This is a genomic window from Limnohabitans sp. TS-CS-82 (assembly GCF_002943475.1).
The window spans coordinates 112,772-170,442 of the sequence record NZ_PTQX01000012.1 but is presented as its reverse complement, the minus strand read 5'-3'; the positions used below and the strand labels follow the sequence as shown (position 1 = coordinate 170,442).

Here is a 57,671-nt window from a genome sequence, read left to right as displayed (position 1 = left end):
CGCACAAAGCTCTGATGTGGCCCCCGGCACCTTGGCGCACAAAATTTACGGCGACGTGGTGACCGAGCGCCACCGCCACCGCTACGAAGCCAACGTGAACTACCTCGACGCCCTGCGCAAAGCGGGCTTGGTGATTTCGGCGCTCACACAGCGCGAGCACCTCACCGAAATCGTCGAGCTGCCACAAACCGTTCACCCTTGGTACATGGGCGTGCAGTTCCATCCCGAGTTCAAATCGACCCCATGGGATGGCCACCCCTTGTTCAACGCCTTCGTCAAGGCAGCGTTGGACCACAAAGCTAAAGCCTAATTTTTAGAACACAGGACACCCCATGAAACTTTGCGGATTCGATGTTGGCCTGAACCAACGTTTCTTTTTGATCGCAGGCACTTGCTCGATCGAAGGTTTAGAAATGTCCATCGACGTGGCAGGCCAGCTCAAAGAAATCTGCTCGAGTCTCGGTATTCCTTTGATCTACAAAGGTTCGTTCGACAAAGCCAACCGCTCGTCTGGCAATACCAAGCGCGGTGTGGGCATGGATGCGGGCTTGAAGATCCTCGACGAAGTGCGCCGACAACTGCACCTGCCCATCCTGACCGATGTGCATGACGAGTCGCAGGTCAAAACAGTGGCCAGCGTGGTCGACGTGTTGCAAACCCCAGCTTTCTTGTGCCGCCAAACCGACTTCATCCGTGCCGTGGCGCAATCGGGCAAACCGGTGAACATCAAGAAGGGCCAGTTCTTGGCTCCTTGGGACATGAAAAACGTCATCGACAAAGCCCGCGACGCCGCTCGCGAAGCTGGCTTGCCCGAAGACAACTTCTTGGCCTGCGAACGTGGCGTGAGCTTTGGCTACAACAACCTCGTAGCCGACATGACCAGCTTGGCTGAGATGCGCAAATCTGGCGCGCCGGTGGTGTTTGACGTCACCCACTCGGTGCAAAAGCCGGGCGGTCAAGGCGCAGTCAGTGGTGGCGCTCGCGAGATGGTGCCCGTGTTGGCCCGCGCTGGCGTAGCCGCTGGCGTGGCTGGCCTGTTCATGGAAACACATCCATGCCCTTCAGAGGCTTGGTCTGACGGACCGAATGCTGTGCCCCTGAACAAGATGAAAGCTTTGTTGGAAACTTTGGTCGAGCTCGATGCCGTGACCAAAAAACACCCCTTCTTAGAAAACAACTTTGAGGCCTGAGTGCCACGCACACAGCCACAAACCCTTTTTAAAAACTTGAAATAGGAAAACACAAATGAGCGCTATCGTCGACATCGTCGCCCGTGAAATCTTGGACAGCCGCGGCAACCCCACCGTGGAATGTGATGTGTTGTTGGAGTCCGGCACCATGGGCCGTGCTGCTGTGCCATCAGGCGCTTCCACCGGCAGCCGCGAAGCGATTGAACTGCGCGATGGCGACAAAAGCCGCTACCTTGGCAAAGGCGTGTTGAAAGCAGTTGAGCACATCAACACCGAAATCTCTGAAGCCATTTTGGGCTTGGACGCTTCTGAGCAAGCCTTCCTTGACAGGACCTTGATCGACCTCGACGGCACTGACAACAAGAGCCGCTTGGGCGCCAACGCCTTGTTGGCTGTGTCCATGGCTGTGGCCCGTGCTGCCGCTGAAGAGTCTGGCTTGCCTTTGTACCGTTACTTCGGTGGCATGAATGGCAACCAATTGCCAGTGCCCATGATGAACGTCATCAACGGTGGCGCACACGCCAACAACAACTTGGACTTGCAAGAGTTCATGATCATCCCCGTGGGCGCACCCACATTCCGCGAAGCCGTGCGTTACGGCGCTGAGGTGTTCCACGCCTTGAAGAAAATCATCCACGACAAAGGCATGAGCATTGCCGTGGGCGACGAAGGTGGTTTTGCACCTAACGTCACCAGCCACGAAGCCGCCATCCAAATGATCTTGGACGCAATTGCTGCTGCGGGCTACACCGCCGGTGAGCAAATCGCCATCGGTTTGGACTGCGCGGCCAGCGAGTTCTACAAAGACGGCAAGTACCACTTGTCTGGCGAAGGTTTGCAATTAACGGCTCAGCAATGGACCGACATGCTCGCCACATGGTGCGACAAGTACCCCATCATCAGCATCGAAGACGGCATGGCCGAAAACGACTGGGACGGCTGGAAAGTATTGACCGACCGCTTGGCCAAGAAAGTACAAATCGTGGGTGACGACTTGTTCGTGACCAACACCAAGATCTTCAAAGAAGGCATCGACAAAGGCATCGCCAATTCGATCCTCATCAAGATCAACCAAATCGGCACCTTGACCGAAACGTTTGAAGCCATCGAGATGGCCAAGCGCGCTGGCTACACCGCCGTCATCAGCCACCGCTCTGGCGAAACCGAAGACAGCACCATTGCTGACATCGCTGTGGGCTTGAACGCCGGTCAAATCAAAACTGGTTCCATGAGCCGCTCTGACCGCATGGCCAAGTACAACCAACTCTTGCGCATCGAAGAAGACTTGGGTGACGTGGCGGTGTACCCAGGCCGTTCAGCCTTCTACAACTTGCGTTAATCGCCACTCATTCTGACGAATCGAATGCTTCGACCACTCCACCTCGTGCTGATTGCCCTGCTGCTGGTGCTGCAGGGCCAGCTGTGGTTTGGTCGCGGCAGCATCCCCGACGTCATGCGTCTACGTCAGACCTTGAACGACCAAAAGCAGCAAAACGCTGCCGCGCAATTGGCCAACGACCGCCTGAGCGCTGAACTCCACGACCTCAAAGACGGTCTGGAAATGGTCGAAGAGCGTGCCCGCTCTGAAATCGGCATGGTCAAGCCGAACGAAGTCTTCGTGCAAATCGCGAAGTGACCGAACTCCTTTTCTCGACCGCATTCACCCTCTGGGGCCTCGACACTTCTTGGCTTGAACTCATCGCTGTGCTGCTGGCCTTCGCGATGATTGTGTGCAACATCGTCGAGTGGCATTGGGGCTGGCCTTTGGCCGCCATCAGCTCGGTACTGTATTTCTTTTTGTTTTGGAGCCAACGCCTGTATGGCGATGCACTGCTGCAAGTGCTCTTCGTCGTCTTGGCCTTGTGGGGCTGGTCGGTGTGGCTACGCGGCGTGGAAGGTGCGCCCTTGCCCGTCACGCGCATGCCTGCGCGCCAGCGCTTCACCTTGGCTTGGATGGGCACCTTGCTTTGGCTGAGCACGGGGGCCGTGCTGCTGAACTTCACCGATACCGATGTACCTTGGTGGGATGCCTTTCCGACTGCGTTCAGCTTGGTCGGCCAATATTTGCTCGCACACAAGCGCTTAGAAAACTGGGCTGTTTGGATCATCGTCAACATCGTCGCCGCTGGGTTATTTGCGTGGAAAGGTCTATGGCTTACCACCCTGCTCTACCTCGCGTTCATTGCACTCAGTGGACTGGGTTGGCGCACATGGGCCAAGCACGCCGAAGTGGAAGCTGCATGAAGATTGCTCTGCTCGGCGCAGAAAGCACAGGCAAGTCACAACTGGCCCAAGCACTGTGCGCACGGTTGCAGAGGTCAGGCTTGGTAGTACACCTCGTGAATGAATACCTTCGCGAATGGTGCGACACCCAGCAGCGCACGCCTCGCCAAGACGAACAGTTACACATCGCCGAGACACAAATTGCACGGGTGCTCGCAGCGCCAGTGAATGCCGTGGTGATTGCAGACACCACCCCGTTGATGACGGCTGTCTACAGCCAAATGCTGTTCAACGACGACAGCTTGAATGCTCTGTCCATGGCTCATCAGGCGGTGTATGACGTGACCCTACTCACAGGACTTGATGTGCATTGGGTGAGCGATGGTTTGCAACGCGATGGCCCACATGTGCGTGAACCCGTTGATGCGGCTGTGCGCCACATGCTAAGCCTAGCTGGCCTGCCTTACCAAGTGGTGTACGGCACGGGTGCGCAACGCTTAGATAACGCTTTGTTTTGCATTGGCCGCCAAGCACCAGACTGGGCAAAGCAGCTAGAGCGCCCCGAGACCCTCACGCGCTGGAACGGCCCATGTGAGACCTGCGGTGACGGCGACTGTGAACACCGCTTGTTCACCAGCCTCGTCAAAGGCTAAACCGCCTTATTGCAACGACGAAGGTGCTGGCGGGGGTGTCGGTGTGCCGGTGAAAATTTGCGCCGCATCCACAGCGTCATAGCGGTATTGCTCGCCACAAAAGTCGCAACCCACCTCCACCTCACCGCGCTCGGCCAAGATGCTTTCCACCTCTTCGGTACCCAAGCTGCGAATCATGTTGCTCACACGCTCACGGCTGCATGAGCAAGCAAAGCTTGGTATCAGTGGCTCGAAGCGCACCAGTTTTTCTTCCCAGAACAAGCGACGCAGAATTGTTTCGGCATCCAAATTCAGCAACTCATCGGACGTCAAACTTGAGGCCAAGATAGAGATGCGGTTGTAGTCCTCGCTACGACCAATTTCATCTTCGTCTTCCATAGTCGCCTTGGCGGCCAAGTTGCCTTCGCCTTTGATGGGCAAACGCTGAATCAGCAAGCCAGCAGCGGTGGTGTCGTTTGCGGCCAGCACCAAGGTGGTGTCGAGCTGCTCGCTTTGCAGCATGTAGTGCTGCAACACATCGCTGAACTTGTCGAGTTTGTTGCGTTGGTCGTCAAACAATGGCACCACACCTTGGTACGCCTGTTGGCCGGGCATCTTGTTGAGTGGGTCCAGTGTGATGGCACATTTGCCCTCGTTGTTGACGTTGACCATCTCAGGAAAGGTAGAAGCTTCGCCCAACTCGCCCACCACTTTGGCTGTGGCGCGCAAGCTCAGGTTGGGGTTAACTTCAACCACAGCCAGCTTCAAAGGGCCATCGCCAAAAATTTGCATCACCAAAGCGCCATTGAATTTGATGTTCGATTGCATCAACACGGCGGCCGCCGTCATCTCCCCCAACAAGTGGCGCACCGGCTCTGCATAAGGGCCGGTTTCCACGTTGGCCGCGCGGCGCTTGAGTACCTCTTGCCACACATCGGTGAGCTGCACCAACATGCCACGCACAGGCAAACCATCGAACAAAAATTTATGCAGTTGAGACATTAAGCAATTTTCTTTAAACCCGCTTTGAAGCGGTTTTTGTTAGTCACATAGTGCTGCGCGCTGCGGCGCAACCCTTCAATTTGCTCAGGCGTGAGCTCGCGCACCACCTTGGCAGGGCTTCCCAAAATCATGGAGCCATCTGGAAACTCTTTGCCTTCGGTCACGAGCGAGCCCGCTCCCACCAAACAGTTCTTACCAATCTTCGCGCCGTTCAACACCACAGCACCAATGCCAATGAGCGATTCATCGCCAATCGTGCAGCCATGCAGCTGAACCATGTGACCCACCGTCACATGCTTGCCAATGGTGAGTGGAATCCCCACGTCAGCGTGCAACACGCTGCCGTCTTGGATGTTGGTGCCTTCGCCAATGCGGATGGTGGCCGTGTCGCCACGCACCACGCTGCTGAACCACACGCTGCTGTCAGCGGCCATGTGCACATCGCCAATCACTTGGGCGTTGTCCGCCACCCAAGCAGAGTCGGCAATGTCTGGGGTCAGCGTATCGAGTTGGTAAACAGCCATGAAAGTCTCCTGCGATTTTGGTTTTCTACAATTGTAAGGATGAGCCTACGCCCCTTAGCATTGACCGCCCTTTGTATATGCGACCCCGCCGCGAAAGTTCAAGCGGTGCAGTCGCTGTGGGCTAAGCAAAAAGATGTGGTGGTATTGACGAATGAAGTCATCGTCAACGATTCTGCCCAAACACTGCCTGGCCGCCCTGAACTGCCACGCTTGATTCCAGCCCAACAAGTGCCCACACGTACACCCTTCACGCCCGAGGGCTTGGCAGCCTTGATGCATGCGGTGTGCCACATCGAGTTCAATGCCATCAACCTCGCATTGGATGCGGTTTGGCGCTTCTCCAACATGCCTGCGCCCTACTACACCGACTGGCTGCGCGTGGCCTATGAAGAGTCGCAACACTTTGAGATGCTGCACACGCACTTGCAAAGCCTAGGCCACCGCTACGGCGACTTTGACGCCCACGATGGCATGTGGCACATGTGCCAAAAAACAGCCAACGATGTATTGGCCCGCATGGCGCTGGTGCCCCGCACCCTAGAAGCACGCGGCCTAGATGCCACGCCCTTGATTCAAACCAAGCTACGCAAAGCGGCTACGCCCGCCGCCTTGCAAGCGGCAGATTTGTTGGACATCATCTTGCGCGAAGAAGTTGGCCATGTGGCCATTGGCAACCACTGGTACCGCTGGTTGTGCGAGCAGCGCGGCCTAGACCCAGTGGCTTTTTACAGCGAATTGGCCAAGCGTTATGAAGCGCCGAAGCTGCGTCCGCCCTTCAACAAAGAAGCCCGCAAGCGTGCGGGCTTTACCGAGGCAGAGCTGGACTATTTGTTAGGCGGCTGATAGCAAGTCAGCCACGCGGATGGTGCTGCCCGTGCAGGCTCTTCAAACGTTCACGCGCAATGTGCGTGTAGATGGTGGTGGTGGAAATATCGGCATGGCCCAACAACATTTGCACCGCCCGCAAATCAGCCCCGTGGTTCAGCAAATGCGTGGCAAACGCATGGCGCAAGGTGTGCGGTGAAATCGGCACATGAATTTGCGCTTGCAAGGCATAGCGTTTGATGAGCTGCCAAAACATGGCACGCGTCATGGATTCTCCTGCGTTTTTTCCCCGCACTGTCACAAACAAAGCTTCGGTTTGATGACCTGCCAGCAATGCGGGGCGCGCCTCACTCAAGTAGCGCTGCAACCAATCGCGCGCCACTTCGCCAAACGGCACCAAACGCTCTTTGCTGCCCTTGCCCATGATGCGCAGTACGCCGTCGTTCAAACTCACATGCAGGGTCTTAAGGTCGACCAACTCACTCACGCGCAAGCCACTGGCGTAAATCAACTCCAACATCGCACGGTCGCGCATGCCTAAGCCTGTGGATACATCGGGCGCGTTGAGCAGACTTTCAACCTGCGCTTCAGTCAAACTTTTAGGAGCTCGCACAGGTTGTTTGGCGGTGAGCAATTTCAACGTCGGGTCAGCCACCAACATGCGCTCGCGCAAGGCCCAACGGTAAAAACGTTTGAACACCGTCAAACGGCGGTTGGCACTCGTCGCTTTGGTCTCAGCATGACGGTGGGCAAAGTACTGTTGCAGGTCTGACTCTTGCGCGGCAAGTAAATGCGTGCCCTGAGCATTCAGCCATGCAGACAACAAATTCAAATCTCGCCGATAGGCCGCCAAACTGTTAGCAGCCAAACCGTGCTCTAGCCAAAGTGCGTCAATGAAGATGTCGATGTTGGCGTCAGGTGCAGACGCCGGTAGGCCTGTCAATGCGATTAATCCAAGGTGAGTTTTTGTTCCGTCACCACGCGTTTGTAAACTTCAAACTCGGCTTTGATTTGCGCTGTAAATTGCTCGGGCGTGTTGGCCACAATGAGCGAACCCGTGTCTTCAATGCGTTTACGCACAGCTGGATCTTCCAGCGCTTTGCGTACGCCGGCATTGATTTTGTCCACGATGTCTTTGGGCATACCCTTGGGGCCGTAAATGCCATAAAACGCCATGCGGTTCACAGGTTCTAGGCCTATTTCTTTGAAAGTAGGCACGTTAGGCAACACGGCCAAGCGTTGAGGTGCGGCCACAACAATTGGCACCAAGCGGTTGTCTTTGATAAAGGGCAACGCCGATGGCAAGTTATCAAAAATCATGGGAACTTGGCCTGCCACCGTGTCATTCAAAGCTGGTCCTGCACCGCGATAGGGGATGTGCGTGACAAAGGTACCGCTCAAGTTTTTGTACAACTCCATCTGCAAATGACCAATGCCACCAGTGCCGGATGATGAGTATGAATACTTGCCTGGCGAACGCTTGAGCTCGGCGATGTAGCCCTTGTAATCCGTCGCGGGGAAATTGGGATGCACAGCAATGATGTTGGGGGTCGCCGCAATGTTGATGATGGGTGTGAAGTCGGTCAACGGGTTGTACGGAATTTTGCTGTTGATCGCAGGATTCGCTGCCGTGGTCGACACGGTGGCCATGCCTAGCGAATAGCCATCGGGCGCAGCTTTGGCTGTTTCGTTGGCACCCACCACGCCGCCACCGCCTGCTTTGTTGATGACCACCACCGTTTGCCCCAACGCTTTACCCAATGGGTCTGCAATCGTGCGTGCAATGATGTCTGTGGTTCCACCTGGGGCAAAAGGAATTTGCAACTGAATAGATTTGGAGGGATAAGCTTGCGCAAAGGCAGAGCCAGCCGCGGCAAGCAAGGAAAGAGCAAACCAATGACGACGTTGCATTTATGTATCTCCTAAAAAGATCCGACCAATTGACCCGTGTTTCAATCCTATACGCTTTGAGATCACTCAAGAATTGAAGTAAGGGTATTCTCTGTCCCGTGAATTACGCCCAACTCCTTTTCCCCGACTTCTCACTCATCCTTTGTGGTTATTTGGTTTGTAAATACACAGCCCTCAATCGCACCGTTTGGGAGCAGGTTGAGAACTTGGTTTATTTCTTTCTCTTCCCCGTTTTGCTGTTTCATTCCATCGTGCGCACGCCTTTGGATTTGCAAGCCGCCTCCCACCTCATCATGGCGGGCTTGACACTGGGGCTGAGCAGCGTTGGCATGTCCTATGCCATTCCCAAGCTGCCGTTTTTGCGCAAACACATTGACACGCGCTTGCATGCAGCCAGTGCGCAGGTTGCGTTTCGCTTCAACTCTTTCATCGCCCTGGCATTGGCAGAACGGATTGCGGGACCGCAAGCCTTGTTATTGATTGCGGTGTTGATCGGCGTCTGTGTGCCCCTGTTCAACGTAGCAGCGGTTTGGCCCATGGCCCGTCATGCTCAGCGCAGCTTTGGGCGCGAACTCATTCGCAACCCGTTGATTTTGGCCACAGGTTTGGGGCTGCTCGCCAATATTGTCGGTTTGCACATCCCAAGCTGGACAGAGCCCACACTGCAACGCATTGGCGCTGCGTCGTTGGCGTTGGGATTGATGGCTGCAGGTGCAGGCATGCAATTTGGGCACTTGATGAAAGCAAAAAGTTTGGCCATTTGTCTTTTGACTGTGCGCCATCTACTCACCCCGCTGCTGGCGTGGTGGTTGGCTGGCGTGTTTGAGCTCGACAGGACCCAAACCAGCGTGCTGCTCGCCTTTTCAGCCCTACCCACCGCCTCTAGCTGCTATGTCTTGGCAGCTCGCATGGGCTACAACGGGGCCTTCGTGGCGGGCTTGGTCACCTTATCGACGGTTTTAGGCATGCTCAGCCTGCCATTTGCCTTGGGTGTTTTGCGATAAAAGGCCACTCTTTCATGGCATAATGACGCGTTTTGCGGAAAGTGTGTCGAAATAGGTCGGCGTGGCTACCGCAGCTGCTCAAGGAAAAGCGATGAAAGAAGGCATTCACCCCAACTACCGTGAAATCTGTTTCATGGATATGTCTAACGGTTTCAAATTTGTGACGCGCTCATGCGCCAGCACAAAAGAGATGATCACCATGGAAGACGGCCGCGAATTGCCGTTGTACAAGCTGGATACCACCAGCGAGTCACACCCCTTCTACACAGGCACACAAAAATCTGTCGACAACATGGGCGGCCGCGTCGAGCGCTTCCGCAACAAGTACGGCAAGACGATCGCCAAGTAAGCCACGCGCTCACTTCAAACAAGGCAGCCCGGCCCTCCGCGCTGCCTTTTTTCATTCAAAAAGCTTGTGACCCAACCCACCCCCGCCATCGTTCCTCAAAGTGCCGTGCGCCGCTTGCCGCGTGTTGCGCTGTGGCTGTTCTGCGCAGCCTATGTGCTGCCCGGTTTGTTTGGCCGTGAACCTTGGAAAGGTAATGAGTTCACGGCATTTGGTCACATGCTGGCCTTGGCTGAGGGTGCGAGCGATTGGTTCAACCCCAGCGTCTGGGGTCAAGCCCCCGAACTAGACGCCTTGCTGCCTTATTGGTTAGGCGCATGGGCGATTCAAATCGCCCCCAGCTGGCTATCTGCTGGATTTGCCGTACGAATCCCTTTTGCGGGTCTCTTGGGGCTGACCTTAGCGAGCACTTGGCATGGGGTTTACTACTTGGCGCTCAGTCCCCAAGCCCAGCCCGTACCCTTTGCTTTTGGCGGCGAAGCCCAACCCAAAGACTACGCTCGCACCATTGCAGATGGTGCCGTGCTCGCGCTGATTGCGTGTTTGGGCCTCACCTTGCTCTCCCATGAGGCAAGCCCCATCTTGATGCAACTGGCTTTCGTGAGCTTTGCTTTTTATGGCGTCGCTGCTTTGCCTTACCACCCACGCTACAGCTTCAGCGCATTGAGCACTGGGCTGCTTGGTTTGTGTTTGAGCGGCGCACCTAGCTTTGCTGTTTTGATGGCCATCGGCAGTGGTTTTTTGTGCTTGCTAGATCGTCAAAGCACATCACACCAAACAGGCCGTCAACACGCACTGTGGCTCTTGCTCATGGGCTTGGCTGTGGCAGCCTTAGCCACACTATTGGATGTGTGGCAGTGGCGTTTGATGCCTTTGCACAACGACTGGCAAGAATGGCGTAGCTTGCTACGCTTGGTGGCATGGTTCACATGGCCTGCATGGCCACTGGCCGTATGGACTTTATGGCGCTGGCGTCGCCAATGGACATCACTGCATTGGAGCCGCCACTTGGTGCTACCCATGTGGTTCACCGCATTGACCCTCACCACGGCCATGGTCACACGCTCATCGGAACAAACATTGCTGTTGGCCCTTCCCTCCTTCGCAACCTTGGCAGCCTTTGCTTTGCCAACTTTGCGCCGAAGCGTGGCCGCGCTGATTGACTGGTTCACTCTGCTATTTTTCTCGGGATGCGCCTTCATCATTTGGGTGATTTGGATTGCCATGCAAACAGGCTGGCCAGCACAACCTGCAGCGAACGTTGAACGCTTATTCCCAGGCTTCCAACCCAGTTTTGGATGGGTGGCATTCATCGTGGCCTTGGCTGCTACTGCGGTGTGGATTTGGCTTGTCACATGGCGCACAGCCAAACACCGCCAAGCTTTATGGAAAAGCATGGTTTTACCCGCAGGCGGAGCTGCACTGTGCTGGCTATTGCTACTGACCTTGTGGCTACCACTGTTGGACTTTGCGCGCAGCTACAAACCTTGGGTGCAACAAATTCAAGGCGTGATGGCCAAACAAGAAGCGTATGAAGCACGCACAGGTTGCTTGCTGAGCTATGGATTAGATGTGGGCCAAATGACCGCCTTTCACTACCACGGCGGCTTTGATATCAAGTCCATTGAAACCACCTCCAATGAACAACAAAGCACTTGCCCGTGGCTATTGGTCGACAACGACTTGCGACCAGAGCTAGCGAGTGTGGTTAGGCTGCATGAATGGAACCGTGTTCGCACCATCCGCCGCCCATCTGACAACAACGAGGATGTGACGCTGTACCACCGCCGTCACCCCTGACACACCGATGAGTACCGAACGCGCCACCATCATGCGGCACGCTGGCACCGTGATGGTCGGACAGCTGGCCGTGATGGCCTTTAGCATCACCGACACCTTGGTAGCGGGTCACTTCGCAGACACCGCCTTGGCCGCACTGGCCGTGGCATCGGCCACTTACGTCACGGTGCATATCTCCCTCATGGGCATGTTGCAAGCGTTGCTGCCTGTGTGGGCCGAGCTGCATGGCGCTCAGCGCCACGCAGAGGTGGGCCGCTCGTTGCGGCAAGCTTTATATCTATGCGCCATCACAACCAGCCTTGGCATGTGGGCATTGTTGAATCCTGACTTTCTTCTGAATTGGACGCAAGTACCCGCCGATTTACGCATCGAAATTCACGACTACCTCAATATCGTGGCCTTTGGATTACCCGCCTCCTTGCTGTTTCGCATGTACAGCACGCTGAATCAAAGTTTGGGAAAACCCAAGCTGGTGACGTGGGTGCAAGTAGGCGCCTTGATGGTCAAGATTCCACTGTCCATCGTGCTGGTTTTAGGCATTCCAGGTGTGCTAGCGCCCATGGGTTTAGTAGGATGTGCATGGGCGACCTTGGTGGTGACGCTTCTCATGCTGAGTCTTGCGCTCTGGCTATTACGTACACAAGACTTTTACAAGCCCTACCGCATCTGGGCTCCAATGGAAAAACCTCACGCAGCCACCTTGCTTCGCTTCGTGCGCTTGGGGCTGCCAAGTGGTTTGGCAATTGGCGTTGAAGTCACCTCCTTCACCCTCATGTCTTTGTTCATCGCGCGCTTGGGCGTGGTGGCCACCGCGAGCCATCAAATCGTCTCCAACATGACGGCTGTGCTCTACATGATTCCCTTGTCACTGTCCATCGCCAGCAGTTCGCGTGTGAGCTATTGGATTGGTGCTGGGCAAATTCATCGTGCGCGTCAGGCACTGCGCACAGGTCTTAGCTTGGTGCTATTGCTCAGCCTAAGTTTGGCGGGTTTGATGGGTTGGCAACACCAAGCCATTGCTGCGTTTTACACCCAGTCTCCCGAGGTCGCCGCGCTGTCTGCCACCTTGTTGCTGTGGTTGATGCTGTACCACGTGGCCGATGCCGTGCAAGTGTTTTGCGTGTTCACGCTGCGCTGCTATGACATTACCGTGCTGCCACTCATCACCTATACCGTCTTGCTATGGGGCTTAGGTCTTGCGGGAGGTTATGTGGTGGCTTACGACGTGGGCTTGGATGTGTCGGGTTTGAGTTGGCTCACACCGCAGTCACCGATTGCGTTTTGGCAAACGGGCAGTTTGGCGCTGTACGTCACCACGGCTGTTTTATTGCCTGTGTTGTGGCGCGCGGCCTACCGCCCGACACAAAGCACACACACAGGTCAGAATCTTTTGCCGCAGCCTTAAACCGACAAGGTGTCGGCAATGCGCTTGGCACATGCGTTGGCTTGCGCTTCATCACGCGCCTCTACCATCACACGCACCAACGGCTCAGTACCACTGGCGCGAATCAGCACACGACCGGTGTCACCCAATTCGGCCTCGGCCTTTTGCACTTCTTCTTTCATGCGCGCATTGGATTGCCAGTCTTGGCCTGGGCGCAGGCGCACGTTCAGGAGTGTCTGTGGGAACAGTGTCACATCTTTGAGCAAGTCAGCCATGGCCTTGCCGCTGCGCACGCAGGTTTGCAAAATCTGCAAGGCACTCACTAAGCCGTCACCTGTGGTGTGCTTGTCCAGCGCCAACAAATGGCCTGAGCCTTCGCCGCCCAAAATCCAATGGTGTTTGGCCAGTTCTTCCAGCACATAGCGGTCACCCACCTTGGCACGCACAAACTGCACACCACGTTTTTTCAGGGCCACTTCCACGGCCATGTTGGTCATGAGGGTTCCCACCACACCCGGCACCACTTCGTCATTGGCCAAGCGGTCGTCTGCCATCAAATACAACAACTCATCGCCGTTGTACAAGCGGCCTTGGGCATCCACCATTTGCAAGCGGTCGGCGTCGCCATCCAGTGCAATGCCAAAGTCGGCATGGTTAGCTTTTACAGCACGCACCAAGGCATCCGGATGCGTGGCACCAACCTCATGGTTGATGTTCAAACCATCAGGGCTGCAGCCAATCGCAATCACATCGGCGCCCAGTTCGTGAAACACCTTGGGTGCGATGTGATACGCCGCACCGTGCGCCGCATCCACCACCACCTTCAAACCTTTGAGCGTGAGGTCGTTTGAAAAAGTGCTCTTACAAAATTCAATGTAACGGCCCGCCGCATCGTCCAAACGCTTGGTCTTGCCGAGGTGGGCCGAATCCGCCCACACAGGCGCCTCTTCCAAGGCGGCTTCCACAGCCAACTCCCACGCATCGCTGAGCTTGTTGCCTTGTGCGCTGAAGAACTTGATGCCATTGTCGGCAAACGGGTTGTGGCTGGCACTGATGACCACACCAAGGCTCGCGCGTTGGGCGCGAGTGAGGTAAGCCACACCGGGGGTTGGCAAGGGACCGAGCAGCACCACATTCACTCCCGCAGAGTTAAAACCAGACTCCAGCGCCGACTCCAACATGTAGCCAGAGATACGGGTGTCTTTGCCAATCAACACCGTCGGGTGTGCCTCTGTTTGTTTGAGCACACGACCCACGGCATGGGCCAAACGCAACACAAAGTCAGGGGTGATAGGCGCTTGGCCCACCGTGCCGCGAATGCCGTCTGTGCCGAAATATTTGCGTGTCATTGTGTTTGCCTTGGATGTTATTTTTGTTTGCGATCGATTTGAATGCATTGTCTCAAACTTGCGCGACTTGCCAAACCTTGAGTGCCTGCACAGTTGGCGCCACATCGTGCACACGCACAATACGCGCGCCACGCTCAACAGCCAGCAGAGCCGCCGCCACGCTAGGCACCATACGCTCCCCCACCTCACAGCCTGTCACTGCACCGATGGATGACTTACGCGACCAGCCGACCAATAAGGGATAGCCCAAGACCAACAATTGGTCTTGATGCGCAAGCAGTTCAAAGTTTTGCGCCACGGTTTTGCCAAAGCCTACACCTGGGTCTAAGGCAATGCGCTCGTGTGCGACGCCCAAGGCTTGTAACCCTTGTGCGTGGGCTTTCAAAAACTCAGCCACCGGCTGAATAGAGCTGCCGTGCATGGGCAAGGCTTGCATGGTTTGTGGCTCGCCATGCATATGCATCAGGCACACACCACATTGGGCATGCGCAGCCACCACTTGCTGCGCGCCGACCTGACGCAAAGCCCACACATCGTTGATGATGTCGGCGCCTGCATCCAGCACAGCTTGCATCACCTCAGCCTTATAGGTATCGACAGAAACCGGTACATTCAAACGCACCGCTTCGCGCACCACGGGCAACACCCGCGCTAACTCATCGTCGAGTGACACCGCAGGCGCGCCAGGACGGGTGGACTCACCACCAATGTCCAAGATGTTTGCACCTTCTTTGAGTAACTGTTCGCAATGCGCCAAAGCAGCACGCGTGTTGGCATGCTGACCACCGTCAGAGAAAGAGTCGGGCGTGACATTGACAATGCCCATCACCTGCGGCTGGCTCAGGTCAATGCGAAAACGTGTGGTTTGCCAAAACATAAGTGCTCCATGAAAAACGGGGCTTGCGCCCCGTTCTTGGTTCAACCCAATCGCTTAAGCCGCGCTGGGCGCTGGGTCTGCTTGCACCGCTGGGGTGCCGCCGCTGTCACCGCCCGAAGGGGTGCGTGGTGTCCAGTCTTTTGGTGGACGTGGTGGGCGGCCTTCCATGATGTCGTCAATTTGCTCTTTGTCGATGGTTTCCCATTCGAGCAGAGCTTTGGCCATGGCGTGCATCTTGTCGCTGTTGAATTCAATCAAACGACGGGCCAAGTTGTATTGCTCATCAATGATGCGGCGCACTTCCACATCCACCTTTTGCATGGTGGCTTCAGACATGCTGGTGGTCTTGGTGACCGAGCGGCCCAAGAACACTTCGCCTTCGTTCTCTGCATAGACCATAGGGCCCAAAGCATCGGTCATACCGTAGCGCGTCACCATGTCACGTGCAATCGACGTGGCACGCTCAAAGTCGTTGCTCGCGCCCGTGGTCATTTGGTTCATGAACACTTCTTCAGCAATACGACCACCGAACAGCATGCTGATTTGGTTCAACATGTATTCTTTGTCGTAGCTGTAACGGTCTTTCTCGGGCAGGCTCATGGTCACGCCCAAGGCGCGGCCGCGAGGGATGATGGTGACTTTGTGCACAGGGTCGCACTTGGGCAGGAGCTTGCCAATCAATGCGTGACCAGACTCGTGATACGCCGTGTTGCGGCGCTCGTCTTCGGGCATGACCATGCTTTTACGCTCGGGGCCCATCAAGATTTTGTCTTTGGCTTTCTCAAAGTCGACCATCTCCACCACACGGGCGTTGCGACGTGCGGCCATCAAGGCGGCTTCGTTACACAAGTTGGCCAAGTCAGCACCGCTCATGCCGGGTGTGCCGCGTGCAATCACGCTGGCGTTGACGTCTTGGCCAATTGGCACTTTGCGCATGTGCACGTTCAAGATTTGTTCGCGGCCACGGATATCGGGCAAGGTCACATACACCTGGCGGTCAAAGCGACCGGGGCGCAACAAAGCGGCATCCAAAATGTCTGGGCGGTTGGTGGCAGCCACCACGATCACGCCAAGGTTGGTTTCGAAACCATCCATCTCAACCAACATTTGGTTCAAAGTTTGTTCACGTTCGTCGTTACCGCCGCCTACACCGGCGCCACGTTGGCGACCCACCGCATCAATCTCGTCAATGAAGATGATGCAAGGTGCGTTCTTTTTGGCGTTCTCAAACATGTCGCGCACGCGCGCTGCGCCCACGCCTACAAACATCTCCACAAAGTCTGAACCAGAGATGCTGAAGAACGGCACTTTAGCTTCGCCAGCAATGCCTTTGGCCAACAATGTTTTACCAGTACCGGGAGGGCCCACCAACAACAAACCGCGTGGGATACGACCACCCAGTTTTTGGAAGCGTTGTGGGTCTTTCAAAAAGTCCACCACTTCTTTCACTTCTTCTTTGGCTTCGTCGCAACCTGCCACGTCAGCAAACGTCACTTGGTTGTTGTTCTCATCCAGCATGCGGGCTTTGCTCTTGCCGAAGCTGAACGCCCCACCCTTGCCGCCGCCTTGCATTTGGCGCATGAAGTACACCCACACACCAATCAACAGCAACATGGGGCCCCAGCTGACCAACAAGGTCATGAGGAGCGAGCCTTCTTCGCGGGGCTTGACGTCAAACTTCACGCCGTTGGCGATGAGGTCGCCCACCAAACCACGGTCAAGGTAAGTGGCCGTTGTGCGGATCTTGCGCTCGTCGTTGGTGACCGCGCTGATTTCTGTGCCGCCCTGACCTTCTTGGATGGTGGCGGTTTTGATCCGCTTGGCGCGAACTTCTTCGAGGAAGTCCGAATAGCCAAGATAACCAGAGCCTGCGCCTGGGCGTGTTTCAAACTGTTTGAACACGGTGAACATCACCAAAGCGATGACCAACCAAACAGCGACTTTTGAGAACCATTGATTATTCAATGTGGGCTCCGAAATAAAAAGAGTACGAGATGTACTGAGATGGGCTCGATTTTAGGCGTTTCAAGCACTAGGGGCCGCTTTATTCACCGCAAGCAGCCTTAGAAAAATCAAGGATTTGCTGAAACGCGACTTTTCACACCCATACCCACCAAAAAGGTTTCACTTGATTTGTCACGACTGGCCTTGGGCTTGATGGGCTTGACCACGCGAAACGTACCTTTAAAAAGGTTGACCAAATCGCTGTAGCCGCTGCCATGAAACAGCTTGACCACCAAGGCACCATCATCTTTGAGGTGTCTCTGCGCGAAGTCCACAGCGAGCTCAATCAAATGGGCAATGCGGGTCGCGTCGGTCGACTCAATGCCTGTGAGGTTGGGCGCCATGTCTGACACCACCACATCCACGATACGGCCTTGCAAGGCCGCTTCCAGCTGAGCCAATACATCTTCCTCACGGAAGTCACCCTGAATGAAGGTGACATCCTCCACGGGCTCCATGGGCAAGATATCCAAACCGATGATGGTGCCGTTCAAAGTACCCGATGCCGCGCCTGTGGGCGACATGCGACGGCGCAAGTATTGACACCAAGCCCCGGGGGCACAACCCAAATCCACCACCACGTTGCCAGGCTTGACGAGGCTGAGCTGCTCGTCAATTTCCTTGAGCTTGTAGGCCGCACGGGCGCGATAGCCCTCTTTTTGGGCCAGCTTGACGTAGGTGTCGTTCACATGGTCGTTCAACCATGTTTTATTGACCTTTTTGCTTTTAGTTTTAGCTTTCAATTCATACCTTTGAGCGAGCGGGGATAATACCCGCATGTCCGCAATACAACTCACACCTGCTCAACGCAAAATTCACCGCGCCGAAGCGCACCATTTAGACCCAGTCGTGATGATTGGCAACGATGGTTTAACGCCTGCCGTGATCAAAGAAGCCGAGATGGCGCTCAACGCGCATGGCCTCATCAAAATCCGCGTCTTGGGCGACGACCGCCAAGCACGCGAAGCTATGTTTGTGGCTTTGGCCGACCAACTCAATGCAGCCCCCATTCAACACATCGGCAAGCTGTTTGTGTTGTGGCGTCCACGCGCTGAAAAAGAACGCTCCGTCGACGAAGACCGCATGGCAGGCCCTCGCGATGTGAAAGTGCTCAAGTACAGCAGCCGTGGCGGCCAGCGCCCCGAAGTGAAAACTTTGCGCGTGTTGGGCAACCAACGCCTGACCTCTGGCGGTCAAGTCAAACGCGCGAAACCGAAAAAGATTTCGGTCAAAAAACGCACACTGGGTTAATCGGTTTGCGCAGAGTCTGCAGCAATGGCAGGCTCTGGTTTCATCGGGCTTAAAGCCCAGAGCACCTTACCAGCACACACCCACTGCAACACATAAAACGCAGAGCCTAGGTTGTGCCACAAAGCCAAGTTATCGCGGGCCATGATGTGCGGCTTCACCGCCAACTCAATCAACAAAGCCAACAACATGCCCGCAATCACCCAAGGCGAAGGTGCGTGGGCTTGACTTAAGTTTTGGCGCTTGGCTGCCAACAACAGCAAAATGCCGCAAGCCACTGCCAACCATGTTTGGGCACTGAATAATTTGCCAGCCATTTGACCCGCGATAGCGGGTGTTTCCATATGCATGAACAGCATGGGCACCACCATGAAACCCACGGTGGTGAGGCTGCCCCACCACAGCGCAGCCAAAAAGATTTGCAGCCGCGCCATGTGAGGGGTTTAGAGGTAAGAGACCTTGACTACTTCGTAGTGCTTCACACCACCGGGCGCTTGCACTTCGGCCACATCGCCCTCTTCCTTGCCAATCAAGGCGCGAGCGATTGGGCTGCTGATGTTGATGAGGCCAAACTTCAAATCGGCTTCGTCTTCGCCAACGATTTGATACGTCACTTTGTCACCGGTCTCTTCTTCTTCCAAAGCCACGGTCGCACCAAACACCACGCGTCCGCCAGCGTCAAGCTCAGCAGGGTCAATGATTTTGGCCACCGACAACTTGCCTTCAATTTCTTGAATGCGGCCTTCGATAAAACCTTGACGGTCTTTGGCAGCGTCGTATTCGGCGTTCTCGCTCAAGTCGCCTTGCGCACGGGCTTCTGCAATCGCTGCGATCACAGAGGGACGCTCAACAGTTTTGAGTTTGTGCAACTCATCCTTGAGCTTTTCTGCACCGCGTTTGGTAATAGGAACTGTACTCATCGTGTGTCCTTAGGCGGTCAGTTGGGCGTGCATCTCTTGCACAGAAATGACATCCAACTTGTCCATGTACTTCATGCCTTCCACAGCAGCTTCTGCGCCTGCGATGGTGGTGAAGGTGGTCACACGGTTGAGCAATGCCGAGGTGCGAATGTGGCGTGAATCAGCAATCGCATTGCGACGCTCTTCCACGGTGTTGATGACCAACACCACTTCGTTGTTCTTGATGCTATCCACAATGTGTGGACGGCCTTCGGTCACTTTGTTCACCACATCACAAGGCACGCCGGCTTCAACAATGGATGCCGCTGTGCCCTTGGTTGCAATCAATTCAAAACCCAAAGCAGACAACTGACGAGCCACCTCAATGACGCGTGGCTTGTCGTTATTCTTCACCGAGATGAACACCTTGCCGGTAGAGCGGCCATCAGCATCTCGTGGGCGAGGCAGCTTGGTGCCTGCACCCAATTGGCTCTTCACAAAAGCTTCGCCAAATGTTTTGCCAACGCCCATGACTTCGCCCGTGGACTTCATCTCTGGACCAAGAATCGTATCAACGCCTGGGAACTTCACGAACGGGAACACCGCTTCTTTCACGCTGAAGTAAGGTGGTGTAACTTCTTTGGTGATGCCTTGCGACGCGAGTGTTTGACCCGCCATGCAACGTGCAGCGACCTTGGCCAATTGAATGCCTGTGGCTTTAGACACGTAAGGCACAGTGCGAGATGCACGTGGGTTGACTTCGAGCACGTAGATGACGTCTTTGCCGTCGACGTGTTGAATCGCAAATTGCACGTTCATCAAGCCGACCACATTCAAAGCACCGGCCATCGCGGCAGATTGGCGCTTGAGTTCGGTCACTGTGGCTTCGGACAAAGAGTACGGAGGCAAGGAGCAAGCTGAGTCACCGCTGTGCACGCCCGCTTGTTCGATGTGCTCCATCACGCCGCCGATGAAGGTCTTGCCTTCAGGGTCACGCAAACAATCGACATCGCACTCAATCGCGTCATTCAAGAAACGGTCGAGCAATACAGGTGAATCGTGCGACACCTTGACCGCTTCGCGCATGTAGCGCTCAAGGTCGCGTTGCTCGTGCACGATTTCCATGGCGCGGCCACCCAGTACATAGCTTGGGCGAACGACCAAGGGGTAACCCAAGGCAGCCGCTTTTTCCAAAGCTTCTGGCTCGGTACGAGCGGTGGCGTTTGGCGGCTGACGCAGACCGAGGTCGTGCAACAGCTTTTGGAAACGCTCACGGTCTTCGGCAGCGTCAATCATGTCAGGGCTGGTGCCGATGATAGGCACGCCAGCCGCTTCCAAATCGAGCGCCAACTTCAAAGGCGTTTGACCACCGTATTGAACGATGACACCGGTTGGCTTTTCTTTGTCGACGATCTCGAGCACGTCTTCGAGCGTCAATGGCTCGAAGTACAAACGGTCGGATGTGTCGTAATCGGTCGACACAGTTTCTGGGTTGCAGTTGACCATGATGGTTTCATAGCCGTCTTCGCGCATGGCGAGCGCAGCGTGAACGCAGCAGTAATCAAACTCAATACCTTGGCCAATGCGGTTAGGACCGCCGCCAAGCACCATGATTTTTTTATTGTTGGTGGGTTCAGCTTCGCACTCGGCGTCTCCCACGCCGAAGGCGTTGCCATTACCTTCGTAGCACGAGTACATGTAAGCGGTGTCGGTCGAGAACTCAGCCGCACACGTGTCCACGCGTTTATAGACAGGGCGAATATTGAGTTCATGGCGACGTGCACGCACCACATGCTCAGTGGTTTTGAGCAACTTGGCCAAACGACGGTCTGAGAAGCCCTTCTTTTTCAAGGCGCGCAATTCTTCGGCCGTGATGGCTTCAAGCGTGGTGGTTTCAACTTCGAGTTCGATCTTCACGATCTCTTCGATTTGCACCAAAAACCAAGGGTCGATCTTGGTCAAGGCAAACACCTCGTCCACGCTCAAGCCCATGGCGAATGCATCGCCCACATACCAAATGCGCTCGGGACCAGGTTCGCCCAGTTCTTTCTCGAGCACTTCGCGGTCTTGGGTTTTTTCGTTCATGCCATCCACGCCCACTTCCAAACCACGCAGGGCTTTTTGGAAGGACTCTTGGAAAGTACGGCCCATGGCCATCACCTCGCCCACCGATTTCATTTGGGTGGTCAAGCGGCTATCAGCGGTTGGGAATTTTTCAAACGCAAAACGTGGGATCTTGGTCACCACGTAGTCGATCGATGGCTCAAACGAAGCTGGCGTTGCACCGCCTGTGATTTCGTTGCGCAGCTCGTCGAGTGTGTAGCCCACAGCCAACTTGGCTGCGACTTTCGCAATCGGGAAACCTGTGGCTTTAGAAGCCAACGCAGATGAACGCGACACACGTGGGTTCATCTCAATGACGACCATACGGCCGTCTTTGGGGTTGATCGAGAACTGCACGTTCGACCCGCCCGTGTCCACACCAATTTCACGCAACACAGCCAAAGAGGCGTTACGCAAAATTTGGTATTCCTTGTCGGTCAAGGTTTGTGCGGGTGCCACAGTGATGGAGTCACCGGTGTGCACGCCCATGGGGTCCAAGTTTTCGATCGAGCAAATGATGATGCAGTTGTCCGCCTTGTCGCGCACCACTTCCATCTCATACTCTTTCCAACCGAGCAAAGATTCTTCAATCAACAGCTCGTTGGTGGGCGAAGCTTCCAAGCCGCGCTTACAGATGATTTCAAACTCTTCAGGGTTGTAGGCAATACCGCCGCCTGTGCCGCCGAGCGTGAAGCTGGGGCGAATGACGGTGGGGAAACCCAAACTCTTTTGCACATCCCATGCTTCTTCCATGCTGTGCGCAATACCTGAACGTGCTGAGCCCAGACCAATCTTGGTCATGGCGTCTTTGAACTTCAAGCGGTCTTCGGCTTTGTCGATGGCCTCTGGGGTTGCGCCAATCAGCTCAACCTTGTACTTGGCCAACACGCCGTGGTGCCACAAATCCAACGCGCAGTTGAGCGCCGTTTGGCCGCCCATGGTGGGCAGGATGGCGTCTGGGCGCTCTTTGGCAATGATCTTCTCAACCGTTTGCCAAGTGATGGGCTCGATGTAGGTGACGTCTGCAGTAGCAGGGTCAGTCATGATCGTGGCAGGGTTGCTGTTGATCAAGATGACTTTGTAACCCTCTTCACGCAGAGCTTTACAAGCTTGCACGCCAGAGTAATCGAACTCACAGGCCTGACCAATGATGATCGGGCCTGCGCCAATGATGAGAATGCTTTTTAGGTCGGTGCGCTTTGGCATGATTATTTCGCCTCCATCAGTTTGATGAAGCGGTCAAAGAGGTAAGCAATGTCGTGCGGTCCGGGCGATGCTTCAGGGTGACCTTGAAAGCAAAACGCGGGCTTGTCGGTGCGGGCCAAGCCCTGCAAAGTGCCGTCAAACAAAGACACATGGGTAGCACGCAAGTTGGCGGGCAATGATTTTTCATCCACTGCAAAACCGTGGTTTTGGCTTGTGATGGACACACGACCTGAGTCGAGGTCTTTCACAGGATGGTTCGCGCCATGGTGGCCAAACTTCATCTTGAAAGTTTTCGCGCCACTGGCCAAAGCCATGATTTGGTGACCCAAGCAAATGCCAAATGTGGGAATGCCGGTTTCGATCAACTCAGCAGCCGCAGCAATCGCGTAGTCACAAGGCTGAGGGTCGCCAGGGCCGTTGGACAAGAAGATGCCATCGGGGTTGTGCTTGAGCACGTCAGCGGCTGGCGTCTTGGCAGGGACCACGGTCACTTTGCAACCGCGCTCGGCCAACATGCGCAAGATGTTTTTCTTGACGCCGAAGTCATACGCGACCACATGGAACTTAGGAGCGGTCAAGTTGCCGTAGCCTTCGCCCAATGTCCACTCGGTTTGCATCCACTCATACGACTTGGATACGGTGACTTTTTGCGCCAAATCGAGGCCAGCCATGTTGGGCGCACCTTTGGCGGCTGCCACCGCTTGGTCGATCAAGCTTTGTGTGACTTCTTGGCCTTTGGCCAAGCCCACGATCGCGCCGTTTTGTGCGCCCTTGGTGCGCAAGATGCGTGTGAGTTGACGTGTGTCGATGTTGGCAATGGCCACTGTACCTGCATCAACCAAATAGGCCGACAAGGTTTGGCTAGAGCGGAAGTTGCTTGCGACCAAAGGCAAGTCTTTGATGATCAAGCCAGCGGCATGGACTTTGTCAGCTTCGATGTCTTCCACGTTGACGCCGTAGTTACCGATGTGCGGGTACGTCAAAGTGACGATCTGCTGGCAGTAGCTGGGGTCAGTGAGGATTTCCTGGTAGCCGGTGAGTGAGGTGTTAAACACCACTTCGCCGACTGTGGAGCCGGTGGCTCCAATCGAGTTGCCGATAAAGACCGTGCCGTCTGCGAGCGCCAAGATGGCGGGCGGGAAGGTTCCCTGAAGAGACAAAAGCACTGGGTTCTCCGGAATAGTTCGGGTACGCCTCAGCGCTCACAAGAGAACGTGTCTCTTTGGCTGCTTTGTTCGAGGAATTTGCCTAGGTTTGAGCTGGGGCGTACAGGTTGATGCGGGAAAGCCTCTCATTATATCCGAGGCACTGGTTTTCCCGAATCAAAGTAGGCGAATTAAGGCAAATGACAGGTGGCGCTGGCGTGTAAGCAAATAGCAGCAGCCGAGGCTACGTTGAGTGACTCTTCCCCGCCCGGCTGGGCAATGCGCACATGCACGGCGGCGCGATCCGCCAAAGCGGCAGACACGCCCTGCCCTTCATGCCCCATGAGCCATGCGCAAGGCATGGGCAGCTTGGCCTGAGCCAGCAAGGTGTGCAAAAACGGGCCTTGGTGCGAGCTGGTGGCGACCCAAGGCATATTTAAGGCATTCAAATCGTCGGCGCTCAGGCCTTCGACCAAATGCAAACCGAAATGCGCGCCCATACCGGCACGCAAAACTTTGGGTGACCACAAAGCGGCCGAGCCTTTGATGGCCAGCACCTGCTTGAAGCCAAAGGCCGAAGCACTTCGAAGAATAGAGCCCACGTTACCCGCATCTTGCACACGGTCAAGCACCACCGTTGGGATTTTGGCTTGGATGTCTAGGGCACTGGGTGCCGCCAAGATAAAACCCATCTTGGCGGGTGACTCTAAGCTGCTGATTTCGGCAAACAGAGCATCCGGCAGCACGGTGTTGCGCTCGGCCGCTTGCGTCCACTCACGCGGTGCAGTGGCCCACAAAGATTCAGCAAATACCGCATGCTCAGGCTTCACGCCACGCGTTAGCGCAGCACGGCAGAGGTGATCGCCCTCTAGCCACACACGACCAAGTTTGCGGTAGGCCGTGCTGTCTTGCGACAAGCGGCGCAGGTCTTTGACCAAGGGGTTGTCACGCGAGGTGATCAAGTTCATTTCAAAACCTCGGCCACAGGAGAAAACGATTTACGGTGCCAAGGCGTAGCACCGTGTTCCTTGAGGGCTTGCAAGTGCGCCGCTGTGCCATAACCTTTGTGGCCATCAAAACCGTACTGCGGATACTGCACATGCAGTTCTTGACACCAGCGGTCACGATGAACTTTGGCCAAGATAGACGCCGCAGAAATGGCTTGCACCTTGCTATCGCCTTTGACGATGGCTTCGGCCAACACATCGAGCACGGGCAAGCGGTTGCCATCGACCAGCACCTTGGTGGGCTTGAGGCGTAAACCTTCTACGGCACGACGCATCGCGAGCATCGTGGCTTGCAAGATGTTGAGCTCGTCAATCTCTTCTACGGTCGCTTCGGCGATGGAACAGCACAAAGCCTTGGCGCGAATCTCGTCATACAAACGCTCGCGCTTCAAGGCGGTCAGTTTTTTGGAGTCGGCCAAGCCCGCAATGGGGTTCAAGTCATCCAAGATCACGGCAGCGGCCACTACAGGCCCCGCCAGCGGACCACGGCCCGCTTCATCCACCCCAGCAATCAAGCCTGGGGCATCCCAAATGAGCGCTACTTGTTCAGCGCGCAAGAACTTTTTCGATCGCATAAGCCGCCAGTGCGGGGGTATCGCGGCGCAGCGTGTCGTGCAGCGTCGCAAAGCGTTGTTGAACTGCGGCAGAAGCCGCAGGGTTGTTCAGCCATTGCAATATTTCATGCGCCAAAGCATCAGGTGTGGCTGCGTCTTGAAGCAACTCGGGCACCACAAAGTCTTGGCACAAGATGTTGGGCAAGCCCACCCATGGTTGCAACTTTTTACGGCGCATGATTTGCCAGCTGAGCCAGTTCATGTTGTAGGCAATCACCATGGGGCGTTTGAACAGCGCAGCCTCTAAGGTAGCTGTGCCACTGGCAATGAGCGTGACATCGCAAGCGGCTAGCGCCGCGTGTGATTGGCCGTTGAGCACCAAGAGGTTGGGCACTTCCCCTACTTCTTTTGCAATAGCTTCAATACGCGAACGCAAAGCAGGCATAGCGGGCAAGACGAAGTGAATGCCCGGCTGCAACTTAGCCATGCGTTGTGCGGCCTGCAAAAAGCGATGCGCCAAATACTGAATTTCAGAACTGCGGCTGCCAGGCAGCAAAGCAATCACCGTGGCGTCTTGCGGCAATCCAAGCGCTGTGCGCGCGGCAGCGCGGTCAGGCACGTCGGGAATGTTTTTGGCTAAAGGATGGCCCACATACGTAGCGTCGATGCCATGCTGCGCTAGCAAATCGGTTTCGAACGGGAAGATGCACAACACGTGGTCCACGCTTTGGCGGATCTTCTCGACACGGTCTGCGCGCCACGCCCAAATGGATGGGCACACAAAGTGAATCGTGGGAATGCCTTGGGCTTTGAGATCGCGTTCTAAATCGAGATTAAAGTCTGGCGCATCCACACCAATGAAAGCGCTGGGTGGATGGGCCAACAAGCGTTCACGTAATTGATTCCGAATGCCCACGATTTCTCGGTAGTGGCGCAGCACTTCCACATAGCCACGCACGGCGAGTTTTTCGTAAGGCCACCAAGGCTCAAAACCTTGAGCTGCCATCCGTGGGCCACCAATGCCGGCGCTGTGCATGTCGGGCCATTTCTCGCGCATACCACCTAGCAACAGGCCGGCGAGCAAATCGCCCGAGGCCTCGCCTGCGACGAGCGAGAAAGACAGGGCCTCGGCCATCCGATTTAGCGAATGATGCCGCGTTGCGGCGAGGTGTGATTCAAGAAGTCCAGCATCATGGCCACATCGGGTGCGGCTTCTGGTTTTTCTTGGGTCAAAGCGGCGATGCGCACTTTGGCTTGATCCAAGGTCAAGTCGTCGCGGTACAAGGCTTTGTGCATGGCCTTCACAGCGCTGATGCGCTCAGGAGAAAAGCCGCGACGGCGCAGGCCTTCAAAGTTCATCGAGCGCGGCTCGGCAGGTTGGCCTTGGCACATCACAAACGGAGGCACATCGGCAAACAAGAGCGAATGCATAGCTGAGAAGCTGTGCGCGCCAATACGAACAAACTGATGCACCACGGTAAAGCCACCCAAGATCACCCAGTCACCCACATGCACATGGCCTGCCAACTGCGCGCTGTTGGCGAAGATGGTGTGGTTACCTACGATGCAGTCATGCGCTAAATGCACATAAGCCATGATCCAGTTGTCATTGCCCACTTTGGTGATGCCAGCATCGCCGGGTGAGCCAATGTTGAACGTACAAAACTCACGAATGGTGTTGCGGTCGCCGATGATCAACTCACAAGGCTCGCCTGCGTACTTCTTGTCTTGCGGAATCGCGCCCAAAGAATTGAACTGAAAAATGCGGTTGTCGTTGCCAATCGTGGTGTGACCTTCGATCACGCAATGCGGCCCCACGGTCGTACCTGCACCAATGCGCACATTGGGCCCGATGATGGTGTAAGGCCCCACCTGCACCGAGCTGTCGAGCTCGGCTTTGGGGTCAACAATAGCGGTGGCGTGAATGAGGCTCATCGTCAGGCAATAGAACGCATGGTGCACATCAAATCGGCTTCCGTCGCCACGACATCGCCCACTTTGGCACGTGCCTTGAATTTGAAGATACCGGCCTTCATGCGGTCTAACTCCACTTCCAAAATAAGCTGATCACCGGGCTCAACGGGGCGCTTGAAACGTGCACCATCAATGCCAGCAAAGTAATACACGGTCTTGTCATCGGGCGCAGCGCCCAAGGTATCGAATGCCAACAAGGCAGCAGCTTGCGCCAAGGCTTCCAGAATCAACACGCCCGGCATCACTGGGTGATGCGGAAAATGACCACCAAAAAATGGCTCGTTCATCGTCACATTCTTGAGGGCCTTGATGCTTTTGCCTTTTTCAATTTCCATTACGCGGTCCACCAACAAGAATGGATAACGGTGTGGCAACTGCTTCAAGATTTGGTGAATGTCCATGCTCATTTTTTTTGACTTTCTAAAACGGATTCAAGAGATTTGATACGGTCGCGCAAGCGATGCAATTGGCGCAGCGTGGCGGCGTTTTTCTCCCACGATGCATTGTCGTCGATTGGGAACACACCGCTGTATTGACCAGGCTGACGGATCGAGCGCATCACGACAGACGCGGCAGAAATATGTACCCCGTCTGCAAGCTCTAAATGGCCCAACACAATTGCGCCGCCACCGACTGTGCAGTTGGCACCAATACGTGCACTGCCAGCCACACCTGCGCAACCAGCCATGGCTGTGTTCGCACCCACGTGGACGTTGTGCCCGATTTGGACCAAGTTGTCGAGCTTGACGCCATCTTCAATGATGGTGTCATCTAACGCGCCACGGTCTATGCAAGTGTTTGCCCCGATTTCCACATCGTTACCGATGCGAACAGCACCAAGTTGCTCTATCTTTTCCCAGCGGCCTTCAAACAGCGCGAAGCCAAAACCATCAGCACCAATGACGACGCCCGCGTGCACGATGCAACGCTCACCAATGCGGCAATCCTCACCCACAGTGATGCCAGATTTCAGCCATGTATTTGCGCCGATGTGTACACCGCGTTCGACCACACACAATGGACCGATACGCGCAGTGACATCGATGTGAGCTTGCGGGTGAATCACCGCACTGGGGTGAATTAAGGGTCCATCTGTAACACGCGTGTGTTGACGCCACAGCTGGGTCAAACGTGCAAAGTAATGGTATGGGTTATCTGCCACGATCAAGGCCATACTGACCTTGGCAGTCTCGGCGACTGCAGGCGACACAATGACGCAACCCGCCTGCGTTGTGGATAGTTGCGACTGGTATTTGGGGTTGCTTAAAAAACTCAGCGCGTCAACTTGAGCGGTGTCAAGCGGCGCGAGTTTTTGGATGATGTGTTGGGAGTCACCAACGAGGCGACCACCCAAACTTTCAACGATCTGGCCGAGACTCAGTGCCACGGCAGATTATTTAGCGGCGTTGATGACCTTGAGCACTTTGTCAGTGATGTCGTGCTTAGGGTTGATGTAGACAGCTTCCTGCAACACCAGGTCATATTTTTCAGCTTCAGCCACTTGTTTGATCACGCGGTTGGCGCGCTCAAGCACCTGTTGAAACTCTTCGTTCTTGCGTGCGTTGAGTTCTTCTTGAAACTCACGGCGCTTGCGTTGAAAGTCGCGGTCTTGTTCGCCCAATTGTTTTTGGCGCGAGACACGTTGAGACTCTGACAACGTAGGCGCTTCACGTTCGAATTTTTCAACTGCTGTTTTCAATGCATTGCCAGAACCCTCGAGATCCTTTTCACGCTTAGAAAACTCTTGCTCCAACTTGGCTTGCGCTTGCTTGGCCGTGTTGGCTTCTTTGAAAATACGGTCGGTGTTGATAAAGCCAATACGGATCTCTTCCGCTTGCGCACACAACGCAGCCAAGCCCAACACAACAGCTAAGGAAATTTGACGAGTAAACATGTTCATCAGAAGGATGTCCCGATTTGGAATTGCAATTGTTGGATTCTATCGCCTGAGAATGCGCGCACGGGACGAGCCCAAGCGAAGCGTAACGGGCCCATAGGAGAGACCCAACTCAGACCTACGCCGTAAGAACTACGCAGCAGCTTTAAATCAACCTTTGACTCTTCACCATACACGTTACCCATGTCATAGAAGCCATAAAGGCGCAGAGTACGGTCATTACCAGCGCCTGGGAACGGCATTAAAAATTCAGTGTTCAAAGTGAATTTTTTTGCACCGCCAATAACGAGTCCGTTAAACATATCGCGAGGACCTAAAGTCCCTTGCTCAAAACCACGCACAGAGCCTAAACCACCAGAGTAATAATTTTTATAGAACGGCAAGGACTGACCGTTAAGGCCCTTGCCTAAACCCAGATCGGCATTGAATGCAAAAGTGTATTGCTTGGTAATGGGGAAATACTGCTGATATTGCCCTCCAAGCTTGGCATATCGGGCATCGCCGATGGCGCCGAGCTCAGTATTCAGACGAACAAATTTTCCATTGTTAGGATTCAAATAACTGTCACGACTATCTCTGGCCCAACCTGCAGTAACAGGAATATTTTGAGCTTTACAGCCAAACTGTGTACACAGCTTCGCGTATTCGGCTGGCATATTCGTTCCCTGCACAAGCTCAGTTCGCTCAGCGGCAATTCCCACAAACACACGATCGAGTTCGCTGAAAGGAATTCCAAACCGTAAACCTAAACCGGAGGTGACCATGCGGTAGTTACCACCCTGCTCCACATACGGCTTGCTCGCGCGGTGGTACAGCTCAAACGTACGTGAGACACCATCCTCTGTGAAATACGGATCCGTGGTGTTCAGCACGTAATACTGGTTGTACTTGCTGGTACTAACTTGCAAACCTAAATTATGTCCAGAACCGAACACGTTGTCTTGCTGGATACCAAAAGACAGCGTCACTTTTTCAGCGCTGGAGAAACCAGCCCCCAAAGTCAGCATGCCAGTTGGCTTCTCGACAACGTTCACGTTCAAATCGATCTGATCTTGGGATGATGGGACTTCCTGCGTATCAATATCAACATCTTTGAAATAGCCCAAACGGTTCACACGGTCACGCGATAAACGAATTTTTTCGCCGTCATACCAAGATGATTCTGTTTGGCGGAATTCACGACGCACGATTTGATCGCGCGTGCGGTTGTTACCCACGATGTTGATTCGGCGTACATAGGCACGACGCGCAGGATCAGCAACAAGCACCAATTTCACGCGGTTGGTGGCGCGGTCAATCTCTGGACGCACATCCGTGCGTGCGAATGCAAAACCGAAGTTACCGAAGTATTCGTTGAATGCCTTGGTGGTTTTGGCCACGTCATCGGCGTTATAGGCTTGCCCTGCCTTGATTTCCACCAGCGATTTGAATTCATCATCTTTACCGAGATAGTAGCCTTCCATCGCCACTTCAGACACGACAAAACGATCACCTTCAGTCACGTTGATGGTGATGCTGATGTCTTGCTTATTTGGAGAGATCGCCACTTGGGTTGAGTCAATGCGAAACTCCAAGTAACCACGGGCCAGATACCAAGCACGCAAAGTTTCCAAGTCGGCATTGAGCTTGGTGCGGGAGTAACGGTCTGACTTTGTGTACCAGCTCAACCAGTTACCCGTGCCTTGATCGAACTGGTCCAAGAGTTTGGACTCGTCAAACGCCTTGGCACCCACTACACGCATTTCTTTGATTTTGGCCAAATCGCCTTCAACCACCGTGAAAGAGAGGTTCACACGGTTGCGCTCAGCTGGGGTGATCGTGGTGATGATTTCAGCACCATACAAACTGCGGTTGACATATTGGCGCTTGAGCTCCTGCTCAGCACGGTCAGCCAAAGCTTTGTCGAAGGGACGACCTTCGGCCAAACCAATATCTTTGAGCGCTTTCTTCAAAGTATCTTTGTCAAACTCTTTGGTACCAATGAATTCAACCGCAGCAATATTGGGACGCTCTTCGACGATCAGCACCAACACATCGCCATTGACTTCAATGCGTACATCCTTGAACAGGCCTAAGGCAAACAGGCTGCGAATCGCTGCTGCACCTTTGTCGTCGGTGTAGTCGTCACCCACACGGAAGGGAATCGAGGCAAACACGGTGCCAGGCTCCACACGCTGCAAACCTTCCACACGAATGTCGCGCACATTGAAGGGGTCAGCCGCCAGCGCATGGAGTGCCATCACGGTGCCCGCAATGAATGCTGCCGTTTGGGCCAGTGTGGTGCGACGAAATAAAGAAAGTTGCATAGTCATGGGATGTATGGAGAGACTCAAGGAAGCCAACCTAGGCGAACCACGTCGTTAAAAATAGAAAAAACCATCAGTGCCACAAGTACCGCCAAACCCGCGCGCTGCATGACGTCCAGCCATTGAGACGAAGGAGGATGACCTGTGCAGGCCTCGTAAAGATAATACAACAGGTGCCCGCCATCGAGGACCGGTAAAGGCAGCAGGTTGAACACACCAAGGCTGATGCTGACCAACGCCAAATAGCTGAGATAAGCCCCTAGCCCAAGACTTGCAGAACGCCCCGCGTAGTCCGCCATGGTGAGCGGGCCACTCAGGTTATCAAGCGACGCATGTCCCGTGAGTAAACGACCCAACATGTCCAGGGTCATGACCATGACCTCCCATGTTTTGCTGATGGCTTTAGATAGCCCATCGAAAGCGCCGTATTGAACCCACACCTTGCGCGGAGGCTCTCCCACCTGAGCGCCTATGCGCCCAATGAAATGATCACCTTCAACCGTTTGTTCTGGCGTGACTTCGAATTGAAGCACATGTCCATCGCGTGACACGTCCCAAATTTGAAGCGCTGGTAATTGGTGCTGACCGCTGGCACGCACCATCGCACGCAAGGCACTGGCATCGCTCACCACACGGCCATCGATGCGTAGCACCTCATCACCGCGCTGCAAACTCGCTTTATGCGCAGGCAGTTCTTTTTGGACTTCACCCAATACAGCACGACTCCACGCACCAGTGAAACCACGCGCTTGCCAAGCATTGCTGTCTTTTGAAATTGCGTCAGCTGACAATTCAGGCAAATGCAACACATGCGGTGTTTGCTTGCCGAGCGGCTGCACTTCCAAATACACCGGTGCCGTGTCTTGCTGAAGCATCCACCAACGCAAGGCATCGAGAGACGCAGTCTCTTGCAAAGCATCAGCAGACTCACCCGCACGCAACACGGTGTCGCCGCTGCGCAGGCCTGCTGCTTCTGCAACTGAACCAACCACAGGCGCAGATAAGGTGGCTTGTGTTTCGTGCTGCCCTATCCAAAAAGTTGCCGCATACAAACACACAGCCAACAACAAATTGGCCAACGGGCCTGCCGACACAATCGCAGCCCTCGCCCACAAAGGCTGTCTGTTAAATGCCATCGCCACATCTTGCGGTGCAACTTCGGCCTCGTTCTCATCGAGCATCTTCACATAGCCGCCCAAAGGGATGAGGCTGATGCAAAACTCGGTGTCTTGTCCTGCGTGTGGGCGGCGAGATTTCCAACGCAGCAAGGGCTGACCAAAACCGATTGAAAACGTGAGTACTTTCACACCACAGGCCACGGCCACACGGTAATGCCCCCACTCGTGCACGGTGATGAGCACACCGAGTGCGAGCAAAAAGGCCAGAAGGGTCATGGTTTATTTGGCCAACAGACGCACAGCGTCCTCAGCCACAGCCCGTGCTTGCGCATCAAGCGCCAACAGATCGTCCAAGCTATGCGGTGCAGATGGCGACAAATGCGCCATGCAGTTTTGATTCACCACATGGATTTGGTCAAAACGAATGCGACGGTCTAGAAAAGCTGCGACGGCAATCTCGTTGGCCGCATTGAGCACAGCCGTGGTGCCACGTGGGCCACGCAAAGCCTCCCAGGCCAAATGAATGCCGGCAAAACGTTCGGGGTGACCGTGGTCATCCAAGGCTTCAAACGTCATGGCTGACAAGGCATGAAAGTCCAAAGCTTGCGCACCAGAAACCATACGCTCTGGCCAGCTCAAGCCATAGGCAATGGGCACACGCATATCGGGCGTACCCAACTGAGCCACCACCGACATATCCCGGTACTGCACCATCGAATGGATGATGCTTTGCGGGTGAATCACCACCTCTAAACGTTCGGGCGACAAACCAAACAAATAACGCGCCTCAATCACCTCCAGCGCTTTGTTCATCATGGTGGCCGAGTCGACCGAAATTTTGCGACCCATCACCCAATTGGGGTGCGCGCAGGCTTGCTCAGGTGTCACGTCTTTCAATGAGGCCAAGTCGCGTGTGCGAAATGGGCCACCCGATGCGGTGAGGATGATTTTTTCAACACGCGCATCCCAAGTCGAAGCGTCCTCTGGCAGTGACTGAAAAATAGCGGAGTGCTCGCTGTCAATGGGCAGAAGTGTGGCACCGCCTACTTTGACTGCATCTAAAAACACTTCAGCACCAACCACCAACGCCTCTTTGTTCGCTAAGAGCAAACGCCTGCCTGTTCGTGCAGCAGCCAAGCAAGGCGACAAACCTGCAGCGCCCACGATAGCAGCCATCACAGCATCCACGTCTGGATGTGCAGAAATGTCATCCAACGCCGCAGTGCCGCTGAGCACTTCGGTGGCCAAACCTTCGGCTTGAATTTTGTCTTTGAGTTGCTTGGCGGCATCCGCATGCACCATCACCGCGAAACGCGGCTTGAATAATGCACATTGACGCAACATCAAATCAACTTGAGTAGCACCTGAAAGCGCGAACACTTCAAAGCGCTTGGGGTGACGCGCAATAACGTCTAGCGTGTTGGTACCAATCGAACCTGTGGAGCCGAGCACCGTGATGCGTTGTGGCCGTGCGTCGATGTGCATCGCAGTCACACCGATTGCGCCAACATCATGGCCAATGGCAAGGCGGGTAGTAATGCATCCACGCGATCCAGCACGCCACCGTGCCCTGGCAACAATTGGCTGCTGTCTTTCATACCTGCACTGCGTTTGACCAAGGACTCAACCAAGTCACCGGTCACACTCATCATCGTCAAAAACAAAACAGCCAGCACCATGAATGGTGTACCGCGACTGTACAAACGGGTGTAAAGGCTTGCGCTGTCTACGGCATACTGGGTATCCACCCAAATCCAAACACCAGCCATGATCAGCACTCCCACCATGCCACCCCACACACCTTCCCAGCTTTTGCCAGGGCTGATGGCGGGTGCCAATTTGCGGCGGCCAAATGCACGGCCCGAAAAATAAGCGGCAATATCGGCCATCCACACAAGGAAGAGCACCGACAACAAGAAGTTCACGCCCATGACCTTGGCCTGGTACATGGCCACCCAGGTCAGCCACAGAGCCAATATGCCTACCACCAAACGCAAGGTGCGCGAAATGCTGGCCCAACGCTCCACGCCGTGGCGAATCAACCAAGCGGCCACCAGCACCCATGCAGCACCTGTGATGATCCAGACATTGGCAGGCGCATCGTAAGCCCAGCGTGCAGACCAGGCGTACAAACACAGGGTCACACACACAGCAGCCACGCGCAACGAGCCACGCATGGCGAAACCGTTCAAGCGGCCCCACTCCCATGCACCTGCAGCAATCAGAACGAGCGTAAACCCAGCCAAAGGCTCAGCCGTATCTGCCAACAATGCTGGCAGCAACAGCGCCAACAAAACCAGCGCGGTGATGACGCGTTGCTTGAGCATCTGATTTAGACCGCCATGATTTCTTGTTCTTTGCTGGCAATGAGCTTGTCAATATCAGCAATGTGGCTATCGGTTACCTTTTGGATGTCGGCTTCTGCACGTTTTTGGTCGTCTTCAGAAGCGAGTTTGTCTTTCACGAGCTTCTTCACAGATTCGTTGGCATCACGACGCAAATTGCGCACGGCCACTTTGGCGTTTTCGCCTTCGGTACGAACCACTTTGGTCAACTCTTTACGGCGCTCTTCCGACATCGGAGGCATGGGCACGCGAATCAGCTCGCCCATAGAAGATGGGTTCAAACCCAAATCGCTGTCGCGAATAGCTTTTTCAATCTTGGCGCCCATGGGCTTTTCCCAAGGCTGCACACTCAAGGTGCGGGCATCTAACAATGACACGTTGGCAACTTGGCTGATCGGCACCATAGAGCCGTAGTAATCCACTTGCACAGTGTCTAGCAACGAAGGACTGGGACGGCCTGTGCGAATTTTGGTCAAGCTGTTGCTGAAGGCCGCAATCGATTGGCCCATTTTGGTTTCTGTGGTTTTCTTGATGTCAGCGATGGTCATGTTGAGCTCCTGGGGCAGCGCAGTGTGAGGGTCGGAAAAACTGGGGAATTACGCGTGCACCAAAGTGCCTTCGTCTTCGCCCATGACGACGCGCTTGAGCGCACCGTTCTTGAAAATAGAGAACACCTTGATTGGCAATTTTTGGTCACGGCACAGCGCAAAGGCGGTGGCGTCCATGATGCCGAGGTTTTGGCCAATGGCATCATCGAAGCTGAGCTCGGTGTAACGCGTGGCGTTGGGGTCCTTCTTGGGGTCTGCGGTGTACACACCGTCGACCTTGGTAGCTTTGAGCACCATCTCAGCACCAATCTCTGCACCACGCAATGCGGCAGCCGTGTCGGTGGTGAAGAAGGGGTTGCCAGTACCGGCCGCAAACACCACCACTTTGCCCTCTTCGAGGTATTGCAAAGCTTTGGGACGCACATAAGGCTCGACCACTTGGTCAATGGCGATGGCGGACATGACACGCGCGGTCAAACCTGTTTTGTTCATAGCATCAGCCAAGGCCAGCGAGTTCATCACTGTGGCCAACATACCCATGTAATCAGCAGTGGCGCGGTCCATACCCACAGAGCCACCTGCAACACCGCGGAAGATGTTGCCGCCACCAATGACGATGGCCACCTCGACACCGAGGTGGATGACTTCAGCTACCTCGTCCACGATGCGAACGATAGTGGCACGGTTGATACCGAACGCATCATCGCCCATCAAGGCCTCCCCCGACAGCTTGAGCAAAATACGCTTATAGGCTGGCTTTGGTGAGGTCATGAAAAGGCTCCTTGATGTGTGCAGTTGAATGTGATGTACGGGGGATATCAAAAGGGGAGCCTAAGCCCCCCTTTGTTTTAAGCAGTTTGCTTGGCGGCAGCGACTTGAGCGGCCACTTCGGCTGCAAAGTCGTCGACCTTTTTCTCAATGCCTTCACCCACCACGTAGAGGGTGAAAGAAGCCACTTTGGTGTTGGCAGCCTTGAGCATTTGCTCAACGGTTTGCTTGTCGTTCTTGACGAAAGTTTGGTCGAACAAAGACACCTCTTTGAGGTACTTCTGCACAGAACCTTCCACCATCTTGGTGACGATGTCGGCAGGCTTGCCAGACTCAGCAGCCTTAGCAGCAGCGACTGAACGCTCTTTTTCGATCAAGTCAGCAGGCACATCAGCGCTGGTCAAAGCCACTGGCTTCATGGCAGCCACGTGCATCGCCACATCTTTGGCAGCAGTTTCGTCGCCGTCGAACTCGACCAACACACCAATGCGTGTGCCGTGCAAGTAAGCAGCCAACTTGTGCGCGCCGTCAAAACGCTTGAAGCGGCGGAAGCTCATGTTCTCACCGATCTTGCCGATCAAACCTTTACGCACGTCTTCGAGCGTTGGACCGAAGCTGTCTTGCTCGTAAGCCAAGGCACCCAAGGCTTCGATGGAAGCTGGGTTATGCTCAGCCACCAACTTGGCGGCAGCTTGAGCCAATGCCAAGAAGCTGTCGTTCTTGGTCACGAAGTCGGTTTCGCAGTTCACTTCCAACAAAGCGCCAGTGTTGCCACTGATGAAACTAGTCACCACGCCTTCGGCGGTCACACGGCTAGAAGCCTTGCCAGCTTTGCTGCCAAGCTTGACGCGCAACAACTCTTCTGCTTTGGCCATGTCGCCATCGGCCTCAGTCAAAGCTTTTTTGCACTCCATCATGGGGGCGTCGGTTTTTGCGCGCAGTTCAGCGACCATGCTTGCGGTAATTGCAGCCATTTAAATTCTCCGTAATCAGTTCAAAACAATTGGGTGTGAAAAAGGGGCTTCACAAGCCCCTTTTCAAGTTTGGGCCGCGTGATTAAGCAGCGACTTCAACAAACTCTTCGCTACCTTCAGTCACAGCTTTGACCAAATCGTTGGTGGCGTTAGCACGGCCTTCGATGATTGCATCAGCGATACCGCGAGCGTACAAAGTCACAGCCTTAGACGAGTCGTCGTTACCTGGGATGATGTAGTCGATGCCTTCTGGTGAGTGGTTAGAGTCCACCACACCGATCAATGGGATGCCCAATTTCTTGGCTTCAGCGATGGCGATCTTGTGGTAGCCGACGTCGATCACGAAAATCGCATCAGGCAACACAGCCATATCTTGAATACCACCGATGTCTTTCTCAAGCTTTTCCATTTCGCGCTTGAACATCAGTTGTTCTTTTTTAGACAAAGCGTCCAAACCAGCTTCTTGCTGGATTTTCATGTCTTTCAAACGCTTGATTGAAGTCTTGACCGTTTTGAAGTTGGTCAACATGCCGCCCAACCAACGTTGGTCAACATAAGGCACGCCAGCACGTTGCGCTTCAGCTGCGACGATTTCGCGTGATTGACGCTTGGTACCGATCATCAACACAGTGCCACGGTTCGCAGACAACTGCTTGACGAACTTGATGGCGTCTTGGAACATCGGCAATGATTTTTCCAAGTTGATGATGTGAATTTTGTTGCGGTGACCGAAGATGAACGGGGCCATCTTGGGGTTCCAGAAGCGAGTTTGGTGACCAAAGTGGACGCCGGCTTCCAGCATATCGCGCATAGTGACTGACATAGAGATACTCCAAAGGTTGGGTCTAAAATCCAGTCCATCATCACCGCCAGTTTTCATTCTTGAAAAACTCTTGGCAACACCTTGATTGGACTGGTTTGCGAGTGATGTTTGTCCGAATTTGAGACAAAGCCTCAACCTCGGAAAAACCCAATGATTCTAGCACAGCAATACATGCCCCTCGCCCCCAACCAGCCGCCTTCAGCAAGGATTCGCCCATGAAGGTCGCCGTGATTGGCGCAGGCGTGATTGGCATCTCCACCGCGTACGAACTCGCTGCGCAAGGCCACCAAATCAGCGTGTATGAGCGCAATGGCGCAGCCGCCGAAGAATGCAGCTTCTCCAACACAGGCGTGGCCTCTGCGGGTTATGCCGCGCCGTGGGCACGCCCTGGCATGGTCAAACACGTGCTTTCACACCTGTGGCAGCGTGACACGCCTCTGCGCATCTCCAGCCCCAGCATGGCCGATTGGCGCTGGCTGTGGCAGATGCGCAAAGCCAGCAGCGCCACCACCTTTGCGCGTAACCGCGCCAGCATGCTACGTTTGGCCGAGTACAGCAGCCACCGCATGCGCACCCTGACCGACACCTTGAACTTGGAGCACGAACGCAGCCAAGGCTTCATGGTGCTCTTGCGAACCGAGCGCGAAATTCAACTCATGCAAGACAGCTTGCAAGTGATGCGCGATGCAGGACTGAGCTTCAAAACACTGAGTGCCGAAGAAGCCCGTGGCATTGAACCTGCGCTCAACCCCGAAACCGCTTTGGCGCAAGCCGTTCACTTTCCCGAAGACGAAGTGGGCAACTGCCGTCAATTCACGCTGCTGCTCAAAAGCGAAGCCGAATCCTTGGGCGTTAAATTCCACTTCAACACCAGCGTGCTGCCGCTCTCCAACGCGCAACCCAAAACCATTCGCACCTCTGCGCAAGACATGGGCGAAAATTTTGACGCCGTGGTGGTCTGTGCGGGCTTGGCCAGCGCACAATTGGTGCGGCCTTTGGGCTTGCGTATTCCCCTCGCAGCCGTTCACGGCTACGCCATCAGCGCAGCGGTACGTGAACCGCTGGATGCACCTCGCAGCGGTGTGATGGATGAGCAATACAAAGTGGCCATCAGCCGTTTGGGCCAACGCGTTCGCGTGTCGGGTGGCTCTGAAATTGGGGGCAATGCCAAACGCCACGACCCCGCCAGCATCAAAACGCTGTACCGCGTGCTGGACAACTGGTTTCCGGGCGCAGCACGCACACAAGACAACGTGCAAGTGTGGAAAGGTTCTCGCCCCATGCTGCCCGATGGCCCGCCCATCGTCGGGGCCAGCGGTGTGTCGGGTGTGTGGCTGAATCTAGGACACGGCGCGAGTGGTTGGACCTTGGCCTGCGGCAGCGCACGCGTGGTGGCTGACAGCATCAACGGCAAAAGCCCAGACATCGATTTGCAAGGCTTAGGCCTTGAACGCTTGCATCTTCAACGATGAACACCTTGGGCCTGACGCAACAGCTGAGCAGCCAAGCACGATGGCCACTGCACAACGTTACGCAGACCCAAGCCTTAGAGCTTCAAGCACAAGCCGCACTTCCTGCCAATACCTTGATGCAACGCGCTGGCCTAGCCACCGCGCAATTGGCCATGGCCATTGCTCCGCATGCGCACACCGTTTGGATTGCTTGCGGCCCCGGCAACAACGGCGGTGACGGGCTGGAAGCTGCCGTTCATTTGCAAGCTTGGGGCAAACAGTCCATCGTCACTTGGCTGAGTAGCGAAGTAAAAGCCCCGACAGATGCCAAACAAGCCTGGTATCGCGCCAAAGCCGCAGGCGTGACCTTTGCAGAACAACCACCCCAACAGTTTGACCTCGCCATCGACGCCCTCCTCGGCATTGGTGCACAACGCGCACCTGAAGGTTTGATGGCGCAATGGCTAAGTGCCATTCACGCCAGCAAAGGGCCAGTGTTATGCGTAGACACTCCCACTGGCTTGTTGGCAGACACAGGTGAATGGTTAAGCTCCTCCACCCAGCCACATCGCGCACCCGCCCACACCCGAGCTCATCGCCATACCTTGAGTCTGCTCACCCTAAAGCCTGGCTTGTTCACCGCCGACGGCCAAGATGCCGCAGGCCAAGTGTGGTTCAACAACTTAGGCGTGACGCCCTCGACAACACCAGCAGCCTGGCTGCAACAACACGGCACAGCAGCAACAGACCGACCGCACAACAGCCACAAAGGCAGCTTTGGAGATGTGTCCGTCTTGGGTGGCGCACCCGGCATGTCTGGCGCTGCGATGCTGGCAGGCTTAGCTGCGTTGCATGGCGGCGCAGGCCGCGTGCTACTGGGCTTGATGGACGAAGCAGCACGCTATGCGCTCACCGCTGCACATCCTGCATTGATGGTGCGAAAGCCTGTGGAGTTAGACCTCAAAACATCTACTGTGGTGTGCGGCTGCGGCGGGGGCGATGGCATTCATACCTTGATGCACAACGTGCTGTCATCCTCAAAGAAATTGCTGCTGGATGCTGATGCGCTGAATGCCATTGCACGCGACACCTCGCTGCAAACCTTGCTGAAAAAACGCAGCACACGCCGAAAGCCTACCGTGCTCACGCCGCACCCATTGGAAGCAGCACGACTGCTGAACTGCACCTCCAAAGACGTGCAACAAAACCGTTTGCATGCCGCGCAGCAATTGGCCGATACGTTTCAATGCGTGGTGGTGCTCAAAGGCTCTGGCAGCCTCATTGCCAGCCCACACCATACCGCCGTCATCAATGGCTCAGGCAATGCTTTGCTTTCAACGGCCGGCACGGGGGATGTGTTGGCAGGCTTGATGGGCGCGTACATCGCGCGCCATGAAGATGTATTTGAAGCCGCCTGCCAAGCCGTGTTCGCTCACGGCCATATGGCCGATATTTGGCCTAGCGCGGGGCCTGCGCTCGATGCAGCGTCACTTGCTGCATCGGTGCGTTAAAGCAAAACTGCTTTAGCAGTAACTCACTTGCGAGAGCGACGGCTCTTGGCTGCGGCTTTTTTGTCACCCGATTTCCGCGGAGCACCAGAAGCAGGTTTAGGTTCGCCACGTCCGTCTTTGCCGCCAATTTTGGTGAACGCTTTTTTCACCGCACTCTTGAAGTTCTGGATGGGCGAACCGGATGCCTCTTTGCCATTGCGTGGCAACAACTCATCGGCCTCCCTCACCAAGCGGAAATCAATCTTGCGCCCATCTAGGTCCACGCGGCTGACCTGAATGCGTACACGCGAGCCGATGCCATAACGAATACCTGTGCGTTCGCCACGCAGCTCTTGGCGCATTTCGTCAAAGCGGAAGTATTCGCCACCCAGCTCGGTGATGTGCACCAAGCCTTCGACATACATGGCATCCAAAGTCACGAACAAGCCAAAGCCGGTCGCAGAGGTCACGACACCGCCGTACTCTTCACCCAAATGCTCGCGCATGTATTTGCACTTGAGCCACGCCTCCACATCGCGGCTGGCTTCATCGGCGCGACGCTCATTGGCGCTGCAATGCAGACCAGCAGCTTCCCAAGCTTGCTGGTCGGGCGTCGGTTTGGTTTTAACAACCAATTTGTTTTCAGGCTCGCGCACGCGCGAGGCCAATCGACGCGCCAGTTTGGCATGTGCCTCACCTGGCGTGGGTAGCGTTGGCAAGGTGTATTTGCGCTTGAGCAAAATCGCTTTGATGACGCGATGCACCAACAAGTCAGGGTAGCGACGAATCGGGCTGGTGAAGTGGGTGTAGGCATCAAATGCCAAACCAAAGTGACCGTTGTTATCGGGCGTGTAGACCGCTTGCGACATGGAGCGCAACAACATCGAATGAATCTGCTGTGCATCGGGGCGCTCTTTGGTCGCCTCTGCAATAGCTTGAAATTCGGCAGGCTTGGGGTTGTCGCCCACCGTCAAACCCACACCTGTGGCTTTGAGGTAGCCACGCAGCACATCGATCTTCATCGCTGATGGACCTTCGTGCACACGGAACAAACCAGGGTGTTTGCTTTGCAAGATGAAGTCAGCACTACACACGTTCGCAGCCAACATGGCCTCTTCAATCAACTTGTGGGCATCGTTGCGAACGCGTGGAATGATTTTGTCGATACGACCACTTTCGTCACATATGATTTGTGTTTCGGTCGTTTCAAAGTCGACCGCACCACGCACATGTCGAGCTTTGAGCAAAGCCCCATACACATCGTGCAGGTTGAGCAAATCATCAATACGGTCTTTACGTTTAGCCGCTTCCGGTCCACGCGTGTTAGACAAAATAGCCGCCACTTCGGTGTACGTGAAGCGTGCATGGCTGAACATCACCGCAGGGTAAAACTGATAAGCCTCTACATCGCCTGATGCGCTGATAAGCATGTCGCACACCATGCACAAGCGTTCAACATCGGGGTTCAATGAACACAAACCGTTGGAGAGCTTCTCAGGCAACATCGGAATCACACGGCGCGGGAAGTACACGCTGGTGGCCCGGTCATAAGCATCCACATCAATCGCGCTGCCAGTTTCCACATAGTTGCTCACGTCGGCGATAGCTACCAATAAGCGCCAGCCTTTGCCCTTACCCACTTTGGCGGGTTCGCAATACACGGCGTCGTCAAAGTCGCGCGCGTCTTCGCCGTCGATGGTGACCAAAGGCACATCCGTTAAATCGACACGGCCTTTTTTATCTTCGGGTCGCACTTTGTCTGGCAGGCTTCGAGCCATGGCCAAACAAGCGTCTGAGAACTCATGCGGCACGCCGTACTTACGCACAGCAATTTCGATTTCCATGCCGGGGTCATCCACTTCGCCCAACACCTCTTTGATACGGCCCACAGGCTGCCCATACAAACTGGGCGGCTCGGTCAGTTCAACCACCACAACTTGGCCGACCATCGCTTTGGCGGTCGCGCCTTTGTTGATCAACACATCTTGGCCGTAGCGCTTGTCTTCAGGCGCCACCAGCCACACACCGCTCTCTTGCAGCAAACGACCAATGATGGGTTGCTTTGAGCGTTCCAAAATTTCAACCACGCGCCCTTCTGGACGACCTTTACGGTCTAAGCGAACAACACGTGCTTTGACGCGGTCACGGTGCAACACCGCGCGCATTTCATTCGGGGGCAAAAAGATGTCTGGCGATCCATCATCTCGTTGCACAAACCCATGTCCATCACGGTGACCCGAGACGGTGCCGACAAACTCTTCCAGTAATCCACTGGTATGAACGGAATTCTTGATACAATGCTCTCTTTCCTGAAATGCCCAGGTGGCGGAATTGGTAGACGCACTAGTTTCAGGTACTAGCGAGTAACATCGTGGGGGTTCGAGTCCCTTCCTGGGCACCAATATAAGTTAAATGAAAGCCACCTTTTAGGTGGCTTTTGTTTTTTGTGAATTTAAATCGGCAATGCGACAAGATCGTGACCGTCTGTCGCCACCACTTTGGCACGGGTGAACTCACCCACTTTGAGTACTTTGCTGAGTTTTTCAGGTGGTAACAACTTCACCACGCCATCGATCTCAGGTGCATCTGCGTAGCTGCGGCCCACGCCACCTTTGCGGCCACCGGCAGGGGCTGAATCCACCAACACTTGAATGGTAGAACCGATGCGGCGCTTGAGCTTGGCAATCGACACCTCTTCTGCCACCGCCATGAAGCGTGCTTGGCGCTCGTCACGCACTTCTTTTGGCAACATACCTGGAATGTCGTTGGCAGCAGCGCCGTCTACAGGGCTGTAGGCAAAGCAACCCGCGCGGTCGATTTCGGCTTCACGCACGAAGTTGAGCAAGTGCTCAAACTCTTCTTCGGTCTCACCAGGAAAACCTGCAATGAAGGTGCTGCGAATCACGATTTGCGGGCACAGCTCGCGCCAGCGGGCGATGCGCTCCAGGTTTTTCTCGCCGCTGGCTGGGCGCTTCATGCGCTTCAACACATCGGGGTGGCTGTGCTGAAAAGGCACATCCAAATACGGCAACACATGGCCCGTGGCCATCAAAGGAATGATCTCATCCACGCTGGGGTATGGGTACACATAGTGCAAACGCACCCACGCGCCATAAGTCTCTGCCAACTTGGCCAAGGCTTGCGCCAGTTCCAAGGTACGCGTCTTAATCGGCTGGCCGTCAAAAAATCCAGTGATGTATTTCACATCCACGCCATAAGCCGAGGTGTCTTGGCTGATGACCAACAGTTCTTTCACACCGCCTTCAAACAAAGCGCGCGCTTCTTTGAGCACATCGCCAATGGGACGGCTCACCAAGTCACCACGCATGGACGGGATGATGCAAAACGTGCAGCGGTGGTTACAGCCTTCGCTAATTTTCAAATACGCATAGTGTTTGGGCGTGAGCTTGACGCCCGCTTCGCCAAAGCTGTTGGGCACCAAGTCGATGAATGGGTCGTGCGGCTTGGGCAAATGGGTATGCACGGCATCCATCACCTCTTGGGTGGCGTGAGGGCCTGTCACGGCCAACACGCTGGGGTGCATTTGCATCACGAGGTTTGAGCCGCCTTCGGCTTGGCGTGCGCCCAAGCAGCCAGTGACGATGACCTTGCCGTTTTCGGCCAAGGCTTCGCCAATGGTGTCCAAGCTTTCTTTCACAGCGTCGTCAATGAAGCCGCAGGTGTTGACGATGACCAAATCAGCGCCAGCAAAAGTTTTAGAGGTTTGATAGCCCTCGGCGCTGAGTTGCGTCAGGATCAATTCGGAGTCGGTCAAGGCCTTGGGGCAGCCCAAGCTCACGAAGCCAACTTTAGGTGCGTTTGTTACTTCAGTCATTTACGGTTCAGTCCCATCACATCCATCATGTGTTCGGTTTGTTTTTGCAATTGCTCGGCATAGCTGCTCATCAGTGTGGGCACGATGGGCAGCTGCGGCACGTTGTCCATGAACGTTTGCACGTTCTTCTCAAGGTAGGAGCCCATGAAGCCCTGCATCGAATGCCCATAAAAGCGAATGATGTTGGCCAAGACCTGTTCAGTCAAGATGGGAGAGCCTTCAGACTCATGTTCCAAGATGATTTGCAACAAGATGCTACGCGTCAGGTCTTCCCCCGACTTGGCATCTACCACCCGAAACGGGGTGTTGTGCATCACCAGTTGTTTGATATCTGCCAAGGCCACATAGCTGGATGACGCGGTGTCATACAAGCGGCGATTGGGGTACTTCTTGATCACGCGGCCTTGCGTGTCGTCGGAAGTGTTTGATTTTTTGCTGCTCATGAAGTCAGCTCCCGTTGAAAGAGAAAAGCCCAGTACTGTTCAAACAGTGCCGGGCTTGACGGGGAACAATATGGTAGGCGCGATTGGAATCGAACCAACGACCCCCACCATGTCAAGGTGGTGCTCTAACCAACTGAGCTACGCGCCTACATTGTTCGAAGCTGAAAGTATAGCAGACTTCAGCGACGTTTCGCAGTCCGCACCCCACGAACCTCTTTAACCAAGCCCAAGACCTTTTGCAAGCGGCGTGAATCGCCCACCTCGACAGTGAATGTCATCCACGCCAAGTCTTTGACTGACTGGGTTTGCACACCAATCACGTTCATCTTTTCTTTGGCGAACACTTCAGAGATGTCACGTAACAAGCCCTGACGGTCTAAGGCTTCGATGTTCACATCCACCGGATAGACCAAGGCTTGCGCCGAAGCCGACTGCCCCCAGTCCACCTCAATCACACGGTCGCCGCTGCGCAACGCCATTTGACGGAAGTTGCCGCAATCGGCCCGGTGAATGCTCACACCTTTGCCGCGTGTCACAAAGCCACGAATTTCATCGGGCGGTGCAGGCTTGCAGCATTTGCTGAGTTGCGTGAGCAACGAGTCAATGCCCACCACCAACACGCCACTCTTAGAAGCTTTGTCGTTAGGTTTGGCTTTCTTCAGGCGTACATAGTCATCCGCCACCATGGGCGCGGCTGGGGGATTGAGCAATGTCTCAATGTTGCGCAGAGAAAACTCGTCTTTGCCTACGACCTCAAACAAGGCTTCGGCCGACTTAAAGCCCAGTTGCGAGGCTAAGTCATCCAGCTTCATCGCTGTTTTGCCTTCACGCTGCAAAAGCTTTTCTACAGCCTCGCGGCCTTTGGCCGCGGTTTCTTGCATGGCTTGGGCGTTGAACCATGCCCTCACCTTCGAACGCGCACGTGAGCTGGCCAAGAAGCCAAGCTCCGGATTCAACCAATCACGCGAAGGACCGCCTTCCTTGATGGCGGTCACCTCCACCGTCTGGCCGTTTTTGAGCTGCGTATTCAGGGGGACCATCGCGCCATCCACGCGCGCACCACGGCAACGGTGACCGAGATTGGTGTGCAAGGTGTAGGCAAAGTCAATCGGTGTGCCGCCTTGGGGCAGCTCGACCACAGCAGCATCCGGTGTGAGCACATAAATGCGATCACTCAGTGCATCGGTGGTGGCTTGGCTTTGTGCACCGGCTGAGAGCTCGCGCTCCCACGCCAAGAGCTGACGCAACACCGCAATCTTGGCGTCGTAATCGCCAGAGGCACTCACCCCCGCATAGCCCTTGGCCCCAGCCTCTTTGTAGGCCCAATGCGCAGCCACGCCGTGCTCGGCGTGGTCGTGCATTTCTTGCGTGCGAATTTGAATTTCAATCGGACGCCCCTGCACGTCGCGCACCACCGTGTGCAACGACTGGTAGCCGTTCGATTTGGGCTTGGCAATGTAATCGTCAAACTCAGAATCAATCGGTGCAAACTGGGTGTGCACCATGCTCAATGTGGCATAGCAATCGGGCACCGAAGGCACTACCACACGTAAAGCACGCACGTCAAAGACGCGTGAAAAGTCGAGCGACTTGCCGCGCATTTTTTTCACGATGCTGTAAATGTGCTTGGGTCGCCCCGCCACTTGCGCTGTGATGCCTTGGGCTTTCAAGTCAGCCTCAAGACGCTCGCGCAACTGCACCATGTAGTTCTCGCGCTCCACACGCTTTTCATCGAGGAGCTTGGCGATTTCACGGTAGGTCTTAGGCTCAAGGAAGCGGAAAGACAAATCTTCCATTTCCCATTTGATTTGCCAAATACCCAAACGGTTGGCCAGTGGCGCAAACACATGCAAAGACTCATAAGCCAAGCTGTGCGGTACTGGCAGCTTGCTAGCGGCAAAGTGGCGCAGGGTTTGCAAGCGCGACGCCAAGCGCAGCAAAACCACACGCAAATCACGCGAAAACGCCAGCAACATCTTGCGCACGTTCTCGGTTTGCAAAGCTGCCACTTGTGATTCAGCTGCCACAGCGCGAGCTTGGCGCTGCACACGAATCAAGCGAGTGGTTTCCAAAGCCAACTCGGCGTAACTAGCGCCAAAGGCTTTGGCAATCACCTCCTCTGGCTTTTGCAAATGTTCTGAGGCGTAAACCAAGTAACAAGCAGCTTGCATAGCCTCTGAGCCACCAATCACGCTCAAGATTTGGGCGACCGCGTCCGCATGCGCCAACACGTCTTCGCCCGTATCCAGCGCCGCGCCCATAAGCAAAGGCTGGGCAAAAGCGCGCGCACGCGTCAGCGCCTCAGGTTGATCTGGCAAATCTTGCAACGTGGCGCTCAAGAGCGATGTGCGCTGCGTTTCTCCGTTATGTTTCATGTAAGCCGCTGAACCACATAATGTCTATAGGTTTCTCATCGTAATGCATGGAGTTTTCAAAAATGTCAGAACGCACACTTGTCGGTAAAACAGCTTTGGTCACCGGTTCCACCAGTGGCATTGGTTTGGGTATTGCCAAAGCCTTGGCTCATCAAGGCGCCAACATCATTCTCAACGGCTTTGGCGACACCGAAGGCCCCAAGGCCGAAATAGCAGCCTTGGGCGTCCAAGTTGCTTATCACGGCGCAGACATGAGCAAAGCCGCAGACATCGAAGACATGATGAAGTTTTCAGCCGACACCTTTGGTGGCGTGGACATTTTGGTCAACAACGCGGGCATCCAGCATGTGGCCTCGGTGGAAGACTTCCCCGTGGAGCGCTGGGACGCCATCATCGCCATCAACCTCACCAGCGCTTTCCACACCTCGCGCTTGGCTCTGCCCTACATGCAAAAACAAAACTGGGGCCGCATCATCAACGTGGCATCCATTCACGGCTTGGTGGGCTCTGCCCAAAAGTCTGCCTATGTGGCGGCCAAACACGGCATCGTGGGTTTGACCAAAGTTACCGCCCTTGAAAACGCCACCACAGGCGTGACCTGCAACGCCATCTGTCCTGGCTGGGTGCTCACACCCTTGGTTCAAAAGCAAGTGGATGCCAAAGCTGCAGCCTTGAATATTTCTAATGATGAAGCCATCAAGCTGCTGCTGGGTGAAAAAGAACCTTCGATGCAATTCACCACCCCCGAAGAACTGGGTGAGTTGGCTGTGTTCTTCTGCTCTAAAGCCGGCAACAACGTGCGCGGTGTTGCTTGGAATATGGACGGGGGTTGGACTGCACAGTAATTAATTTGAGAGATTTGGCTGTATTTGTAATACTTTTCAATTAAATGCGATAATTTTTTTACTTACAATTACATCATCGAGTCAAATCTCTCTTACCTTCGAGGTATGACACAAACCTACCCTAAAGAAACCAGTAAATTTGCAGATCGTTTTCGCGCCGCTCTCAAAGATGCGGGCGTCCGAGTTTCTGCAACTGTCGTCGCAAATGAGTTCAACTTGCGGTACTGGGGAGAGGGCATCTCTTCACACGCTGCACGCAATTGGCTCATGGGTGTGTCCATTCCTAAGCAAGACAAGCTCTTGGTTTTGTCCAAGTGGCTCAAAATTTCACCCGAAGGTTTGTTGTTTGGTACGCCACCACCCCGCCCTGCGGATGAAGCCTTGACCGACGAGCGCATCAATTTGGTCGACCAACAGTTGATTTCTCGCTACTTCGGCTTGCAACCCGAACACCGCCGCGTGGTGCGCGAAGTGGTAGAAGGTTTAGCCGCCTTAGGCCCTAAACCTCCCAGCCATCAATAAATCAACGCCACTGCGCGAGCTTCCATACTTAGGCCCTGTCCCACAGGGCCTATTTTTTCGGCTGTCTTCGCCTTCACATTCACGCGCGACACATCAATCTCTAGCGCCTCAGCAATGCGTTGACACATCGCTGGCATGTGCGCTGCCAGCTTAGGTGCTTGCGCAATCACGGTGCTGTCGATGTTGCCAATCTGAAAACCTGCGGCGCGTACCATCTCGGCCGTCTTTTGCAGCAACACCCAAGAGTCAGCGCCTTTGTAGGCGGCATCGGTGTCTGAAAAATGTCGGCCAATGTCGCCCAACGCTGCGGCTCCCAGCAAGGCGTCGGTGATGGCATGCAGCAACACATCTGCGTCTGAATGACCTAGCAAACCGTGTGTGTGTGCAATGTGCATCCCGCCCAGCATGAGCGGGCGACCTTCTACCAAAGCATGCACATCCCAGCCTTCACCAATTCGAAATGAGGGTACCGTCATCGTGCGTTCTTTCAATCGAGCATGCGTCATTGACGCGAATTCAAAATAGCAGCCGCCAAGGCAAAGTCTTCAGGGTAAGTTACCTTGAAGTTTTGCGCGTTGCCGGGCACGAGCAACGGGCTCAAACCCATTGCCTCGATGGCACTGGCTTCATCAGTTACTGCAGCACCTGCGTGTTCTAAGGCTTGTAGCAACACGCCTATGCGAAACATTTGCGGCGTTTGCGCCAACCACTTGTCAGAACGGTCCACCGTTTGGGCCACACGGCCGTTGGCCTCTGCTTTCAAAGTATCAGCCAATTTGTGAGCCAGTAAACCACCCGCCGCATCGTCTTGGCAAGCATCTATCAACGCATTGATTTGTTCAGGCGTCACCAAGCAACGCGCCGCATCGTGTACCAATACCCAATCCGTGTCGTGTGCGCCCTGCTTCACCAGTTCACGCAAGCCTGCCAACACGCTCTGTGCACGTGTGGCTCCGCCTGTGCGCGATGTTTCAAACATAGGCTGCGGATGCGCAGCCAACACACCCGCCATGTGCACATCATCAGGGGCCAGCACCAGAACACCTTTGGCCATACGCTGCACGCCTGCAAAAGCTTTGAGCGTGTGCACCACTATGGGCAGGCCTGCAATGGCTTGGTATTGCTTAGGCATTGCCGTGCCCGCGCGGCTGCCAAAGCCTGCGCAAGGAATGACGGCAAAAAAACGAAGAGGGCTGTTGGTGTGTAAGGACATTAAATAGGTTTGAGCCTCAGCAAATAGAAAGCTCAGCCCCCATTCTAGAATTACCCCAATGCACCTGCCCTCTTTGAGTCCCGGCAAACGATTTGCCATGCCCCGCCCTGTCGGCTCTGCGGACGCATTGCTGCTCGCACAGCTGAGCACGCGCGAAAAATCCAAACACCAACGTGTCGCCATGATCACCGCCGATGCAGTGGATGCCCAGCGCCTGCAAGACGAAATGGCGTTCTTCGCCCCAGACTTGCGCTGCGTGCTTTTCCCAGACTGGGAAACGCTGCCCTACGACAGCTTCTCGCCCCACCAAGATCTGATTAGCGAACGGTTAGCCACTTTGTGGCGCATTTCGCAGGGCGACGCCGATGTGGTGCTGATTCCAGCCACCACAGCGCTTTACCGCTTGGCTCCGCCTGCCTTCTTGGCGGGCTACACCTTCCACTTCAAAGTCAAGCAGGCGCTGGATGAAGCCAAGCTTAAATCTCAGCTCACGCTGGCGGGCTACACGCACGTCACGCAAGTTGTCAGCCCAGGCGAATACGCGGTGCGAGGCGGTTTGATTGACCTGTTCCCCATGGGCTCGTTGGTGCCTTATCGCGTCGATTTGTTTGACAACGAAATCGACTCCATTCGCACATTTGACCCCGACAGCCAACGCAGCCTCTATCCCGTGCCCGAAGTACGCTTGTTGCCAGGCCGCGAGTTCCCCATGGACGATGCCGCGCGTGCGCTGTTTCGCAACCGTTGGCGCGAAATGCTCGATGGCGACCCAACCAAGAGCCGCATCTACAAAGACATAGGCAACGGCGTGGCCACCGCTGGTATTGAGTACTACCTGCCGTTGTTCTTTGAAGAAACCGCCACGGTGTTTGACTACCTTGGCACTTCGGCCACGGTGGTGTTGCATGGCGACTTAGAGCCCGTGTTCCAACGCTTTTGGCAAGACACGCAAGACCGCTATCGTTTGGTGCAAGGCGACCCCGAGCGTCCTGCTTTGCCGCCTGCCAATTTGTTTTTAAGCGCCGAACAGTTTTACGCTTCTGCCAACAGCTACGCACAATTTGCACTGCGCCCGCATGTGACCGATGTGATTGACAACGCGTTTGCTCAAGCACTGCCCGACCTCACCGTGGTTCGCGGTGCGGCAGACCCACTGCAAAAGCTGCAAGCGTACGCTGGCAAAACAGCCAACCGCTTGCTCATCTTGGCCGAGAGCGATGGCCGCCGCGAAAGCTTGCTCGATTTCTTGCGCTCGTCCAACGTCAGCCCACCTGCGTTTGATTCGCTGGCAGAGTTCGAAGGCAGCGCCGAAAAAATCGGCATTGCAACCGCCGCATTGCAAATTGGCTTTAGCTGGACCGAAGCTGGCCTCGACCTGATCACCGAGACCGAACTGTTTGCAGTCGGTGCAACCACGCGCCGCCGCAAGAAACAAGAACAAGTCAGCGATGTCGAAGCGCTCATCAAAGACTTGTCCGAACTCAACTTGGGCGACCCCGTGGTGCACAACGCCCACGGCATTGGTCGCTACCGTGGCCTGATCAACATGGACTTGGGCGAGAAGAATGCCGACGGAACACCCGCGCTGCAAGAGTTCTTGCACCTTGAATACGCCGACAACGCCGTGCTCTATGTGCCTGTGAGCCAGCTGCATTTGATTGGTCGCTACACCGGCGTGAGTGCCGACGAAGCACCATTGCACAAACTCGGCTCTGCCCAGTGGGACAAAGCCAAACGCCGCGCTGCCGAACAAGTGCGCGATGCCGCCGCCGAGCTGCTGAACATCTACGCCCGCCGCGCCGCACGCCAAGGCCACCCCTTCCGCTACTCGCCGCAAGACTACGAAACCTTTGCCAACGATTTTGGCTTTGAAGAAACCGCCGACCAACGCGCTGCTATTCACGCCGTCATGCAAGACATGATCAGCCCTCGCCCCATGGACCGCTTGGTGTGTGGCGATGTGGGCTTTGGCAAAACCGAGGTGGCCTTGCGCGCCGCCTTTGTGGCCGTGACGGGTGGCAAGCAAGTGGCCTTCTTGGCCCCCACCACTTTGCTAGCCGAGCAGCATTACCAAACATTGGTAGACCGCTTCAGCAAGTGGCCCATCAAAATTGCCGAGATGAGCCGCTTTCGCTCGGCCAAAGAAATCACTGCTGCTGCCAAAGGTTTGGCTGAAGGCCAAGTCGACATCGTGGTTGGCACGCACAAGCTGCTCAGCGAGTCGGTCAAGTTCAAAGACCTAGGCTTACTCATCATCGACGAAGAACACCGCTTTGGCGTGCGTCACAAAGAAGCCATGAAAGCCATGCGCGCAGAGGTGGATGTGCTCACGCTCACCGCCACGCCCATTCCGCGCACGCTGGGCATGGCCCTCGAAGGCCTGCGTGATTTAAGCGTCATCGCCACGGCGCCACAACGCCGCCTAGCCATCAAAACCTTTGTCCGCAACGAAGGCAATGGCGTGATTCGTGAAGCCGTGCTGCGCGAACTCAAACGTGGCGGCCAGTGTTATTTCTTGCACAACGATGTGGCCACCATTGAAAACCGCCGCGCGCAGCTAGAAGAGCTGCTGCCCGAGGCACGTATCGCGGTAGCCCACGGCCAAATGCCTGAGCGCGAACTTGAACGTGTCATGCGCGAGTTCGTAGCCCAGCGCTACAACATGCTGTTGTGCTCCACCATCATCGAAACTGGCATTGACGTGCCCAGCGCCAACACCATCATCATGAGCCGCGCCGACAAATTTGGTTTGGCACAGCTGCACCAGCTGCGCGGTCGCGTGGGTCGCAGCCATCACCAAGCCTATGCCTACCTCATGGTGCCCGACACACAGGGCCTCACCAAGCAAGCCTCGCAACGCTTGGATGCGATTCAGCAAATGGAAGAACTTGGATCAGGCTTTTACCTCGCCATGCACGACCTTGAAATTCGTGGCGCAGGCGAAGTACTGGGCGAAAACCAAAGCGGCAACATGCTGGAAGTGGGCTTTCAGCTTTACAACGAAATGTTGTCTGAGGCCGTGCGCGCGTTGAAGAACGGAGAAGAGCCAGACTTGCTCAGCCCCTTGAGCGCCACCACCGAAATCAACCTGCACGCCCCCGCCCTGCTGCCCGACGACTACTGTGGCGATGTGCACCTGCGCTTGTCGTTCTACAAGAAATTGGCCACTGCCAAAACGGGCGACCAAATTGACGCACTGCTGGAAGAAATCGTGGACCGCTTTGGCAAACTGCCTGCGCAAGCGCAAACCCTCATCGACGTACATCGCCTGCGCGTACAAGCCCGCAGCTATGGTGTGACTAAGGTAGACGCTGCACTCGGTGTGACCCACATCAGCTTCAAGCCCAACCCACCGTTTGACGCCATGCGCATCATCGAGCTGGTGCAAAAAAACAAGCACATCAAACTGGCTGGCAATGACCGCTTGCGCATCGAGCGCGAGCTGCCTGAACCACAAGCCCGTGCGCAAATGGTGCGCGATGTGTTGCGCTCACTCGGCACACCCACCGCGCCTGTGGCCAAGGCGGCAGAGGCACAGTCATAACCATGGACTTTGAAATCGCTGTCATCTTGGCTTGCCTGTGTGCATCGCTGTGGCTCAAACCTTGGCGCATGCTGGTGGGCACTGAACTGCTCACGCCCTTGCTGGCCACCTTGGTGCTGCTGCCGTGGCTGTGGGCCTTGCCCAGCTTGCACCACATGCCGCTGCAGCTGCATTGGTCGGGTGCACCACTGGTCACACTCATGCTGGGTTGGCCCTTGGCTGTGCTGGCCCTCGTGGCGGTGGGCATCATCACCACCTTGATATCGGCCACCTCGGTAGACACCGCGACCGCCCTCATCGTTTGGCAAGGCTTGCTACCCGCCACCTTTGCTCTGCTGTTGGGCGCAGCGTTGCGCCGCTGGGTGACGCACCACCCGTTTGTGTATGTGCTGGGCCGAGGCTTTTTGTGCTCGGTGCTGTGCATCTTTGCAGCCAGCCTCTTGGCCCAGTGGACAGGGCACGAACTACCCAATGTGAGCAGCGGCTTGTCCGTCATCGCGTTTTGGCTCATGGCCTGGGGTGACGCGTTCATCACGGGCATGATATGCGCCATCTTTGTGGCGTTCAAGCCTTATTGGTTGGCTACTTGGTCCGATCAGATTTATTTAAAAAGTTAATTACTCTCAACGGTCACCTTCGTACGTGGCACGCCCGAATGAACAATTTCTCTGAGCGCATTTTCAATAACCACCTCTTCGTTGCTACCCGTCGTTGAAAGCCTAACCAAAGACAAATCGATGTGTTTAAGAACTGTGTTTTTCACCTTATCTCGCTCTGATTGAATCGTTCCTGGTCGATGGAATTTCCACCCATCAACTTCGACTCCTAGAATTGGTAATTTTCCGATAGTGTCGTACACCAACAAATCAACATGCGCCCAAGGATGGCGAGCAAATTCCCGCTCACGTTCATTTAACTTGGAGGCATCACCAATCAGCCATGCAAGCGGCGCATGCCTCATACAAGAAAGACTCATTTTTGAAAAATCGGGTTTTGCTAAGACATGTTTAACAACGGCTTCAGCAAGACTCTCGGAGTCCCACTCGGATGTACGACCGTGATCATCCAAAAATTGTTTACGAACCTCAGCGTAATCTTTATAGAGCAAATCAAACACTGAACGAACTTCAGAATGTTTGACTAATTGATTTTGGTAACGAATATAGCGAACAAGATCCCCAAAATTTGTATCGAAGTTATCGCGTTCGTTAGACATGATGACCGTGAAGCTTCTTTGCGCTCTAGACACTGCGACGTTCAGCATTTGCGGATCATCGACAAACTCGCCAATTTCATTGTCGACTGTAGACATGATGATGGCTTGCTTCTCTCGACCTTGGAAGCCATGCACTGTATCAACCTCGACTTCAGAACCTAAGGTTTGTTTGAGCATAGCCACTTGATCTCGATATGGCGCAATAACCCCGACATCAGTCACTCCTTTTCGAAGCAAGTCTGGCTGTATTTCTTGCTGGATAACTTCTGCCTGACGTTGATTGATGCGTACCCGTGCATGATTGCCTAATGGAGTAAAAATCACCTGCATTACATCTGACTCACCCTCATCTTTTGTCATAACAATGAGTTGGTTGTCATAAAACTTCTGATTGAAGAATCCAGCAATCTTCGGATGACAACGGTAATGCTCTTTCAGCAAAACATTAGGCGCCTGAGGCCACATTGCTTTTGCAGAAGAAAGCAAGCTTTGATTTGCGTAATTCCACGCTTGGCAACTCAAGTCATACTTATTCCAAACATCCAAAGTTCGTTGTTTTATGTTGGAAGAAATGACATTCGGCAGCTGTTTTTCATCACCGACGATGACCGCACGTTTCGCACACGACAAGGCAAGAGTACCAGTTGCAACATCAACCTGTGACGATTCATCAAGAATAATGAGGTCATAAAGGCAATCTGGTGATAAAGAAGTTTTTATTGAATGTGTTGTACTGAAGACAACAGGATATTCTTTTAAGAAAGTATCGTACTTAGACCACAACTCGCGGCTTGTAAATTTCGTTCGTTCCGCTTGATGACAAAACCTCTTAGCAACGATTTCCCGCAACAACTTCCATGACGTTTCTTGAACCTCTTGCTGCACAGTTAGAAAGTTATTCTCATTCAGAACACTCTCCACTTGTGACAATTGCTCCTGCAACTCTGACAAATACGTCTGGTAGTAAAGACTGCGTAAAACCATCGCACCTTCAGAGAAGAGCTGACGTCGTCTTTTTCGCCCCCGTATTCCATAGATAAAAATTTCTTTTACTAAACGGAAAAAATTTATTTGCACACGCCAGTCGACTTCTTCGACTTCGACAAGCAAGTTCAACAAATCATGTGCTGACAATTTTCGAGATAAGCTGAAAGCCATCTCTGATGGCTTTGTTTCTTGCAATCTTTTGTGAAGCTCAAACTCTGCCCGAGTTTGAGAGATCTTCCCAACAAGCATCGCACGCTCATTGTTTGCCTGAATCAATCGATCAAGGGAAATTGTCAATAACTTGAGGTGTGCCTCAAGCTCACAGAGACTGCTCCCCTCATTACGTGGTTGGTAAATCCAGTCTGGATATGCACTTTGCCGTTCAATAAATAAATCTTTATTTGCTCTCCGTCCGAGGGGGGCAAGCAAAAAACCTAACCCATGCTTCTCAAGTTTTTCTGCAACATTTTGAGTCGCCGCATTATTGTTAGAAACAACCGCCACTGTTTGACCCAAACGAATTGCATTTGCAATCACATTTAGAATGGTTTGCGTTTTACCTGTGCCTGGCGGCCCTTGAACAAGAACAACTTGTGATTGAAATGCCTTCTCAACAGCGACCTTCTGACTGACGTTCGTGCCGAACGGATAAATTAATACCTCAGGTGACTCTAACGCCTTTAATGCAGCATCTGGTGTCAAATATTTGGCGAGAACGCTGGCATCAGAAACTTGAGATAAAAAACCAAACTGTTTGCTTAAGAGAGATTGATCTTCATTATTTTGAACGCCAACTACTTCCGTAATTGAACGAAAGTAATCTAGTGCAGTCTTGCAGGCTGGATCAACTGCAATATTGCGTTCAACATCCACATCTGAAACGTTATATGGCCTGCGTTTTCCGTGCGATGTCACAAGATAAAAATCAACATATTTGGTAATGCTCTCAACACCCAAAAGAATCTTACCTCTAACGCGAAGTTGAACTTCGGCTGGATTGTGAGTCGTAATGGGATCCTCCAACTGACGCACCCGCTCTTGAGAGTACGGAAAAATCTTCTCTGGATTACTCTTGAACCGAATATGAATGCGAACGCCATTCGGAGCAAAAAGGCACTCAAGAATTTCGTCCGTTTTATCTTCCCAAATACCGTCTTTGCTGAGAACAAGCACAACTTTTTTTTCATTCATCACACATCCTCCACTCATGGAAAGAGTGCTGCGACAAACAAATATTCATGAAAACCTTCCTTAGTTTGGCTCTATCTGCAGTAAACGCATATGCAACATATGTATGCAAAAATTATCACCTTATTTCATTCAAGAGCTACCAAATTACCCATCATTCGGTAACCCGATAATCACACCCCATGACTTCTGCAACCGAATTCGCCCCCGACCTTGCCATCCAAGGCTTCACCGCCCCCCTGAAACTCCAAGACTTCAAACTCATCGCGTTTGACATGGACTCGACGCTCATCAACATCGAGTGCATTGACGAGATCGCAGATGCTGCAGGCCGTAAGGCCGAGGTGGCGGCTATCACCGAGGCAGCAATGCGCGGTGAAATTACCGATTTCAAAGACAGCTTGCGCCGCCGTGTGGCGCTGCTCAAAGGCGTACCCGAAACCGCCTTGAACGAGGTGTTTGAACAGCGCCTGCGCTTGAACCCAGGCGCTAAAACATTGGTAGACACCTGCAAAGCCCACGGCATGAAAGTGTTGTTGGTCAGCGGCGGCTTTACCTTCTTTGCCGACCGTGTGT

The 57,671-nt window shown here is 54.6% G+C and carries 53 protein-coding genes and 2 tRNA genes (2 of these 55 running past the window's edge); 20 read left to right on the top strand and 35 right to left on the bottom strand.

Translation table 11 applies throughout. From position 1 onward, the window contains the following. The 6 genes in view from C5F52_RS21195 to C5F52_RS21170 are tightly spaced (at most 55 nt apart) and all read left to right on the top strand, a layout consistent with a single transcriptional unit that may run on beyond the window. A protein-coding gene (locus tag C5F52_RS21195) for a CTP synthase (protein WP_104800340.1) crosses the window boundary here: on the top strand, positions 1–310 show its final stretch. Its footprint begins 1,337 nt before the window's first position; the window shows 310 of its 1,647 coding nt (coding positions 1,338–1,647); its start codon lies beyond the left edge, outside the window; its stop codon occupies positions 308–310. A gap of 22 nt (positions 311–332) precedes the next feature. Next, positions 333–1,190 carry a 3-deoxy-8-phosphooctulonate synthase gene (gene kdsA, locus C5F52_RS21190; protein ID WP_104800339.1) on the top strand — a complete coding sequence of 286 codons (858 nt, stop codon included), beginning with the start codon at positions 333–335 and terminating at the stop codon, positions 1,188–1,190. A 55-nt stretch (positions 1,191–1,245) separates the two neighbouring features. Further along, complete coding sequence (gene eno, locus C5F52_RS21185) at positions 1,246–2,529, top strand: phosphopyruvate hydratase (RefSeq protein WP_104800338.1); 1,284 nt, start codon at positions 1,246–1,248, stop codon at positions 2,527–2,529. A gap of 24 nt (positions 2,530–2,553) precedes the next feature. Next, positions 2,554–2,826 (top strand): cell division protein FtsB, encoded by a 273-nt coding sequence (gene ftsB / locus C5F52_RS21180; protein ID WP_236657953.1) that lies wholly within the window; start codon positions 2,554–2,556, stop codon positions 2,824–2,826. Beyond that, the gene (pnuC, locus tag C5F52_RS21175) at positions 2,823–3,434 is read left to right on the top strand and encodes a nicotinamide riboside transporter PnuC (RefSeq protein ID WP_236657952.1); all 612 of its coding nucleotides are present in this window, start codon (positions 2,823–2,825) and stop codon (positions 3,432–3,434) included. Before ftsB ends, pnuC begins: the two co-directional genes overlap by 4 nt. Then, positions 3,431–4,066: an AAA family ATPase gene (locus C5F52_RS21170; protein WP_236657951.1), complete on the top strand. Its 636-nt coding sequence runs from the start codon at positions 3,431–3,433 to the stop codon at positions 4,064–4,066. Before pnuC ends, C5F52_RS21170 begins: the two co-directional genes overlap by 4 nt. 6 nt (positions 4,067–4,072) lie before the next feature. On the opposite strand, the gene C5F52_RS21165 is transcribed toward C5F52_RS21170, so the two are convergent. Continuing rightward, positions 4,073–5,047, bottom strand: coding sequence for an Hsp33 family molecular chaperone HslO (locus C5F52_RS21165; RefSeq protein WP_104800335.1), 975 nt, complete (start codon positions 5,045–5,047; stop codon positions 4,073–4,075). Then, positions 5,047–5,571, bottom strand: coding sequence for a gamma carbonic anhydrase family protein (locus C5F52_RS21160; protein WP_104800334.1), 525 nt, complete (start codon positions 5,569–5,571; stop codon positions 5,047–5,049). The genes C5F52_RS21165 and C5F52_RS21160 overlap by 1 nt, the downstream gene beginning before the upstream one ends. Before the next feature lie 39 nt (positions 5,572–5,610). Here C5F52_RS21160 and C5F52_RS21155 point away from each other — a divergent pair, with 39 nt between their 5' ends. Continuing rightward, complete coding sequence (locus C5F52_RS21155) at positions 5,611–6,414, top strand: ferritin-like domain-containing protein (protein WP_104800333.1); 804 nt, start codon at positions 5,611–5,613, stop codon at positions 6,412–6,414. Between the two features lie 7 nt (positions 6,415–6,421). Here C5F52_RS21155 and xerD read toward each other — a convergent pair whose 3' ends face one another. Both xerD and C5F52_RS21145 read right to left on the bottom strand, forming a co-directional pair. Beyond that, positions 6,422–7,339: a site-specific tyrosine recombinase XerD gene (gene xerD / locus C5F52_RS21150; protein ID WP_369953659.1), complete on the bottom strand. Its 918-nt coding sequence runs from the start codon at positions 7,337–7,339 to the stop codon at positions 6,422–6,424. A gap of 5 nt (positions 7,340–7,344) precedes the next feature. After that, a complete protein-coding gene (locus tag C5F52_RS21145) occupies positions 7,345–8,307 on the bottom strand; it encodes a tripartite tricarboxylate transporter substrate binding protein BugE (RefSeq protein ID WP_104800331.1) in 963 nt (320 codons plus the stop codon). 98 nt (positions 8,308–8,405) lie between these two features. Here C5F52_RS21145 and C5F52_RS21140 point away from each other — a divergent pair, with 98 nt between their 5' ends. From C5F52_RS21140 to C5F52_RS21125, 4 genes are all read left to right on the top strand, one after another. Next, a complete protein-coding gene (locus C5F52_RS21140) occupies positions 8,406–9,311 on the top strand; it encodes an AEC family transporter (RefSeq protein ID WP_104800330.1) in 906 nt (301 codons plus the stop codon). A gap of 91 nt (positions 9,312–9,402) precedes the next feature. Beyond that, the gene (locus C5F52_RS21135; protein WP_104800388.1) at positions 9,403–9,660 is read left to right on the top strand and encodes a type B 50S ribosomal protein L31; all 258 of its coding nucleotides are present in this window, start codon (positions 9,403–9,405) and stop codon (positions 9,658–9,660) included. Between the two features lie 66 nt (positions 9,661–9,726). Then, positions 9,727–11,457: a hypothetical protein gene (locus C5F52_RS21130; RefSeq protein ID WP_104800329.1), complete on the top strand. Its 1,731-nt coding sequence runs from the start codon at positions 9,727–9,729 to the stop codon at positions 11,455–11,457. A 7-nt stretch (positions 11,458–11,464) separates the two neighbouring features. Next, on the top strand, positions 11,465–12,862 hold the full coding sequence (locus tag C5F52_RS21125; protein WP_104800328.1) for an MATE family efflux transporter: 1,398 nt from the start codon (positions 11,465–11,467) through the stop codon (positions 12,860–12,862). Here C5F52_RS21125 and glmM read toward each other — a convergent pair. The 4 genes from glmM to C5F52_RS21105 all read right to left on the bottom strand — a co-directional run bounded on the left by glmM (position 12,859) and on the right by C5F52_RS21105 (position 17,814). Next, the gene (gene glmM, locus C5F52_RS21120; RefSeq protein ID WP_104800327.1) at positions 12,859–14,190 is read right to left on the bottom strand and encodes a phosphoglucosamine mutase; all 1,332 of its coding nucleotides are present in this window, start codon (positions 14,188–14,190) and stop codon (positions 12,859–12,861) included. The genes C5F52_RS21125 and glmM overlap by 4 nt on opposite strands. Positions 14,191–14,242: 52 nt before the next feature. Next, entirely contained in the window at positions 14,243–15,067 is an 825-nt protein-coding gene (gene folP / locus C5F52_RS21115; RefSeq protein WP_104800326.1) for a dihydropteroate synthase, read from the bottom strand. A gap of 54 nt (positions 15,068–15,121) precedes the next feature. Continuing rightward, a complete protein-coding gene (gene ftsH / locus C5F52_RS21110) occupies positions 15,122–17,032 on the bottom strand; it encodes an ATP-dependent zinc metalloprotease FtsH (protein WP_104800325.1) in 1,911 nt (636 codons plus the stop codon). A gap of 107 nt (positions 17,033–17,139) precedes the next feature. After that, positions 17,140–17,814: an RlmE family RNA methyltransferase gene (locus tag C5F52_RS21105; protein ID WP_104800324.1), complete on the bottom strand. Its 675-nt coding sequence runs from the start codon at positions 17,812–17,814 to the stop codon at positions 17,140–17,142. Positions 17,815–17,848: 34 nt separating this feature from the next. On the opposite strand from C5F52_RS21105, the gene C5F52_RS21100 reads away from it, so the two are divergent. Further along, entirely contained in the window at positions 17,849–18,322 is a 474-nt protein-coding gene (locus C5F52_RS21100; RefSeq protein WP_104800323.1) for a YhbY family RNA-binding protein, read from the top strand. Here C5F52_RS21100 and C5F52_RS21095 read toward each other — a convergent pair. From C5F52_RS21095 to rpsB, 19 genes are all read right to left on the bottom strand, one after another. Continuing rightward, a complete protein-coding gene (locus C5F52_RS21095; RefSeq protein ID WP_104800322.1) occupies positions 18,319–18,753 on the bottom strand; it encodes a DUF4149 domain-containing protein in 435 nt (144 codons plus the stop codon). The two genes, C5F52_RS21100 and C5F52_RS21095, sit on opposite strands and share 4 nt — an antisense overlap. A 9-nt stretch (positions 18,754–18,762) precedes the next feature. Then, positions 18,763–19,239: a transcription elongation factor GreA gene (gene greA / locus C5F52_RS21090; protein WP_104800321.1), complete on the bottom strand. Its 477-nt coding sequence runs from the start codon at positions 19,237–19,239 to the stop codon at positions 18,763–18,765. Between the two features lie 9 nt (positions 19,240–19,248). Continuing rightward, positions 19,249–22,527 (bottom strand): carbamoyl-phosphate synthase large subunit, encoded by a 3,279-nt coding sequence (gene carB, locus C5F52_RS21085; RefSeq protein ID WP_104800320.1) that lies wholly within the window; start codon positions 22,525–22,527, stop codon positions 19,249–19,251. A 2-nt stretch (positions 22,528–22,529) separates the two neighbouring features. After that, positions 22,530–23,693, bottom strand: coding sequence for a glutamine-hydrolyzing carbamoyl-phosphate synthase small subunit (gene carA, locus C5F52_RS21080; protein ID WP_201747066.1), 1,164 nt, complete (start codon positions 23,691–23,693; stop codon positions 22,530–22,532). Positions 23,694–23,863: 170 nt separating this feature from the next. Then, positions 23,864–24,640, bottom strand: coding sequence for an RNA methyltransferase (locus C5F52_RS21075; protein WP_104800319.1), 777 nt, complete (start codon positions 24,638–24,640; stop codon positions 23,864–23,866). Further along, entirely contained in the window at positions 24,637–25,254 is a 618-nt protein-coding gene (gene rnhB / locus C5F52_RS21070; protein WP_104800318.1) for a ribonuclease HII, read from the bottom strand. Before rnhB ends, C5F52_RS21075 begins: the two co-directional genes overlap by 4 nt. Next, positions 25,226–26,368 (bottom strand): lipid-A-disaccharide synthase, encoded by a 1,143-nt coding sequence (gene lpxB, locus C5F52_RS21065; RefSeq protein ID WP_104800317.1) that lies wholly within the window; start codon positions 26,366–26,368, stop codon positions 25,226–25,228. Before lpxB ends, rnhB begins: the two co-directional genes overlap by 29 nt. 5 nt (positions 26,369–26,373) lie before the next feature. Beyond that, positions 26,374–27,168: an acyl-ACP--UDP-N-acetylglucosamine O-acyltransferase gene (gene lpxA, locus C5F52_RS21060; protein WP_104800316.1), complete on the bottom strand. Its 795-nt coding sequence runs from the start codon at positions 27,166–27,168 to the stop codon at positions 26,374–26,376. A 2-nt stretch (positions 27,169–27,170) separates the two neighbouring features. Next, positions 27,171–27,608 carry a 3-hydroxyacyl-ACP dehydratase FabZ gene (fabZ, locus tag C5F52_RS21055; protein WP_104800386.1) on the bottom strand — a complete coding sequence of 146 codons (438 nt, stop codon included), beginning with the start codon at positions 27,606–27,608 and terminating at the stop codon, positions 27,171–27,173. A gap of 2 nt (positions 27,609–27,610) precedes the next feature. Continuing rightward, positions 27,611–28,594 carry a UDP-3-O-(3-hydroxymyristoyl)glucosamine N-acyltransferase gene (lpxD, locus tag C5F52_RS21050; RefSeq protein WP_104800315.1) on the bottom strand — a complete coding sequence of 328 codons (984 nt, stop codon included), beginning with the start codon at positions 28,592–28,594 and terminating at the stop codon, positions 27,611–27,613. Between the two features lie 6 nt (positions 28,595–28,600). Next, entirely contained in the window at positions 28,601–29,107 is a 507-nt protein-coding gene (locus C5F52_RS21045; RefSeq protein ID WP_104800314.1) for an OmpH family outer membrane protein, read from the bottom strand. Beyond that, positions 29,107–31,416: an outer membrane protein assembly factor BamA gene (gene bamA, locus C5F52_RS21040; RefSeq protein WP_369953644.1), complete on the bottom strand. Its 2,310-nt coding sequence runs from the start codon at positions 31,414–31,416 to the stop codon at positions 29,107–29,109. Before bamA ends, C5F52_RS21045 begins: the two co-directional genes overlap by 1 nt. A 17-nt stretch (positions 31,417–31,433) precedes the next feature. Further along, positions 31,434–32,804: an RIP metalloprotease RseP gene (gene rseP / locus C5F52_RS21035; protein WP_104800312.1), complete on the bottom strand. Its 1,371-nt coding sequence runs from the start codon at positions 32,802–32,804 to the stop codon at positions 31,434–31,436. Positions 32,805–32,807: 3 nt separating this feature from the next. Next, positions 32,808–34,013 (bottom strand): 1-deoxy-D-xylulose-5-phosphate reductoisomerase, encoded by a 1,206-nt coding sequence (gene ispC, locus C5F52_RS21030; RefSeq protein ID WP_104800311.1) that lies wholly within the window; start codon positions 34,011–34,013, stop codon positions 32,808–32,810. Positions 34,014–34,018: 5 nt separating this feature from the next. Further along, on the bottom strand, positions 34,019–34,855 hold the full coding sequence (locus C5F52_RS21025) for a phosphatidate cytidylyltransferase (RefSeq protein WP_104800310.1): 837 nt from the start codon (positions 34,853–34,855) through the stop codon (positions 34,019–34,021). 5 nt (positions 34,856–34,860) lie between these two features. Continuing rightward, entirely contained in the window at positions 34,861–35,421 is a 561-nt protein-coding gene (gene frr, locus C5F52_RS21020; protein ID WP_104800309.1) for a ribosome recycling factor, read from the bottom strand. 48 nt (positions 35,422–35,469) lie between these two features. Further along, positions 35,470–36,192 carry a UMP kinase gene (gene pyrH / locus C5F52_RS21015; RefSeq protein WP_104800308.1) on the bottom strand — a complete coding sequence of 241 codons (723 nt, stop codon included), beginning with the start codon at positions 36,190–36,192 and terminating at the stop codon, positions 35,470–35,472. Between the two features lie 77 nt (positions 36,193–36,269). Next, entirely contained in the window at positions 36,270–37,163 is an 894-nt protein-coding gene (gene tsf / locus C5F52_RS21010) for a translation elongation factor Ts (RefSeq protein ID WP_104800307.1), read from the bottom strand. An 82-nt stretch (positions 37,164–37,245) separates the two neighbouring features. After that, positions 37,246–37,986, bottom strand: a complete 741-nt coding sequence (gene rpsB, locus C5F52_RS21005; RefSeq protein WP_104800306.1) for a 30S ribosomal protein S2 — start codon at positions 37,984–37,986, stop codon at positions 37,246–37,248. Positions 37,987–38,201: 215 nt separating this feature from the next. On the opposite strand from rpsB, the gene C5F52_RS21000 reads away from it, so the two are divergent. Continuing rightward, positions 38,202–39,458, top strand: a complete 1,257-nt coding sequence (locus tag C5F52_RS21000) for a D-amino acid dehydrogenase (protein WP_104800305.1) — start codon at positions 38,202–38,204, stop codon at positions 39,456–39,458. Beyond that, on the top strand, positions 39,455–40,948 hold the full coding sequence (locus C5F52_RS20995; protein ID WP_104800304.1) for an NAD(P)H-hydrate dehydratase: 1,494 nt from the start codon (positions 39,455–39,457) through the stop codon (positions 40,946–40,948). The genes C5F52_RS21000 and C5F52_RS20995 overlap by 4 nt, the downstream gene beginning before the upstream one ends. 23 nt (positions 40,949–40,971) lie before the next feature. On the opposite strand, the gene rnr is transcribed toward C5F52_RS20995, so the two are convergent. Next, on the bottom strand, positions 40,972–43,221 hold the full coding sequence (gene rnr, locus C5F52_RS20990; RefSeq protein ID WP_104800303.1) for a ribonuclease R: 2,250 nt from the start codon (positions 43,219–43,221) through the stop codon (positions 40,972–40,974). A 22-nt stretch (positions 43,222–43,243) separates the two neighbouring features. Here rnr and C5F52_RS20985 point away from each other — a divergent pair. Beyond that, positions 43,244–43,328: transfer RNA gene (locus C5F52_RS20985), tRNA-Leu, on the top strand. 51 nt (positions 43,329–43,379) lie between these two features. Here the strand turns inward: C5F52_RS20985 and rimO are convergent. From rimO to C5F52_RS20965, 4 genes are all read right to left on the bottom strand, one after another. Then, positions 43,380–44,762 (bottom strand): 30S ribosomal protein S12 methylthiotransferase RimO, encoded by a 1,383-nt coding sequence (gene rimO, locus C5F52_RS20980; RefSeq protein WP_104800302.1) that lies wholly within the window; start codon positions 44,760–44,762, stop codon positions 43,380–43,382. Continuing rightward, positions 44,759–45,205, bottom strand: coding sequence for a polyhydroxyalkanoate synthesis repressor PhaR (gene phaR, locus C5F52_RS20975; RefSeq protein ID WP_104800301.1), 447 nt, complete (start codon positions 45,203–45,205; stop codon positions 44,759–44,761). The genes rimO and phaR overlap by 4 nt, the downstream gene beginning before the upstream one ends. A 71-nt stretch (positions 45,206–45,276) precedes the next feature. After that, positions 45,277–45,353 (bottom strand) — tRNA-Val (locus tag C5F52_RS20970). Positions 45,354–45,384: 31 nt separating this feature from the next. Next, a complete protein-coding gene (locus tag C5F52_RS20965; protein ID WP_104800300.1) occupies positions 45,385–47,580 on the bottom strand; it encodes a bifunctional (p)ppGpp synthetase/guanosine-3',5'-bis(diphosphate) 3'-pyrophosphohydrolase in 2,196 nt (731 codons plus the stop codon). 62 nt (positions 47,581–47,642) lie between these two features. On the opposite strand from C5F52_RS20965, the gene C5F52_RS20960 reads away from it, so the two are divergent. Next, positions 47,643–48,425 (top strand): 3-hydroxybutyrate dehydrogenase, encoded by a 783-nt coding sequence (locus C5F52_RS20960; RefSeq protein ID WP_104800385.1) that lies wholly within the window; start codon positions 47,643–47,645, stop codon positions 48,423–48,425. A gap of 105 nt (positions 48,426–48,530) precedes the next feature. Beyond that, entirely contained in the window at positions 48,531–48,947 is a 417-nt protein-coding gene (locus C5F52_RS20955; protein WP_104800299.1) for a hypothetical protein, read from the top strand. On the opposite strand, the gene ispF is transcribed toward C5F52_RS20955, so the two are convergent. Further along, positions 48,941–49,423, bottom strand: coding sequence for a 2-C-methyl-D-erythritol 2,4-cyclodiphosphate synthase (gene ispF / locus C5F52_RS20950; protein ID WP_104800384.1), 483 nt, complete (start codon positions 49,421–49,423; stop codon positions 48,941–48,943). The genes C5F52_RS20955 and ispF overlap by 7 nt on opposite strands. A 26-nt stretch (positions 49,424–49,449) precedes the next feature. After that, the gene (gene ispD, locus C5F52_RS20945) at positions 49,450–50,160 is read right to left on the bottom strand and encodes a 2-C-methyl-D-erythritol 4-phosphate cytidylyltransferase (protein ID WP_104800298.1); all 711 of its coding nucleotides are present in this window, start codon (positions 50,158–50,160) and stop codon (positions 49,450–49,452) included. Positions 50,161–50,218: 58 nt separating this feature from the next. Between ispD and mfd the strand changes: the two genes are divergently transcribed. Both mfd and C5F52_RS20935 read left to right on the top strand, forming a co-directional pair. Then, a complete protein-coding gene (gene mfd / locus C5F52_RS20940) occupies positions 50,219–53,704 on the top strand; it encodes a transcription-repair coupling factor (protein ID WP_104800297.1) in 3,486 nt (1,161 codons plus the stop codon). Positions 53,705–53,706: 2 nt separating this feature from the next. Further along, complete coding sequence (locus C5F52_RS20935) at positions 53,707–54,321, top strand: hypothetical protein (protein ID WP_104800296.1); 615 nt, start codon at positions 53,707–53,709, stop codon at positions 54,319–54,321. Here the strand turns inward: C5F52_RS20935 and C5F52_RS20930 are convergent. Then, positions 54,318–57,098: a DEAD/DEAH box helicase gene (locus C5F52_RS20930; RefSeq protein WP_161499744.1), complete on the bottom strand. Its 2,781-nt coding sequence runs from the start codon at positions 57,096–57,098 to the stop codon at positions 54,318–54,320. The two genes, C5F52_RS20935 and C5F52_RS20930, sit on opposite strands and share 4 nt — an antisense overlap. A gap of 179 nt (positions 57,099–57,277) precedes the next feature. Here C5F52_RS20930 and serB point away from each other — a divergent pair, with 179 nt between their 5' ends. Next, positions 57,278–57,671, top strand: partial view of a phosphoserine phosphatase SerB gene (gene serB, locus C5F52_RS20925; RefSeq protein ID WP_104800294.1) — the 5' portion only. 323 nt of this gene lie beyond the right edge of the window; 394 of the gene's 717 nt are visible here — the first part of the coding sequence; it begins with the start codon at positions 57,278–57,280; the stop codon falls past the right edge of the window.

What these genes read in the sequence shown, in the direction of transcription:
- C5F52_RS20965 (WP_104800300.1), bottom strand. Translation starts at nt 47,580, where the DNA reads ATGAAACATAACGGAGAAACGCAGCGCACATCGCTCTTGAGCGCCACG.
- C5F52_RS20930 (WP_161499744.1), bottom strand. Translation starts at nt 57,098, where the DNA reads ATGAATGAAAAAAAAGTTGTGCTTGTTCTCAGCAAAGACGGTATTTGG.
- kdsA (WP_104800339.1), top strand. Translation starts at nt 333, where the DNA reads ATGAAACTTTGCGGATTCGATGTTGGCCTGAACCAACGTTTCTTTTTG.
- frr (WP_104800309.1), bottom strand. Translation starts at nt 35,421, where the DNA reads ATGACCATCGCTGACATCAAGAAAACCACAGAAACCAAAATGGGCCAA.
- C5F52_RS21100 (WP_104800323.1), top strand. Translation starts at nt 17,849, where the DNA reads ATGTCCGCAATACAACTCACACCTGCTCAACGCAAAATTCACCGCGCC.
- C5F52_RS20935 (WP_104800296.1), top strand. Translation starts at nt 53,707, where the DNA reads ATGGACTTTGAAATCGCTGTCATCTTGGCTTGCCTGTGTGCATCGCTG.
- C5F52_RS20995 (WP_104800304.1), top strand. Translation starts at nt 39,455, where the DNA reads ATGAACACCTTGGGCCTGACGCAACAGCTGAGCAGCCAAGCACGATGG.
- C5F52_RS21170 (WP_236657951.1), top strand. Translation starts at nt 3,431, where the DNA reads ATGAAGATTGCTCTGCTCGGCGCAGAAAGCACAGGCAAGTCACAACTG.
- bamA (WP_369953644.1), bottom strand. Translation starts at nt 31,416, where the DNA reads ATGACTATGCAACTTTCTTTATTTCGTCGCACCACACTGGCCCAAACG.
- ftsB (WP_236657953.1), top strand. Translation starts at nt 2,554, where the DNA reads ATGCTTCGACCACTCCACCTCGTGCTGATTGCCCTGCTGCTGGTGCTG.
- carB (WP_104800320.1), bottom strand. Translation starts at nt 22,527, where the DNA reads ATGCCAAAGCGCACCGACCTAAAAAGCATTCTCATCATTGGCGCAGGC.
- rseP (WP_104800312.1), bottom strand. Translation starts at nt 32,804, where the DNA reads ATGACCCTTCTGGCCTTTTTGCTCGCACTCGGTGTGCTCATCACCGTG.
- fabZ (WP_104800386.1), bottom strand. Translation starts at nt 27,608, where the DNA reads ATGGACATTCACCAAATCTTGAAGCAGTTGCCACACCGTTATCCATTC.
- C5F52_RS21155 (WP_104800333.1), top strand. Translation starts at nt 5,611, where the DNA reads ATGAGCCTACGCCCCTTAGCATTGACCGCCCTTTGTATATGCGACCCC.
- C5F52_RS21000 (WP_104800305.1), top strand. Translation starts at nt 38,202, where the DNA reads ATGAAGGTCGCCGTGATTGGCGCAGGCGTGATTGGCATCTCCACCGCG.
- lpxB (WP_104800317.1), bottom strand. Translation starts at nt 26,368, where the DNA reads ATGGCCGAGGCCCTGTCTTTCTCGCTCGTCGCAGGCGAGGCCTCGGGC.
- folP (WP_104800326.1), bottom strand. Translation starts at nt 15,067, where the DNA reads ATGTTTTGGCAAACCACACGTTTTCGCATTGACCTGAGCCAGCCGCAG.
- C5F52_RS21025 (WP_104800310.1), bottom strand. Translation starts at nt 34,855, where the DNA reads ATGCTCAAGCAACGCGTCATCACCGCGCTGGTTTTGTTGGCGCTGTTG.
- lpxA (WP_104800316.1), bottom strand. Translation starts at nt 27,168, where the DNA reads ATGAGCCTCATTCACGCCACCGCTATTGTTGACCCCAAAGCCGAGCTC.
- C5F52_RS21075 (WP_104800319.1), bottom strand. Translation starts at nt 24,640, where the DNA reads ATGAACTTGATCACCTCGCGTGACAACCCCTTGGTCAAAGACCTGCGC.
- C5F52_RS21165 (WP_104800335.1), bottom strand. Translation starts at nt 5,047, where the DNA reads ATGTCTCAACTGCATAAATTTTTGTTCGATGGTTTGCCTGTGCGTGGC.
- eno (WP_104800338.1), top strand. Translation starts at nt 1,246, where the DNA reads ATGAGCGCTATCGTCGACATCGTCGCCCGTGAAATCTTGGACAGCCGC.
- pyrH (WP_104800308.1), bottom strand. Translation starts at nt 36,192, where the DNA reads ATGACCTCACCAAAGCCAGCCTATAAGCGTATTTTGCTCAAGCTGTCG.
- greA (WP_104800321.1), bottom strand. Translation starts at nt 19,239, where the DNA reads ATGAGTACAGTTCCTATTACCAAACGCGGTGCAGAAAAGCTCAAGGAT.
- C5F52_RS21135 (WP_104800388.1), top strand. Translation starts at nt 9,403, where the DNA reads ATGAAAGAAGGCATTCACCCCAACTACCGTGAAATCTGTTTCATGGAT.
- C5F52_RS21095 (WP_104800322.1), bottom strand. Translation starts at nt 18,753, where the DNA reads ATGGCGCGGCTGCAAATCTTTTTGGCTGCGCTGTGGTGGGGCAGCCTC.
- C5F52_RS21160 (WP_104800334.1), bottom strand. Translation starts at nt 5,571, where the DNA reads ATGGCTGTTTACCAACTCGATACGCTGACCCCAGACATTGCCGACTCT.
- ispC (WP_104800311.1), bottom strand. Translation starts at nt 34,013, where the DNA reads ATGCACATCGACGCACGGCCACAACGCATCACGGTGCTCGGCTCCACA.
- rimO (WP_104800302.1), bottom strand. Translation starts at nt 44,762, where the DNA reads ATGACTGAAGTAACAAACGCACCTAAAGTTGGCTTCGTGAGCTTGGGC.
- rnhB (WP_104800318.1), bottom strand. Translation starts at nt 25,254, where the DNA reads ATGCGATCGAAAAAGTTCTTGCGCGCTGAACAAGTAGCGCTCATTTGG.
- C5F52_RS21145 (WP_104800331.1), bottom strand. Translation starts at nt 8,307, where the DNA reads ATGCAACGTCGTCATTGGTTTGCTCTTTCCTTGCTTGCCGCGGCTGGC.
- ispF (WP_104800384.1), bottom strand. Translation starts at nt 49,423, where the DNA reads ATGACGGTACCCTCATTTCGAATTGGTGAAGGCTGGGATGTGCATGCT.
- phaR (WP_104800301.1), bottom strand. Translation starts at nt 45,205, where the DNA reads ATGAGCAGCAAAAAATCAAACACTTCCGACGACACGCAAGGCCGCGTG.
- C5F52_RS21045 (WP_104800314.1), bottom strand. Translation starts at nt 29,107, where the DNA reads ATGAACATGTTTACTCGTCAAATTTCCTTAGCTGTTGTGTTGGGCTTG.
- C5F52_RS21125 (WP_104800328.1), top strand. Translation starts at nt 11,465, where the DNA reads ATGAGTACCGAACGCGCCACCATCATGCGGCACGCTGGCACCGTGATG.
- ispD (WP_104800298.1), bottom strand. Translation starts at nt 50,160, where the DNA reads ATGTCCTTACACACCAACAGCCCTCTTCGTTTTTTTGCCGTCATTCCT.
- tsf (WP_104800307.1), bottom strand. Translation starts at nt 37,163, where the DNA reads ATGGCTGCAATTACCGCAAGCATGGTCGCTGAACTGCGCGCAAAAACC.
- C5F52_RS20955 (WP_104800299.1), top strand. Translation starts at nt 48,531, where the DNA reads ATGACACAAACCTACCCTAAAGAAACCAGTAAATTTGCAGATCGTTTT.
- mfd (WP_104800297.1), top strand. Translation starts at nt 50,219, where the DNA reads ATGCACCTGCCCTCTTTGAGTCCCGGCAAACGATTTGCCATGCCCCGC.
- C5F52_RS20960 (WP_104800385.1), top strand. Translation starts at nt 47,643, where the DNA reads ATGTCAGAACGCACACTTGTCGGTAAAACAGCTTTGGTCACCGGTTCC.
- glmM (WP_104800327.1), bottom strand. Translation starts at nt 14,190, where the DNA reads ATGACACGCAAATATTTCGGCACAGACGGCATTCGCGGCACGGTGGGC.
- rpsB (WP_104800306.1), bottom strand. Translation starts at nt 37,986, where the DNA reads ATGTCAGTCACTATGCGCGATATGCTGGAAGCCGGCGTCCACTTTGGT.